The organism is Streptomyces misionensis (assembly GCF_007896895.1).
GTDB classification, from domain to species: Bacteria; Actinomycetota; Actinomycetes; order Streptomycetales; family Streptomycetaceae; genus Streptomyces; species Streptomyces misionensis_A.
Genome location: NZ_VOGW01000114.1, coordinates 11,957 through 57,085, shown reverse-complemented (window position 1 = coordinate 57,085; position 45,129 = coordinate 11,957). Strand labels below are relative to the sequence as shown.

At 71.2% G+C, this 45,129-nt stretch carries 38 protein-coding genes and 5 pseudogenes; 21 read left to right on the top strand and 22 right to left on the bottom strand.

Translation table 11 applies throughout. The features are described 5' to 3' along the window. From FRZ03_RS20370 to FRZ03_RS39245, 5 genes are all read right to left on the bottom strand, one after another. On the bottom strand, positions 1-969 hold a 969-nt coding region (locus FRZ03_RS20370; protein ID WP_146466594.1), incomplete at its 3' end, for an ADP-ribosylglycohydrolase family protein. Further along, positions 966-1,688, bottom strand: coding sequence for a GntR family transcriptional regulator (locus FRZ03_RS20365; RefSeq protein ID WP_146466583.1), 723 nt, complete (start codon positions 1,686-1,688; stop codon positions 966-968). The genes FRZ03_RS20370 and FRZ03_RS20365, both read right to left, overlap by 4 nt. A gap of 902 nt (positions 1,689-2,590) precedes the next feature. Beyond that, positions 2,591-3,019 (bottom strand): MarR family winged helix-turn-helix transcriptional regulator, encoded by a 429-nt coding sequence (locus FRZ03_RS20355; protein WP_146466582.1) that lies wholly within the window; start codon positions 3,017-3,019, stop codon positions 2,591-2,593. Next, positions 3,019-3,435: an SRPBCC family protein gene (locus tag FRZ03_RS20350; RefSeq protein WP_146466581.1), complete on the bottom strand. Its 417-nt coding sequence runs from the start codon at positions 3,433-3,435 to the stop codon at positions 3,019-3,021. Before FRZ03_RS20350 ends, FRZ03_RS20355 begins: the two co-directional genes overlap by 1 nt. A gap of 179 nt (positions 3,436-3,614) precedes the next feature. Beyond that, complete coding sequence (locus tag FRZ03_RS39245) at positions 3,615-3,854, bottom strand: hypothetical protein (RefSeq protein ID WP_186785530.1); 240 nt, start codon at positions 3,852-3,854, stop codon at positions 3,615-3,617. 360 nt (positions 3,855-4,214) lie between these two features. Between FRZ03_RS39245 and FRZ03_RS20340 the strand changes: the two genes are divergently transcribed. Further along, positions 4,215-4,505 (top strand): nuclear transport factor 2 family protein, encoded by a 291-nt coding sequence (locus tag FRZ03_RS20340; protein WP_146466580.1) that lies wholly within the window; start codon positions 4,215-4,217, stop codon positions 4,503-4,505. Positions 4,506-4,815: 310 nt separating this feature from the next. On the opposite strand, the gene FRZ03_RS20335 is transcribed toward FRZ03_RS20340, so the two are convergent. Further along, positions 4,816-5,748 carry a glyoxalase gene (locus FRZ03_RS20335; RefSeq protein WP_146466579.1) on the bottom strand — a complete coding sequence of 311 codons (933 nt, stop codon included), beginning with the start codon at positions 5,746-5,748 and terminating at the stop codon, positions 4,816-4,818. Between the two features lie 181 nt (positions 5,749-5,929). On the opposite strand from FRZ03_RS20335, the gene FRZ03_RS20330 reads away from it, so the two are divergent. Beyond that, positions 5,930-7,642: an NAD-dependent malic enzyme gene (locus FRZ03_RS20330; RefSeq protein WP_315902654.1), complete on the top strand. Its 1,713-nt coding sequence runs from the start codon at positions 5,930-5,932 to the stop codon at positions 7,640-7,642. A gap of 752 nt (positions 7,643-8,394) precedes the next feature. On the opposite strand, the gene FRZ03_RS20320 is transcribed toward FRZ03_RS20330, so the two are convergent. The 3 genes and pseudogenes from FRZ03_RS20320 to abc-f all read right to left on the bottom strand — a co-directional run bounded on the left by FRZ03_RS20320 (position 8,395) and on the right by abc-f (position 12,137). Then, entirely contained in the window at positions 8,395-9,687 is a 1,293-nt protein-coding gene (locus tag FRZ03_RS20320) for an erythromycin esterase family protein (protein ID WP_146466577.1), read from the bottom strand. Between the two features lie 146 nt (positions 9,688-9,833). Continuing rightward, positions 9,834-10,469 (bottom strand): annotated as a pseudogene (locus tag FRZ03_RS20315) (CatB-related O-acetyltransferase); the annotation flags it as partial. A gap of 48 nt (positions 10,470-10,517) precedes the next feature. After that, entirely contained in the window at positions 10,518-12,137 is a 1,620-nt protein-coding gene (abc-f, locus tag FRZ03_RS20310) for a ribosomal protection-like ABC-F family protein (protein WP_186785525.1), read from the bottom strand. 153 nt (positions 12,138-12,290) lie between these two features. Between abc-f and FRZ03_RS20305 the strand changes: the two genes are divergently transcribed. Together FRZ03_RS20305 and FRZ03_RS20295 are read left to right on the top strand one after the other, a co-directional pair. Next, positions 12,291-12,971, top strand: coding sequence for a TetR/AcrR family transcriptional regulator (locus FRZ03_RS20305; protein ID WP_146466575.1), 681 nt, complete (start codon positions 12,291-12,293; stop codon positions 12,969-12,971). A 720-nt stretch (positions 12,972-13,691) separates the two neighbouring features. Continuing rightward, positions 13,692-15,311, top strand: coding sequence for a DUF885 domain-containing protein (locus tag FRZ03_RS20295; protein WP_186785524.1), 1,620 nt, complete (start codon positions 13,692-13,694; stop codon positions 15,309-15,311). A gap of 169 nt (positions 15,312-15,480) precedes the next feature. Here FRZ03_RS20295 and FRZ03_RS20290 read toward each other — a convergent pair whose 3' ends face one another. Continuing rightward, the gene (locus tag FRZ03_RS20290) at positions 15,481-16,737 is read right to left on the bottom strand and encodes an FAD-dependent monooxygenase (RefSeq protein ID WP_146466572.1); all 1,257 of its coding nucleotides are present in this window, start codon (positions 16,735-16,737) and stop codon (positions 15,481-15,483) included. A gap of 81 nt (positions 16,738-16,818) precedes the next feature. Here FRZ03_RS20290 and FRZ03_RS20285 point away from each other — a divergent pair, with 81 nt between their 5' ends. Both FRZ03_RS20285 and FRZ03_RS20280 read left to right on the top strand, forming a co-directional pair. Then, on the top strand, positions 16,819-17,400 hold the full coding sequence (locus FRZ03_RS20285) for a TetR/AcrR family transcriptional regulator C-terminal domain-containing protein (RefSeq protein WP_186785528.1): 582 nt from the start codon (positions 16,819-16,821) through the stop codon (positions 17,398-17,400). Between the two features lie 481 nt (positions 17,401-17,881). Continuing rightward, positions 17,882-18,119: pseudogene (locus FRZ03_RS20280) on the top strand (IS630 family transposase); the annotation flags it as partial. A gap of 21 nt (positions 18,120-18,140) precedes the next feature. Here FRZ03_RS20280 and FRZ03_RS20275 read toward each other — a convergent pair. Further along, a complete protein-coding gene (locus tag FRZ03_RS20275; protein ID WP_146466570.1) occupies positions 18,141-18,539 on the bottom strand; it encodes a hypothetical protein in 399 nt (132 codons plus the stop codon). Then, positions 18,505-19,671 carry a LacI family DNA-binding transcriptional regulator gene (locus FRZ03_RS20270; protein ID WP_146466569.1) on the bottom strand — a complete coding sequence of 389 codons (1,167 nt, stop codon included), beginning with the start codon at positions 19,669-19,671 and terminating at the stop codon, positions 18,505-18,507. The genes FRZ03_RS20275 and FRZ03_RS20270 overlap by 35 nt, the downstream gene beginning before the upstream one ends. Positions 19,672-19,906: 235 nt before the next feature. On the opposite strand from FRZ03_RS20270, the gene FRZ03_RS20265 reads away from it, so the two are divergent. From FRZ03_RS20265 to FRZ03_RS20235, 7 genes and pseudogenes are all read left to right on the top strand, one after another. Continuing rightward, on the top strand, positions 19,907-21,088 hold the full coding sequence (locus FRZ03_RS20265; RefSeq protein WP_186785523.1) for an ABC transporter ATP-binding protein: 1,182 nt from the start codon (positions 19,907-19,909) through the stop codon (positions 21,086-21,088). Between the two features lie 20 nt (positions 21,089-21,108). Beyond that, positions 21,109-22,380 (top strand): polyamine ABC transporter substrate-binding protein, encoded by a 1,272-nt coding sequence (locus FRZ03_RS20260; RefSeq protein ID WP_146466568.1) that lies wholly within the window; start codon positions 21,109-21,111, stop codon positions 22,378-22,380. Continuing rightward, entirely contained in the window at positions 22,344-23,252 is a 909-nt protein-coding gene (locus FRZ03_RS20255) for an ABC transporter permease (RefSeq protein ID WP_261399270.1), read from the top strand. Before FRZ03_RS20260 ends, FRZ03_RS20255 begins: the two co-directional genes overlap by 37 nt. Continuing rightward, a complete protein-coding gene (locus FRZ03_RS20250) occupies positions 23,249-24,094 on the top strand; it encodes an ABC transporter permease (protein ID WP_261399269.1) in 846 nt (281 codons plus the stop codon). The genes FRZ03_RS20255 and FRZ03_RS20250 overlap by 4 nt, the downstream gene beginning before the upstream one ends. 86 nt (positions 24,095-24,180) lie before the next feature. Next, positions 24,181-25,182: an SIS domain-containing protein gene (locus FRZ03_RS20245; RefSeq protein ID WP_146466567.1), complete on the top strand. Its 1,002-nt coding sequence runs from the start codon at positions 24,181-24,183 to the stop codon at positions 25,180-25,182. 115 nt (positions 25,183-25,297) lie between these two features. After that, a complete protein-coding gene (locus tag FRZ03_RS20240) occupies positions 25,298-26,242 on the top strand; it encodes a PfkB family carbohydrate kinase (protein ID WP_146466566.1) in 945 nt (314 codons plus the stop codon). Between the two features lie 43 nt (positions 26,243-26,285). Further along, positions 26,286-26,447, top strand: a pseudogene (locus FRZ03_RS20235) (transposase family protein); the annotation flags it as partial. A 447-nt stretch (positions 26,448-26,894) separates the two neighbouring features. On the opposite strand, the gene FRZ03_RS20225 reads toward FRZ03_RS20235, so the two are convergent. Beyond that, positions 26,895-27,782 carry a GNAT family N-acetyltransferase gene (locus tag FRZ03_RS20225; protein WP_146466564.1) on the bottom strand — a complete coding sequence of 296 codons (888 nt, stop codon included), beginning with the start codon at positions 27,780-27,782 and terminating at the stop codon, positions 26,895-26,897. Between FRZ03_RS20225 and FRZ03_RS41240 the strand changes: the two are divergent. Then, positions 27,781-28,211, top strand: a pseudogene (locus tag FRZ03_RS41240) (restriction endonuclease); the annotation flags it as partial. The gene FRZ03_RS20225 and the pseudogene FRZ03_RS41240 overlap by 2 nt on opposite strands. Positions 28,212-28,725: 514 nt before the next feature. Further along, complete coding sequence (locus FRZ03_RS20210) at positions 28,726-30,558, top strand: cholesterol oxidase substrate-binding domain-containing protein (RefSeq protein ID WP_146466563.1); 1,833 nt, start codon at positions 28,726-28,728, stop codon at positions 30,556-30,558. A 347-nt stretch (positions 30,559-30,905) separates the two neighbouring features. Here the strand turns inward: FRZ03_RS20210 and FRZ03_RS20205 are convergent. Together FRZ03_RS20205 and FRZ03_RS20200 are read right to left on the bottom strand one after the other, a co-directional pair. Further along, positions 30,906-32,027: pseudogene (locus FRZ03_RS20205) on the bottom strand (epoxide hydrolase family protein). Between the two features lie 18 nt (positions 32,028-32,045). Further along, complete coding sequence (locus FRZ03_RS20200) at positions 32,046-33,524, bottom strand: MFS transporter (protein ID WP_146466562.1); 1,479 nt, start codon at positions 33,522-33,524, stop codon at positions 32,046-32,048. A gap of 51 nt (positions 33,525-33,575) precedes the next feature. On the opposite strand from FRZ03_RS20200, the gene FRZ03_RS20195 reads away from it, so the two are divergent. Beyond that, positions 33,576-34,160, top strand: coding sequence for a CGNR zinc finger domain-containing protein (locus tag FRZ03_RS20195; protein ID WP_146466561.1), 585 nt, complete (start codon positions 33,576-33,578; stop codon positions 34,158-34,160). A 273-nt stretch (positions 34,161-34,433) separates the two neighbouring features. Continuing rightward, entirely contained in the window at positions 34,434-34,781 is a 348-nt protein-coding gene (locus FRZ03_RS20190) for a VOC family protein (RefSeq protein ID WP_146466560.1), read from the top strand. Between the two features lie 588 nt (positions 34,782-35,369). On the opposite strand, the gene FRZ03_RS20180 is transcribed toward FRZ03_RS20190, so the two are convergent. Next, positions 35,370-36,632, bottom strand: coding sequence for a beta-ketoacyl-[acyl-carrier-protein] synthase family protein (locus FRZ03_RS20180; protein ID WP_146466559.1), 1,263 nt, complete (start codon positions 36,630-36,632; stop codon positions 35,370-35,372). 67 nt (positions 36,633-36,699) lie between these two features. Here FRZ03_RS20180 and FRZ03_RS20175 point away from each other — a divergent pair, with 67 nt between their 5' ends. Continuing rightward, positions 36,700-37,317 carry a TetR/AcrR family transcriptional regulator gene (locus FRZ03_RS20175; RefSeq protein ID WP_146466558.1) on the top strand — a complete coding sequence of 206 codons (618 nt, stop codon included), beginning with the start codon at positions 36,700-36,702 and terminating at the stop codon, positions 37,315-37,317. A 224-nt stretch (positions 37,318-37,541) separates the two neighbouring features. On the opposite strand, the gene FRZ03_RS20170 is transcribed toward FRZ03_RS20175, so the two are convergent. After that, the gene (locus tag FRZ03_RS20170; RefSeq protein ID WP_146466557.1) at positions 37,542-37,754 is read right to left on the bottom strand and encodes a hypothetical protein; all 213 of its coding nucleotides are present in this window, start codon (positions 37,752-37,754) and stop codon (positions 37,542-37,544) included. Between the two features lie 200 nt (positions 37,755-37,954). Then, positions 37,955-38,713 (bottom strand): AraC family transcriptional regulator, encoded by a 759-nt coding sequence (locus tag FRZ03_RS20165; RefSeq protein ID WP_146466556.1) that lies wholly within the window; start codon positions 38,711-38,713, stop codon positions 37,955-37,957. Positions 38,714-38,796: 83 nt separating this feature from the next. On the opposite strand from FRZ03_RS20165, the gene FRZ03_RS20160 reads away from it, so the two are divergent. Beyond that, the gene (locus tag FRZ03_RS20160; protein WP_146466555.1) at positions 38,797-39,609 is read left to right on the top strand and encodes a sulfite exporter TauE/SafE family protein; all 813 of its coding nucleotides are present in this window, start codon (positions 38,797-38,799) and stop codon (positions 39,607-39,609) included. Positions 39,610-39,749: 140 nt separating this feature from the next. Here the strand turns inward: FRZ03_RS20160 and FRZ03_RS39240 are convergent, their stop codons facing one another. The 4 genes from FRZ03_RS39240 to FRZ03_RS20145 form a co-directional block, all read right to left on the bottom strand. Then, complete coding sequence (locus tag FRZ03_RS39240; RefSeq protein WP_186785522.1) at positions 39,750-39,911, bottom strand: hypothetical protein; 162 nt, start codon at positions 39,909-39,911, stop codon at positions 39,750-39,752. A gap of 91 nt (positions 39,912-40,002) precedes the next feature. Beyond that, positions 40,003-40,557, bottom strand: a complete 555-nt coding sequence (locus FRZ03_RS20155; RefSeq protein ID WP_261399268.1) for an SDR family NAD(P)-dependent oxidoreductase — start codon at positions 40,555-40,557, stop codon at positions 40,003-40,005. Between the two features lie 15 nt (positions 40,558-40,572). Then, positions 40,573-41,223 (bottom strand): response regulator transcription factor, encoded by a 651-nt coding sequence (locus FRZ03_RS20150; RefSeq protein ID WP_146466554.1) that lies wholly within the window; start codon positions 41,221-41,223, stop codon positions 40,573-40,575. Continuing rightward, positions 41,211-42,482 (bottom strand): sensor histidine kinase, encoded by a 1,272-nt coding sequence (locus FRZ03_RS20145; RefSeq protein WP_146466553.1) that lies wholly within the window; start codon positions 42,480-42,482, stop codon positions 41,211-41,213. The genes FRZ03_RS20150 and FRZ03_RS20145 overlap by 13 nt, the downstream gene beginning before the upstream one ends. A gap of 135 nt (positions 42,483-42,617) precedes the next feature. Between FRZ03_RS20145 and FRZ03_RS20140 the strand changes: the two genes are divergently transcribed. Continuing rightward, positions 42,618-43,133, top strand: a complete 516-nt coding sequence (locus FRZ03_RS20140; protein WP_146466552.1) for a hypothetical protein — start codon at positions 42,618-42,620, stop codon at positions 43,131-43,133. A 692-nt stretch (positions 43,134-43,825) separates the two neighbouring features. After that, positions 43,826-45,022, top strand: coding sequence for an IS110 family RNA-guided transposase (locus FRZ03_RS20130; protein WP_146466550.1), 1,197 nt, complete (start codon positions 43,826-43,828; stop codon positions 45,020-45,022). The last annotated feature ends 107 nt before the right edge of the window (positions 45,023-45,129 follow it).

The following is a 45,129-nucleotide window of genomic DNA, read 5'->3' as shown; positions in this document are numbered from 1 at the left end:
CGTCAGGGCTTCCAGATCGAGGGAGTTGACCGTACGGAGGGTCTCCACGGCCTCGGCCGGCAGTGCCGCGAGACCGGTGACCGAACCGGCGACGGCACCGGCGATCGCGCCGATGGTGTCGCTGTCGCCACCGAGGTTGGCGGCGAGCAGGGCGGCCCGCCAGGGATCGCCCTCGGCCACGGAAAGGACCGCGAAGGCGGCGGGTACGGACTCCTGGCTGGCGACACTGGTGCCGACCAGGGTGACGATCCGGTCGAGGGCCTCGGCCCGCGGGAGACCCCGGACCAGGTCCCACGCCCAGGCCACGCGGGTGGCGATGTCGGCCCCCGCGACCCAGTGCCCGCGCCGGGCGCCGGCGCGGGCCGCGCTCACCGCGGCGGCGACGGCCTCGTCCAGGGTGCCACCGCCGACGCCGGTACTGACGGCGGCGGCGACCGCGGCGGCGCCCGCGATGCCGATGCCGGTGTCGTGCGTGACCTGGCAGGACTCCACGACGTGGTCGAGGAAGGTGTCCAGCGGCTCGACGGCGCAGGCGATGCCGACCGGGGTGACGCGCATGGCGGCGCCGTTCGTCGTGCCGGTGCGCCCCGCCTCGTGCGCCGGGACGCCACGGGCCACCGCGTCCAGGGCGGCCTTGGTGGACGGGCCCAGGAGGTCGAAGGAGCCGTTGGCCTTCATCTCCTTCTCCCAGTCGAGCAGTTCGTGGGCGAGTCGCAGCGGGTCGATCCGGCCCCGGCCCTCGGCGATGAGCCGGCCCACGATCACGGCCTGGTCGGTGTCGTCCGTGACGGAACCGGCCGGCATCCCCCCGCTGATGGGGTTGTCGGGATGAGCGGGGACGAAACCGGTCAGGGTGCCGTAGCACCGGACGACGTCCTGGCGGGACATCGACTGGGTGGGCATGCCGAGGGCGTCGCCGAGGGCGAGCCCGTAGTAGGCGCCGAGGGCGCGGTCGAGCGGGTCGGTCACAGTCGGCCTCCTCGGCCCGATCGGATGTGCAGTTCGAACCTGGCCGGGTCGAGCAGGCTGGTGACGTGTTCGACGACCGAGCCGTCGGCGGCCCGGTACACCTGGCTCAGGCGCAGGAAGGACTCGCCCTGCGCACGGTGCAGCAGGGCGGCCTCGGCCGCGTCCAGCCCGCGCACCGTCACCAGTCCCTCGCCGGATTCGGTGACACGGCCGGCGGCGACCAGGGTCCGGCTGAGCGAACCCCCGTCGAGGCCGCGCTCGGGCAGTCCGGCCAGTTCCTCGGTGGCCGGCACCCTGCTGTGTTCCAGGGAGACGCCCTGTCCGTCCGGCAGCCTCCTGACCCGGTCGAGGGCGATGAACGCACTCGACGCCAGCCCCAGCTCCGCGGCCAGGGCGTCGTCCGTGACCTGCTCGAACCTGATGGTCTCCGTGGTCAGCTCGGTACCCTGTTCGGCGAGCGCCCGGGTCCAGCCGAGGCGGTGGTCCAGCGGGGCCCCGCCGTCGAAGGTGACGAACGAGCCGATCCCGGCGTGCGTGGCGATGAGCCCCTCCTCACCGAGCACCTGGAGGGCCTGCCGCAGGGTGGTGCGGCTGACGCCGAAGCGCTGCGTGAGGGCGTGCTCGCCGGGGAGTCTGCTGCCGTCGGTATGAACTCCGGCGCGGATCTCGGCGGCGAGGACGCGGGCGATGCGATGATGCTTGTGTACCTGTCCAGGCATGTCTAGACAGTAGGGGGACAGGAGGCACCGGGTCCATAGCTTCCCGCCTCTTTTTTGCGAAAGCGAGTAGCGAACGCGAGCAGGGGGCGTGCCGGCGTCCGGCCGGGAAGCCGCGCGTGCCCCCAGGACCGTGCACGTCGAGGACCCGTGCAGGTCGAGGACGGACACCAGGACGCTGACCCGGTTCACCGTCGGGAGCGGCGCGCAGCTGCACGGTGGCGGAGACGACGGGGGCAGCCGTGAAGTCGGCGACGTGGCTGCGGGGGAGGGCCAGGAGGCGGTCGTCGGTGCAGCCGCCACTGCGGGGCACGATCGCGAGAGCGCCGCTCCGCTCCTGGACGACGCGTCCGTATCGGCAGTTCACCAGGCCGGCGGCGCACGGTGGAGACCGACATGGCCGTGGCGATGGCCCGGGCAACCACCTCGCGGTCCGGTTCCGGGCACGACCGGCATGACAGCGGGGTCCCGGTCCCGGCGGGTCACCGACAGGCCAGCACCTTGACTTCGGCGAACTGCAGGGGAGTGAACGAGGGCGGTCGCCGCGAGCGCCTGCGGCCGGACAGGGCGGGCAGGCCGCCGACGGCGAACCGGCCCCGCCGGGTGCGCACCGTGTCCCCGTGCATCCGCGTCTGCGCGGCTGTCCGGGCGGTGGGGGCACCCTCGGGCCGCCAGAACCACGATGGTTGCCCGCTGCCGCTGCCGGAGCTGACGCGGTGTCTTCTGACCCTGGGCCATCTTCTTCAGCCGGTGGCGTTCGGAGGCGGTCAGCGCGACGGCCACGGCGGGGGTGGCAGGTGTGAGAGAAGGGCCGCCGTTCCTTTTGGGCGGTGGGGCCGGTCTGTTGCAATGCCACCGACCGGTGCGTTCGGGTCCGGTGGCCTGCAGTTGTCGGTTGGGGCGTTTCAGGTTTCGGGATGGGCCAGGCGGCCGAGCAGGGCTACCGCGTCGTCGAGGGGCACCGGCTGGAAGAACCGCGCGTCGGCGCGCTCGACTGCGGCAATCGCGCGTGGGGCCAGGTCGGCGCCGGTGTCGGTGACACGCAGTCGTTTGGCGCGGGTGTCGGCCGGGTCGACTTCACGCTCGATGAGTCCTTTGTGTTCCAGGGTGCGTAGCACCTGGGAGGTCATCTTGACGTCGATGCCGGCTTGGCGGGCGAGGGCCAGCTGGTTGGGATGCTCGCCCTGGGCGTTGAGCCACCAGGTGCAGGCGAGCAGCACGAACTGCACATGGGTGAGATCGAGCGGCGCCAGGGCTGTGGCGATGTCGCGCTGCCAACGCAGGGCGGCGTGCCACAGCAGGAATCCGGGGCTGTCGCCGGGGCTGAGGGGCATCAGCGCACCGCCAGCTCGGCCAGCGAGGCCATCGTCTCGGGCCAGTCGGCGGTGATGCCCGGACCGATCTGCGGGCCCACCTCGTCGGCGCCGGTGCCGGTGATCTCCATCCGGTACACCACGCGGATCCGGTTCTGGGCGATCCGGTCGATCCGGTGGGTGGTGCGCAGCAGCAGACCGTCGAAGCGCGCCTCGTCGACGAACAGTTCGTCTTCGACCGCCTCGGCGATGCGCAGCAGTACCGGGTCGTCCCCGGGCGGCGTCATCGTGATCTGCGTGCCCGCCGCGAACGGGCCGTTCGTCTCGATCTTCTCGATCTCGGCGTTCCAGGTGCCCCAGTTCTCGACGTCGGCCCAGAGCCGCCAGATCGCCTCGGGGGTGGCGCTGGTCTCGACGCTGTGCTCGTACTCCCACATGAGTGGTCTCCTCCGCTAGATGATCTATCCGTAGATTATCTTCGCAGAGACTATCTGTCCACTGGCTGGTGCACGGACCCCTACCGCGGTGCCGCGGCGCCACGCTCTGCTTCGGCAAGCTGGGAGGCCGTTCTCCCCCGGCCGGAGGGGGCCGGCCGGGGGACGAGGAGGGGAGGTGCTCAGGCAGTCGGGGTGTTCAGCACGTACTCGCGCGAGGCGTGGACCTCGGCGTGCAGGGCGGTCAGGTCGACGTCGAGGACGTGGCCGTTCCACTTGCGGGGCTCGCCGTTGATGAGCACGCCACGGGCGCCGAGGAGCACGCCGGGCTGCACCGGCGGCTCGTCGACGCGATCGCGGCCCGGGACGCGGACGGCGCCCGTGAAGCGGCGGCGGCGATCGTCCGGCTCACCCGCGACCATGAGGCGGGGCCCCGCAGGCGGCGCGGGAACGGTGATGCCCCTCCCCGACGCCGCCGGGCCTGCCCGGACCGGGCGGCACGGGGCGCGAGCGCGGAGCCCGCACCCCGGGAAGCAGAAGAAGCCGCCACATGAACGAGCCCTCGACACCGAGCCCTTGACACCACGAAGGAGCTTACGGATGTCTGTCGCGCAATCCCCGGCCGCAGAGTTCAGCGCCGGCACCGCCCGGCGCTGCAGCGGCTCGTCATGCTGATGGGCTACGGCGACAACCGGCCCGGCAGGACGATCGACGAGTTCCGCGCGAACTGCGCCGCACTGCCCCGATCTTCAGCGACATCACCGGCGGCGACGTCACCCGTGATGCTGACGTTGTTCGCCCCTGACCCGACCGTGCGGCTCGGCCCGGAGCCGGCCTGTGGCCATGAGGACATCGCCGCTTTCTACCGCGCCCACTTCGCCTGCTTCGCCGACTCCCGGCACTACTGGAACACCACGGTGCTCGATGACGGGACGCTGCGGGCCGAATGGGCAGCCGCGGCCCGTATGAAGGACGGCCGACTCCTGACCGTGGCCGGCGTGGAGCACGCGCAGGTCGACCACGACGGCCACATCATCGACCTGCGCAACGAGTTCACTCGACTCCCCGGCTGAAATCCCCGTGATCAACGTGGGACCGGAGCTGGAGGCCGGACCCCGGCAACGGTCCTGGGCGGGTTCGCGGAGCAGGAGGAGGAGCGAGGCGAGGGAACTGCGGCCCGGTGGCGGTTGGCCGTGTCTGCCGAAGCGGGTGGCGCATACGCGCGACCGTCGGCTACTCCCCATGCGGCAGCCACCCGGGGCGGGGCAGCGAAACGGACTGCGACGAATGCCGTCGCCTCGGGCGAGGACCACGGCGTCCATGCCCGCGGCGGGCGGCCATTGCCCGCACCGTATGCCGTACGCCGATTGCCACCCGGGACGATCAGCGGTCGTCACCCTCGTGAAGCTCGGCCACGTAGCCACCGGGGAACTGCACCATCGCGCTGGCGCGGCCCCGGGAGGAGTACGGTCCCCAGAGCACCTTCGCGCCCGCGACCTCAGCCCTGTGCAAGGTCGAGGCGAGGTCCGTCACCGCGTAGCCGGTGGTCTCCCGCCCGAAGGGGTACGGCAGGTGCCCATCGGTCACGCTGACCACCGTGTTGCCGAAGGGGGAGCTGATGGCCACGCGGCGGTACGTCTCGGCGGGCACACCGATCTGGCCACCATCGGCGGACCGGTCGTCGGAGACGATCCGGCCGCCGGTGAACCGCAGGTACGAGGTGAGGAACGCCCTCGCCGAGTCGCGTGTCAGATAGATACGGTTGTCCGGCACGGTCTCCAACGGTGCGTAGGTCGGAGCCTTGGTGTGCCAGTACAGCTGGGCGTTGACGCCGCCCGGGAACTGGACGACCGCGTCTCGGCCGATGGGGTCGTCGAAGGGTGCCACGACGACGTCCGCCCCGCTCGCCCGGGCCCGCCGCACGCCCTTGTCGAAGTCGCTCATGAGCCAGCCGGTGCGTTCGGCACCGAACGGGTAGGGGACCGGCGTCCGGAAGTCGAAGACGGACAGGGTGCCGACAGGGGAGAGGACCAGTTCCGACACGGTCGTGCTGGGCGTGGGCGTCACGTCCGTGACGACCTTGGTGGTGTTGGTTCCGCCGAAGATCGCCTCCCAGCAGGTGACGAACGCGTCCATCGTGCCTGGGGTGACGTAGACGTGCGTGGTGTCGTACTGCGGCCCCACCGCCGTGTTCGCCTCCGGGAGACGAGCGGCGGTGTTCGGGCTCGCGGCCGACGACGGAGCCGCGAATCCCCCGACGCTCACTACCAGCAGTAACGCCGGCAGCAACCGCACCATCGCCTTGCGCTTGTTCATTTACCGTTCCCTTCCGTCGGGTCATCGGGCGTGATCGGAAGAGAACGTAGACAACAAACCCGGCGCCGAGTGTTCTTGCAGGGCTGCGGGCCTTGACCGTCCGGGCACAGCCCGCCGGCCCTCACCGACCTCGTGAGGAACTGCTGATCGAGGCGGTCCACCGACAGGAAGTGCGGCGCCTGTGCGAGGCGGCACCGCACCTCACGGCCGCACAGCCTCCGGTGGACGCGCTGCGGACCTGGATGGAGCGCTTCCTCGACTTCATGGCCGCCAAGCAGGGCTTGCCCGACGCGCTGGCCGTGGTGTTGACCGACGACAGCGAGAAGCTGCACACCCGGGCTCTGCTCGCCGGCTCGCACTCGAGCAGCAGACTCAGCGCGCCTACCAGCAGATGCGGGCTCAGAGCAGCGACCTGGCCAAGAACGTCTATCTGGAACAGCTCCACGACCGCAACGAGACCCTGTACTTCAGGGTTCTCGTCGAGCATCTCGCGGAGCTCCTGCCGATCGTCTACGACCCCACCGTGGGCGAGGCGATCGAGAAGTACTCCCACGAGTACCGCTGCCCGCGCGGCATCTTCCTGTCCATCGACCGGCCCGACGACATGGAGAAGGCCTTCGCCACGCTGCAGCTCGGGCCCGAGGACGTCGACTTGATCGTGTGCACGGACGCGGAGGAGATCCTGGGCATCGGTGACTGGGGTGTGGGAGGGATCCAGATCTCGGTCGGCAAGCTCGCGGTCTACACCGCGGCCGCCGGCATCGACCCGCGCCGCGTCGTTCCCGTGTCGCTGGACGTGGGCACGGACCGCAGGTCGCTGTTGGACGATCCGCTGTACCTGGGCAACCGGCACTCCCGCGTTCGTGGCGCTGATTACGACGCGTTCATCGAGAGCTACCTGGAGACGGCGTCGTCCACGTTCCCCGACGCGCTGCTGCACTTCGAGGACTTCGGTCCCAGCAACGCACGGCGGATACTGGAGCAGTACGGCGGCCGCTATCGGATCTTCAACGACGACATGCAGGGCACCGGAGCCATCACGCTGGCCGCCGTCCTGTCTGCCGTCAAGGTCAGCGGTGTGCGGATGCGGGACCAGAAACTGGTCGTCTTCGGCGCCGGGACCGCCGGGGTGGGCATCGCCGACCAGCTGCGCGACGCGATGGTCCGCGACGGCGCGGATTCGAGGCAGGCCGCCGCACAAGTGTGGCTGATCGACAAACAGGGCCTGCTCACCCGCGACATGGACGGACTGCGTGACTTCCAGCAGCCCTACGCACGCGATCCGGACGAGGTCGCGGACTGGGCGCGGGACGACGGCGCGATCTCACTGCTGGAAACGGTGCGCCGGGTCGAACCCACGATCCTGCTGGGCACTTCCACCGCGCACGGCGCCTTCACACGCGAGGTCGTCCAGTCCATGTCCGAGGGTACCGAGCGGCCGATCATCTTCCCGATCTCCAATCCCACCTCCCGGATCGAGGCCATGCCCGCCGACGTCATCGCCTGGTCCGGGGGAAAGGCGCTGGTGGCGACCGGCATCCCCGTCCCACCTGTGGAGTACGACGGTATGACCTACGAGATCGGGCAGGCCAACAACGCGCTGCTGTACCCGGGACTGGGCCTGGGCACGATCGTCTCCGGGGCGTCCCAGGTGACTTCGGGCATGCTGCTTGCGGCGGCCCAGGCCGTCGCGGACCAGGTCGACCCGTCGAGGCCGGGCGCATCCCTGCTGCCGCCCGTGGAAAGCCTCCGGGAGTCCTCGGCGGTCACTGCGACCGCGGTGGTCAAGGCGGCGCTCGACGACGGCGTGGCCACCAGCAAGCCGACCGACGTCTCCGAAGCCGTCCGGGAGGCCATGTGGCAGCCGGTCTACACCGACGGAGCCGCGGCATGAACACGGAACACTCCGCGGCCGACCGGACCGACCGGACCGACCGGACCGACCGGACCGACCGGACCGACCGGGCCGACGGGACCGGGCTGGCCGGTTCAGGACGAAGCCCCGAAGATCCTCGACGTCCCCGGAGGTCTGCACGCGACCGGCACCCGGCGGGAGACCGACTCCATGAACGCCATCGACGTCCCCGCGGATCGCTGCCGGGGCGCCCAGCTGCCGACCTGGAAAGGCCGACCTGATCCAGCGGACGGTGCCGGGAAGGCGGTGGATTCGATTTCCACCCCGGGGTGGAGAGCGGCCCCTTGGGCGGAGTTCAGGTTGAGGGCGTCGGCGCTGCGGATGGTCAGGGTGCGGTCGCCGTTGGACCGTTCGGCGGCGAGAAGAAAGGAGTGGGCGTGTCCGCGTCGAGGGCTGCGGCGGCTCCGTGGTGTGGACGTACCGGCGTTGCCCGGAGCCGCCGCCCATGTCGCCGAACCCGGCAGAGGAGGAGTGGCGCGGCTTCGTCGTCCCCGGCGTCGCCACGTCCAGGTGCCGCCTCTTCGTCCCGGGCGTGGACGGCACACTGATCGTCTTCGACAGGGCGCAGGACCGGCCGCGGCCCGGCACAGTGCCCGCGTGCACCGCGCCGGGCCGCGGCCGCACGCCGACCGGAGCGAGGGACCGCGCCGCTCAGGCCGCGCCGGGGCCGACCGCCCGGTGAGCAGCATGTCCCGGGGCGGGCATGAGGGCGGCTGTCACCGCGTCGGTTTTCAGAGGTTGTCGGCAACGGTGGAGGTCGGGGTGTGGAGGATGGCGTCGAACGCCTCGAGGACGGGGGTGTGGAGGTAGGCGCTTTGGATCCGGATGCGGTCGGGGCCCGGGGCAAGGTCGACGTTTCCATCGGCCGCCTGCGGGCGTGCCTGGCGGAGGTCGGCGATGCTGAGCCCGAGCTCGGCGTCGGCGAATGCGGCTTCGATACTTCCCGGCTCGGCCGGCTCCAGCGCGGTGGCGTCGATGGTGAAGCCGAAGGGTGTGTTCTCGTCGCGGGGCATGTCCGCGGTGTGTCCGGTGGTGCTCGCCAGGCCGAGGGCGAAGTAGTCATCGCCGAGCGCGCGGTGCAGGTGCTGTCCCATGGGGAGCCCCGTGAGGTGGCCGTCGAAGGAGACCGGTGTCTTCTGGATGTGGGCGTTGTGAGCCGCCAGCACGACGCGGGTCCCGGGTTCGAAGCGGTCCAGGTGCCACAGGACCGACTCGGCCATGTAGACATCGCGGGCCGAGGTGTCGGCGGTCAGCCCTTTGCCGGCGAAGAGGTCGGCCATGGCGCGGAAGGTGTAGTCGGCGTGGCAGGCGCCTTCGAGCCGGCGCACGGCGATGTCGTAGCTGTGCTGGTCGCCACGGGAAACATACAGTGGTGCGACGGAGCGGAACCGGATGAGCAGGCGCGTCAGGGCCGCGCTGAGGGCGTCCTGTTCCGCGGTGGCCAGACGTGCCCACGCGGGCGCGGCGACGGCCGCGGAGCCACCGGCGAACGATTCGGCGATCCGCATCGCCTCCTGGACGATCGGCAGGGTTTCGGGATCGATCCGGCGCAGGTAGTCGGCGACCGGGGCCAGGGCGGGAAGCAACGAGCCACCGGCCGCCGGGATGTCGACCCCCGTGAAGCGCACCGGTGTCGAGGCGGTTCGGTTGTGCCGGCGTATCCAGCGCAGCGGCGCGTCGACTCCCACGGGGATCGTTCCGGCGAGATGCGCCGACAGGTCGTCGTCCGTCCCCTCACCCTGGGCCCACGCGTCAAGGGGGAAACCTTCGCTGAAGCCGTACTCGAAGGCGAGGACGGTGAATCCGCAGCGCTCGGCCAGGAACCGCAGGATGCGCTCGCGCATGGACGCGAACTCGTTGATGAAGTGGGAACTCTCACCGATCGCGACGACACGTGCGTCGCCGACGATGGCGCGCAGCGGCTCCAGATCGTCGAGTGGTGCCTCGGGGTCGAGGTGGTCGAGGGGGACGGCGTGGGTGCGAAGCCAGTCGGCGAACGGGTTGTGGTGGGGCGAAGCAGGCATGCTGACAGCTCGACTCTCGGTGTGCTGGAACAGTGGATCGCGGACAGGGGAGCGGGTCACCGGGCGGGTCGCCCTGGGTCGGGCTCGTTCAACGGCCCTTGGCGCTGGGGGTTGGTGGCTCCGGACGTTCTGTCTCCACGTGCCCGGGCCGCCGCGTTCTCCAGGTCGTCGACGCTGCCGGACATGATCGTGCGGAGGTGTTCGGTGATGTCCTTGAGCGGCCAGTCCCACCAGGCCAGGGCCAGGAGGCGGGCAATGTCGGCGTCGCTGTGGCGGCGGCGGATGAGGCGGGCGGGGTTGCCGCCGACGATGCCGTAGTCGGGGACGTCGTCGACGACGACGGAGCCGGAGGCGATGACCGCTCCGTGGCCGATGCGGACGCCCGGCATCACCGTGGACCGGTAACCGAACCAGACGTCATGGCCCACCACGGTGTCACCCCGTCCGGGCAAACCGGTGATCAGGTCGAAGTGCTGGGCCCAGGAACCGCCCATGATCGGGAAAGGGAACGTGGAGGGGCCGTCCATCCGGTGGTTGGCGCCGTTCATGATGAACCGCACGCCCTCGCCCAGCGCGCAGAACTTCCCGATGACCAGCTTTTCCGGCCCGTAGTGGTAGAGCACGTTGCGGGTCTCGAAGGCGGTCGGGTCATCGGGGTCGTCGTAGTAGGAGAACTCTCCGACCTCGATCAGCGGCGAGGTGACCAGCGGCTTCAGCAGCACCACCCGCGGCTGCTCGGGCATCGGATGGACCACGTTCGGGTCGGCGGGGACAGGTGGCATCACGAGTTGTTTCCTTCCCTAAGGCATGTTCGCGGGGCTGCCGGGACCTCAGGCCCTGGCGGCGGAGGTCGGCGTCGTCCGCATGGCCAGGTGAGCGCCCTGCCAGCGCCGACGCAGTCGACGGTCGTGGCTGACGACGACGAGGGCGCCGTCGTAGCCGGTCAGGGCGGTCTCGAGTTCCTCGACGAGCGCGGGCGACAGATGGTTGGTGGGTTCGTCGAGCAGCAGGACGTCTGACGGTTCGCTGAGCAGCCGCGCCAGGGCCAGACGCTGTCGCTGCCCGGTGGACAACCAGCCGACCGGCACCGTGAGGTGGTCGCGGTCGAACAGGCCGAGGGACAGCAGCTGTTCGGCGTGTTCGGCGGCCTCACCCGCCCGTCCGCGGGCGAAGGCGGCAAGGACGGTCTCGTCCGGCTCCCCGGGGTGCGGCTCCTGGGGGAGGTAGCCGACCCTGCCGCGGCGGGTGACACCCCCGCCGTCGGGGGCGACCTCCCCGGCGAGGACGCGGAGCAACGTGCTCTTGCCCGCTCCGTTCGGCCCCGTGACCAGCAGGCGCTCGCCCGCCGCGAGCGACAGGCTCGTGCGGTCGAGCCGGTCCGTGACGGTGATGTCGGTGGCGACGAGTACGGCGCCCTGCGGGCTGCCGGTCCGCAGTACGGGGGCGAAGCGCAGCGGCTCCGGCGGAGGCGGGACCGGGGTGCTGAGGAGGCGGCGCAGCCGTTCTTCCGCGTTGCGCACCCGGCTGGCCAGCGACTGCTGCACCCGGGCGCCCGCCCGGTCGTACGCCATCTTGTTGCCGTCCTTCATCGCACGGCCGGGGGCCACGCGGCGGGCGGTGGTCGCGGCGGCCTCGCGGAGCCGGTCGACGTCGGCCCGCCACTGCTCGTGCGCCTGGGCCCAGCGCTGCCGGGCGGCTTTCCTCTCGGCGAGGTAGCCGGTGTAGCCGTTGCCGTACCGGACGACGCTGCGCCGGTCGGCGTCCACCTCAAGGAGGCCGGTGGCGACGCGTTCGAGGAAGTCCCGGTCGTGGGAGACCGCCACCGTGGTGCCCCGGCGGGTGCGCAGGTGTTCCTCCAGCCAGCTCAGGGCGTTGTCGTCGAGATGGTTGGTCGGCTCGTCAAGGAGCAGCACCTCCGGCGCGGCCGCCAGGACGGCCGCGAGCCGCAACCTGACCCGCTCACCACCGGACAGGCCGCCCACGGTGCGGTCACGGCCCACGAGGCCCAGGCCGAGACCGTGCAGGGCGCGCTCCACGCGGGCGTCGGCGTCGTAGCCGCCGCGCAGTTCGAAGACGGTGAGCAGGTCGCCGTACTCGGCCATGCCCGACTCGTCGCCGTCGGCCATCGCGGCCTCGAGACGGCGCATGCGCCGCTCGACGGTGCGTAGATCACTCAGGGCACGGTCGATGACCTGCTGGACGGTCGCTCGCGGCTCCATCCGCTCGTCCTGGGCGAGATAGCCGACGCCGCCGGGGGCCTGGACGACGACCTCGCCCTGATCGGGCCGTTCACGCCCGGCGAGCAGGCGCAGCAAGGTGGTCTTGCCCGATCCGTTCTCACCGATGATCCCGGTGCGCTCGCCCGCGGCGAGCGAGCAGGTCACCGAGTCAAGGACGAGCCTGCCGTTGAAGGACTTGCTGACAGCGAGCGCGGAGATCTGTGTGGGCATACGGGGACTCCAAAGCATTCGAGAACGAGACGGCCGTCAAGGGCCGTGCGGACGGGCGAACGCTTTGGATGAACATCGATCACTCCATTAGTGCGACAGCTGCTGCGTTAAGATGGTGCCACAACGCCGTCCCCGCGATCAATCGGACTACCTGTGGCGACTCCCACACCCTCGGAACAAGAACAAGAACAAGAACAAGAACGAGAACCAGCAGGCACCCGGCCGTCGCCGACCCGGCGCCGCCCCGGGGGCCGCACCGCCCGCATCCGTACGCAGGTACTCGACGCGGTCCTCGCGGAGCTCGGCGAACACGGCTATGACGCGCTCACCACCGACGCCGTCGCCGCCCGCGCCGGCGTGCACCGCACCACGGTGTACCGGCGCTGGGGGGACGTCGGCGGTCTGCTCGCCGACGTACTCGACGCGGCGAGCGACGACGACTGGCAGCCGCCGGACACCGGCTCCCTGGAAGGCGACCTGGCAGCGCTCAACCAGGAGATCCAGACGGCCCTGACCGCAGAGCCCCCGGTCGTGACGGCGCTCATCGCCGCCTCGTTCCGCTCCGAAAAAGCCGCCGACGCCCAACAGCGACTCTGGGAGGACCGGTACGCCCGATGCGAGGTCGTCGTCAGCCGGGCTGTCCGGCGCGGCGAACTCCCGTCAGGCACCGACGCCCGGCGCCTGCTCCTCGCCGCCACCGCGCCGCTGTACCACCAGCTGGTGCTCCTCCGCGCGGCACCTGATCCGCACCTGCCCGGCGATGCGGCCAGAACCGCCGCCCTCGCCGCAGTCGCCGGCGCCTTCGCCGAGACCCGGCCGGCACGCGATGCCTGAGCGGGATTCCGCCCTCGCGGCACCACCGGCGACCGTCTACGGAGCCCTCCTCGACCGGCAGTCCCTGGAGGCGCGGCCGCCGCCGGATGGCACGCGCGGTTGCCGGTGCCACCGGCGCCGGACGGAGAAGGGTTGGGCCGGTCTCCACCCGGTGACCGGCTCGGAGGCCGATGGCAGCGCCGGGCGCCGCGGGACACCCCGGATGAGGGGAAACGCGCCGTTCCCACCGGTTCGCTCACCGCGCCGCGTCCTCCCGACTGCCGGCCGCGCCGATGCCGCTTACCAAGGTCCGATGGCGCACCGGGGCATCGCGCCAGGGCCGGACACGGCAACTGCCTCCGGTCTGTTCGATCGCGGCCGGCTCACGGTGTCGGCCGTCCGAACAGCCGCGGGAAATGTCCGGGCGGGAGGAGAGGAGCTGGCCCTGCCCATCGGCCGCACCGCCCTGGTGGGGTTGCAGGCCCGCGTGCTCTCGCACGCGTCGACCGGCCGTTACCCCTCACCGCATTCCGAGGAACGTGACGGAACATGGCCGGCCGACGGATGCCGGTGCCGGCTGCCCCGGGAGGCACGAGGGGCCGAGGCAGCAGGCGTCGGTGACAGATACCGCCTTGCGGTAGACGCCCGACGATACGTCAGAATGCCTGAGTGGCAGATGAATTGAATACCCCGCGCGCCATTGCCGACAGACACCTGGACCAAGTGGCCGCGCATGATCCGATGACCTCGGCATGGCTGGGCCTGAGCCGTGGCGACGACCGGCAGCCGGATCTCTCGCCGGACGGCTTCGCGGCCCACGCCGAGATCGCCCGCCGCACTCTCGCAGCACTCGACGCCACTCCCACATCGGACGACCCGGCTGAACGAGCCTGCGCCCGGCTGCTGCGCGAACGCCTCACCGCCGAGCTCGCGATGGACGACGCAGGCGAGAACTTCCGCCAGCTGCGCACCGTGGGCGCGCACGTCGACCAAGTGCGGACGATCTTCTCCTTCATGCCGACCACCACCGACGAGGACTGGGCGGCCGTGGCCGGACGGCTGCGCAACCTCCCCGGTGCGCTGGACGGTTACCGGGCCACCCTCACAGAGGGTGTCTCCCGTGGCCTGCTCGCCGCTCCCCGGCAGGTCACCGGGGTGATCGGCCAGCTCTCCGACTGGACCGGGGAGGCGGCCGGGCGGCAGGCGGGCAGGGACGCGGGCTGGTTCGCCGCCTTCGTCTCGGACGGCCCCGACCGATTGCGCGCCGAGTTGGACGCCGCCGCCCGCCAGGCCACCGCCGCCGTCGCCGAGTTCCGCGACTGGCTGCGCGAGACCTACCTCCCCGCGGCGGCGGACACCCCGGACGCCGTCGGCCGCGAACGCTACCTGCGCGCCGCACGCCACAACACGGGCGCCGAGCTGGATCTGGACGAGGCCTACGCCTGGGCATGGAGCGAGTTCCACCGGACGCTCGCCGAGATGCGCGTCGAAGCCGACCGGGTCCTGCCCGGCTCCACGCTCCTGGAGGCCATGCACCACCTGGACGAGCACGGTCACACCGTCAAGGGGGAGGAGGCCATCCGGGATTGGCTGCAGCAGCTCATGGACGAGGCGATCACCGCTCTCGACGGGAGTCACTTCGACCTCTCCGGCCCGATCCGCGACATCGAGTCCCGAATAGCGCCCGCGGGCAGCGCCTCCGGGCCCTACTACCAGGGCCCGAGCCTCGACTTCAGCCGCCCCGGACGCACCTACCTGCCCACCCTCGGCCAGGACGCCTTTCCCACCTGGCAACTCGTCAGCATCTGGTACCACGAGGGCGTTCCCGGCCACCATCTCCAGCTCGCCCGATGGGTCGCGGTCGCCGACCGGCTCAGCCGCTACCAGGTCACCGAGGGTATGGTCAGCGCCAACATCGAGGGCTGGGCCCTGTACGCCGAGCGTCTCATGGACGATCTGGGCTTCTTCTCCGAGCCCGCGCGCCGCCTCGGGTTTCTGGACGGCCAGATGCTGCGCACGATCCGCGTGATCGTCGACATCGGCATGCACCTCGAACTCGCCGTCCCCGCCGACTCGGGCTTCCACCCTGGCGAGCGCTGGACGCCGGCACTCGCCGCGGAATTCATGGCCACCTACAACGGCAGTCCGGCGGCCCGCCGCGACAGCGAGATCGACCGCTACCTCGGCTGGCCCGGACAGGCCATCGGCTACAAGCTCGGCGAACGCGCCTGGCTCCAGGGCCGCGCGGCGGCGCAACGCCGTCGCGGCGGCGCCTTCGACCTGAAGGCCTGGCACATGAAGGCGCTTTCCCAGGGCTCTCTCGGCCTTGACGACCTGGCCGACAACCTCGCGGCACTCTAACCACCTCGGCCCGTCGTAGACGGCACCCTGGACCCCACCGGGGGTCAGACCGTCACCGAGCGGTCGTCTCAGGTGACCCGACTCGCTCGGTTGCGCCCCCTTCACCGCCCGCCGCTGCTCCGGTCGGGTCGGGGCGGCGCCCGTGTGTTCCGCGGCTGTCCGGCACCACTCACCCGGTGCCGCTCGGTGCCGGGTTCGGGGGGAGCTGCCAGCTGCCGCCCCGGTCCTCCTTCGAGAAGCGTGCGACGAGGTCGGGGACGTGCAGACGGCAGGCGAGTGCGGTGGCGGCCTGGAAGGTGTCGATCGCGCGCCGGGTCACGGGCAGGATCAGGCGTAGAAGGCGCGGGTTGACGCGGCCCTGGATCTCGTCGACGAAGGGCCTCAGGACGGTGTCGTAGTTCGCCAGTGCGGTCGGCAGGTCGTCCGGGTGCCGGTTGATCTCGCCGGCCAGGACGTGTGCGCCGACCAGGCCGCCGGAGACGCCCATGCCGCTGTAGGGGGAGGCGCAGTGGGCGGCGTCGCCGGCCAGGACCACGCGGCCCTTCGACCAGGTGCCGGTGCGGACCTGGACGATCTCCTGGGAGTAGAAGAACGGGCTCTGTTCCATGCCGTCGATGAAGCGCTCGGTCTGCCATCCGGCGTCGCGGAACCTGTCGGCCCAGAACTCCTGCCGGCGTTCGACGGGCGCGCGGTGGATCGCCAAGGCCTCCTCGGACTCCTCCCGCAGGACGAAGTACGCCTGGGTCTCGGCCGGGTTGTGGCTGCGGCGCATGATCTGGCGCCCGCCCGGGACCATGTAGGTGTCCCGGATGTTGCTGTCCGAGGGGATGCGCGGGACGAACCAGTAGGCCATGTGGATGCCGAGGCGCCGGTAGGGGTCGAACCCCTGCGGGAGCAGCGCTCGTCGGATGCGTGATCCTTGGCCGTCCGCGCCGACCAGGAGGTCGAACTCGCCGCAGGAGCCGTCGGAGAAGTGCGCGACGACCTTGTGCTCGTCCTGCTCGAAGCCGTCCACGCTCTTGCCGAACATGTACTCGGTGTCGTTTCTCGTCGCGTCGTGCAGGAGCCGCACCAGGTCGCCGCGCATGATCTCGTACTCGGACGTGAGGGACTGCCTTCCCCGCCCTGAAGTGTTGGCCATGATCGTCGCCCTGGCCTTGCCGGAGGCGTCGATGAAGGCGACGCCCGCCTCGTCCACGAGCTTGCCGCGGACGGCGTCGAGGAGTCCCATCCGCCGGACGGCCTCGATGCCCTGCCCCCGCAGGTCGACCTGAGCCCCGGTGGCCCGCAGCGCGGGGAATCGTTCGACGACGGTCACCCGATGGCCGCCCCGCGTGAGCCAGAAGGCCAGGGCCTGCCCCGCCACGCCACCACCGGCCACCAGGACGCGCAGTGACCGCGCTCCCGGTCCAGCTCCCTTTGCCATGCCCCTCACCCCAGAAAATCTATCAGTGAATGGTTCTTCGGCAGAGTTACCTATCGGCGATAGATTGTCAACGTGACGAAGATGAACCGTGAGACCGTGATCGCCGAGGCGCTCAGCCTGCTCGACGAGGTCGGGCTGGACGCCGTCAGTACGAGGCGGCTGGCGCAGCGGCTGGGCGTGGAACAGCCGTCGCTCTACTGGCACTTCCGGACCAAGAAGGACCTTCTGGCCGCTATGGCGCAGGCAGCCATGGCGCCCCTCGCGGCCGAGCCGCTGCCGACGCCCGACGACGACTGGCGCCAGTGGTTCCTGGAGAACACGCGCAGTTTCAGGCGCACCCTGCTGAGCCGCCGGGACGGCGCACGGCTGCACGCCGGCAGCACCCCCGGCGACGACCTCGACCGGGTCCGCCGCAAGATGGAGTTCCTCGTCGCCTCCGGAGTGCCCGAGCGGGCGGCGCAGATGGCCATGCTGGCCGCGAGCCGCTTCACGGTCGGCAGCGTCCTGGAGGAGCAGGCGGACACCGGGAGCGGGGACGCCGCGGGTCCACCGGCCGGCATGCCGGTGATCGATCACGAGTCGGCGTTCGAGGCGGGCCTCGCCCTCATCCTGAACGGCCTCGTGCACTGCGCGCAGATGCCGGACGCCTCTGTGGGCGGATGACCGTTCGCGGGTGCCCGCCGTCCCCGACCGCCCCGGCACTTCCTCGCCGCCGTGCACGCTCCGGTGACCGGCGCCATGAGCGGGACCGAGCGGTGGGCGGACCGTGTCCGGCGGGGGCGCGACGCATGGGGCACGGCTACCGGCGGACACCTTTCGCGCCGACGGGAGCCCGCCGCGTGCACGCCGCCACCGTGAGGACGTCCGTCCGATCCGTGTGCCGCACGATCGTCACCGGCGCGGCGGCGCAGCGACGCCTTCCAGCGGGGGCCGACTCCGCCGCGACGCGGCCATGACGGGAGTGGGCGACCCGCGTCGCCACAGTGCGGCGGCGCCGCCACGACGGCCGGCTGCACGGCGCGGAGCGGTCTTCGGCGTCGTCGCCGCGTCCGGCACCCTGCCCGGTTTGGTGGCTCCCTCTACCTGACCGGCGCCTGCTGGACTCCGCTCCCTCCCGGAGCACCGGGTGCACCCATCCTCGGACTACGCCTCGTGGGCCAGCCCGATCGAGGCGCACTACGGACCGCTGGGGCAGTTCACCATCGCCAACTCCGACCACCCCGACCACACGGTCCGGACACGCGCCTTGCACGCCTGCCTGCGGTGGCGAAACGCCAACGCCCGCCACCGCGGCGTCCTGGCCGCCGAACGCGAGGGAACGCGCCCGCATCCGAAGTGAGAGGGGCCTCCGCTGGGGCGGACGCCGGCTTGTGACGGCGGCCTGGCCCAAACGCTCCGGGCGGTCAGGCCATCAGCGCCGTGTGCAGCGCACCGAATGTCTCACGGAGTTCCACCGTGGCGATCGGATCGATCTCCATCTGCAAATGACACACGTCGTCGTCGCCGTTGGGAGTCAGGCGCACGAAAAAGGCGAAACCGTCCCCGACCGGCTCCGCCCTCAACGTCAGCGGATTGTTCCGACCGGGAGTCACCGCTGCCGAAAAGCGCACACCCGACGGCGCGCGCAGGCGAGAAAGCATCCGCGCCACGAAGTCCTCGACCTCCGCGACGCCGAGATCCGCAGTGAAGTCGGCTGTCAGCCAGGAACACCAATTCGCCGTGATCCGCCAGCTGTCCGTACCGGTCCGAGTCAGCTCCAGCCACACATCATCGGTGCCGAGGCGTATCCGCGGGTGTTCCATCTCGCCCTCCGACATCCGTGCTGGCGGGTCCATCAGTCTCTCCCGGGAACCGCAGTGGCCGTACCCGCTCGGGCACGGGGCCGGTGGACTCGCGGGAGACGTAGGTGGCGCGCAGGGTGTGCCTGCGGGGGCGGGCCGTCGAACCGTTGATACGGCGTACCAGGATGTCGGCCGCCAGCCCGCCCAGTTCCTGCACCGGCTGGCTGACCACGCTCAGCCTCGGCCGGACGAGGGTGGCCCACTCGGCGTCGTCGAAACCGATGACCGAGACGTCGCCGGGGATGCGGGCGCCGAGGTCGAGCAGGGCGTCCAGGGCGCCGAGGGTGGCCACGTTGTCGGTGGTGAACAGCGCGGTGGGCCGGTCGGGCGAGCTCATCAGTTCCAGTACGGCTGAGCGGGCCCAGGTCCGGTCGTATCCGGTGTGCCGAATCAGCTCCGCGCCGCGCGGGATGCCCGCGGCGCGCAGGGCCCGCCGGTAGCCGGTGAGCCGCTCGGTCGTGGTCCAGATGTCCGCGCCGGGCGCGAGCTGCGTGGCGTTCTCGTCGGGGGAGGCCGAGGTGACCACGGCGATGCGGGTGTGCCCCGCTTCGGTGAACCGGGACACCGCGGCCTCGGCGGCGCCACGGTTGTCCACGACGACCGTGTCCAGCGTGGCGCCGCTGAGCGCACGGTCCAGCAGGACCACGGGGATGCCCGCGGCGACGGCCTTGTCGAGGTGTTCGTGGTCGGCCGCGGCAGGGGCCACGACCAGGCCGTCCACCCGCCGTTCGATGAACATCTGCACCGCGGACTTCTCGGTGTCGCCCTTCTCGTCGCTGTTGGCGAGGACGACCTGGAGGCCGGCCTTGGCCGCGACGTCGGTGACGCCGCGCACCGCACGGGCGAAGTAGGCGTTCTCCACGTCCGCGACGACCACGCCCAGGGTGTGGGTGCGTCCGCTGATCATGCTCCGGGCCACCGCGTTGGTGCTGTAACCCAGTTCTGCGGCGGCGGCCAGCACCCGTTCCCGGGTGGCCGCGCTGGACGAGCCGTACCCGCCCAGGACCCGGGCGGCGGTGGCTTGTCCCACGCCGGCGTGCCGGGCGACGTCGGGGATGGTGACGCGACGCGGCGGCCGTGGGGTGTTGGGCATCGGTGGTCTCTCGTGAGTGACGGCTCGGCGGGGGCCGGGGAACCGGCCGATGAAAATTCGAAGCCATTCAACCATTGACGGGCGATGGCCGTCCGTGGGTAAGGTCTGGCTCGTTGGTAACGTTATCAAACCGCACCGACGCCACCCCGCCCGCCTTTTCCCCGGCCGGTCGCCGCGGCACGCCCCCCGCCCGCGGCCGCCCCGATCCCACGCCCGAACACCGGAGGTACCACGGATGGCAACCGACACCCTCCCGCCGCCGACGTCCGCTGGCCCTGCCATCAGCCTCGTCGATGTGGTCAAGGACTTCGGCGGCGCCGGCGCCAGGGACGCGGCGGTCGTCCGCGGCGTCAGCCTCGCCATCGGCGAGGGCGAGTTCTTCTCGCTCCTCGGCCCCTCCGGCTGCGGCAAGACCACCACCCTGCGGATGATCGCCGGCTTCGAGGAGCCGACCTCCGGGCAGATCCTGCTGCACGGCCGCGACATGGTCGGGGTGCCCGCCAACAGGCGTGACATCAACATGGTGTTCCAGTCGTACGCCCTCTTCCCGCACCTGAGCGTCGCCGACAACGTGGCGTTCGGACTGCGCCGCAAGCGCGTGCCCAAGGAGGAGCTCCGCGACCGGGTCGAGAAGATCCTGCGCACCGTCGAACTCGCCGACAAGGCCGACCGCCGCCCCCGCCAGCTCTCCGGCGGCCAGCAGCAGCGCGTCGCCCTGGCTCGCGCCCTGGTCAACCGCCCTCGCGCGCTGCTCCTGGACGAACCCCTCGGCGCCCTGGACCTCAAGCTCCGCCAGACCATGCAACTGGAACTCAAGCGCATCCAGCGCGAAGTCGGCATCACCTTCGTCTACGTCACGCACGACCAGGCCGAGGCGCTGACCATGTCCGACCGGATCGCGGTGATGAACCAGGGCCTGGTCGAACAGGTGGGCCCGCCGCAGGAGGTGTACGAGCGGCCCGCCACCGCGTTCGTCGCCGGGTTCATCGGCACCTCCAACCTGATCGGCGGCCCGCTGACCTCCGTGGCGGCCGGGACCGGGGTGCTCGACCTCGGCGGCGGCCAGCGCGTCACGGTCCCGCTGCGCGGCTCCCTCGCCGCCGGCGAGGCCGTGGAACTCACCGTGCGGCCGGAGAAGATCACTCTGACCACCGGGCCGGCCGACAGCGCCAGCCAGGTCCGCGGCACCGTCCGGGAGGTGGTCTACCTCGGCACCTCCACCAGCTACACGGTGGACACCAGCACCGGCGCGGAGATGACGGTCTTCCAGCCCAACGACGGCACCGCCTGCGCATCTCCGTCCCGCGGCGACACCGTCTGGCTGTCCTGGGCCACCGACCACTCCTACCTGCTCAACCCCGCCCCCGCCCCCGCGGCGACGGCCGTCGCGGACCCGGTTTCCCTCACCTCGCGCTGACGAGAGGCGGACCAACCACCATGCCCGAGCACTTCACACCCTTCGCACCCCGGCCGCGCGCGCTGGCCCCGCAAGACTGGACGCGGCGCCGCCTGCTGCGGGCCGCGGCCGGCGCCGCCGCGCTGGCCCCGCTCGCCGCGTGCAGCGTCCCCGGCGCCCGCGTGCACGTCCCCACCGGCAAGGCGGAGATCGCCGCCGCCGTCACCGACTTCTGGGCCGGGAAGAAGCGGTCCGGGAAGCTGGACTTCGTCAACTACACGCAGTACATCGACGTCGACCCGGCCGACCAGAGCAAGCACCCCACCCTCGACGCCTTCACCCGCGAGAGCGGCATCGAGGTCACGTACAACGAGCTGATCGACGACAGCGCCTCCTGGTTCGGCAAGATCCAGCCGGAGTTCGCCTCCGGCCAGGGCATCGGCTACGACCTGATGGTCGTCGGCGGCGACAGCTACCTCGGCAAGTACATCGAACTCGGCTACCTGGCCCCGCTCGACCACAGCCGCCTGCCCAACTTCGCGCGGTACGGCGGAGCCGCGTTCAAGAACACGTCCTTCGACCACGGCAACGTCTACACCGTCCCCTGGCAGTCCGGCATGACCGGCATCGGCTACGACCCGGCCCGCGTCGGCCGGAAGATCACCAGTTGGCAGGACCTGCTCGACCCCAGGCTGCGCGGCAGAGTCGGCATGTGGAACGACCCCGTGCAGATGGGCAACATCGCACTGCTGGCAGTCGGGGTGGACCCGGAGACATCCACCCATGCCGACTGGCGCAAGGCGGCGGCCTGGCTGCGCAAGCAGCGCGACGCCGGCATGGTCCGCTCCTACTCCACCTCGACCTACCAGTCCTCCCTCCAGCGCGGCGACCTCGCGGCCTCGCTCGTGTACTCGGGCGACGTCTTCCAGGCCAACCAGAGCGGCTCGCGACTGGAGTTCGTCATCCCGGACGAGGGCGGTCTGCTCTGGACCGACAACCTCTGCATCCCGTCGACGGCCGCCCACCCCGTCGACGCGCTCACCTACATGAACTACGCCTACCGGCCCGAGGTCGCCGCGAAGATCAGCGAGACCGTGCAGTTCGTCTGCCCCGTGCCCGCCGCGCAACGGGTCGTCGCACGCGACGCGGACGCCGCCACCGGCAAGCGGCGCACCGTGCTGGACGCCCTGAGCACCAGCCCCCTGGTCTTCCCGACCAAGGCCGACCAGTCGAAGCTGCGCCGTCTGCGGGTGCTCGACGAAGAGGAGGAGAAGCAGTGGAACGCGCTGTTCGAACCGATCTACCAGGCCTGACCCGGCGGCGCCGTCGCCCCGGGGAGGCACTGGGCCCCTATCTGATGATCCTCCCGGGCTGGCTGTGGCTGGCGGCCTTCTTCGTCACCCCCGTGATCGTGATGGTGTCGCTCTCGCTGCAGACCGGCAACTTCATCGACGGCTTCCGCCAGACGTTCCACTTCGGCACCTACGCCGACATGGTCCGCACCTACCACGTGCAGTTGGTCCGGTCCCTGGTCTACGGCGTCGCGGCGACCGTCGCCTGCGCCGCCGTCGGCTACCCGGTGGCTTACTGGATCGCCTTCCGGGCCGGCCGGCACAAGTCGGTGTTCCTCTTCCTGATGCTGCTGCCGTTCTTCGTGTCCTTCGTCATCCGCACCCAGTCCTGGAACGTCGTGCTCGCCGACCACGGCGTCCTGCTCGGACCGCTGAAGGACATCGGCCTGCTGCCGGCCGACTTCCACCTGCTGGCCACGCCCTACGCGGTGATCGGCGGCCTGACCTACAACTTCCTGCCGTTCATGGTGCTGCCCGTGTACGTGGCCCTGGAACGGGTCGATCCCAAGGTGATCGAGGCCTCCACCGACCTGTACGCCTCCCGGGCGGGGACCTTCCTGCGCGTGGTGCTGCCGCTGTCGCTGCCCGGCGTCTTCGCCGGCGTGCTGCTGACGTTCGTGCCGGCCTGCGCCGACTACGTCAACGCCGGCATCCTCGGCGGCCCCTCGACCACGATGATCGGCAACATCATCCAGACCGAGTACTTCACCAATCTCGACTACCCCGGCGCCTCCGCCCTGTCCTTCGTCCTCATGGGCGCACTGCTGCTGGCCGTGTTCACCTACGCCCGGACCCTGGGCACCGACGAGGTCCTGGAGGCGGCAGCGCGATGACCACCACAACCGCCGCCCCCGTGGCCGACGCGCCCACCGCACCGCGCACCCGGCGCACCGGGCGCCCACGGCGCCGCCCCACGCTGACCCTGTACACCGTGCTGGTGCTGGCCTGGCTGCTGCTGCCGATCGCGGTCATGATTCTGTTCGGGTTCAACGACACCGGCAGCAAGGTGAACTTCACCTGGCAGGGCTTCACCCTGAACTGGTACCGGCACCTGTTCGCCATCCCCAACCTGACCTCCGCCCTGGTCAACAGCCTCACCATCGCCCTGGTCGTCGCCGTTGTCGCGACCCTCCTGGGCACCCCGATCGGGCTGGCGCTCGGCCGGCACCGCTTCCGCGGCCGGGGCTCGGTGGACCTGCTGATGTTCGCCGCCATCGCGGCTCCCGAGATCGCCCTCGGCGCCGCGCTGCTGTCGCTGTTCATCGTGCTGGGCGTGCCGCGCGGCTACTGGACGATCGTCATCGCGCACGTGGCCTTCTGCATCCCCTACGTCGCCATCACCGTGCGGGCGCGCATGGCGGGGCACGACCCGACGCTCGAGGAGGCCGCCCGCGACCTGGGAGCCGGCCCGTGGACAGCGTTCCGGCTGGTCACCCTGCCGATGCTGCTGCCCGGCGTGGCATCCGGCGCCCTGCTCTGTTTCGCCCTGTCCGTCGACGACTACGTCATCACCAGCTTCAACGCCGGCCGTACGGTCACGTTCCCGCTGTGGGTGTACAGCGCCAGCCGTACCGGCGTGCCCCCGCAGGTCAACGTCATGGGAACGCTGATCTTCGTCGGCGGTCTGATCATCGCCGGGGCGAACGTGCTGTTCTCCCGGCGTCGCGCGGCCTGACCCGCTCCGGTCCCCGCGCCCCCCGAAACACCGGTTCACCGGCACACGCCGGCCGGTGCGGAACAACCCTTGAGGAAGTCATCACCGTGCTCAAGTTCAACGAAGCCGAGTTCGTCTCCCAGACGAAGAGCCTGCTGGCGCTGCGTCCCCAGATCGAGAAGCTCGTCGACCGTCTGGCCGACGAGGGTTACGACAACGTCCTCCTCGTGGGCGCCGGTGGCACGTACGCGCAGATGTGGCCCTACGAGCACCTCGCCCGGCGCACCTCGGTGCTGCCGGTCCGGGCCGCCGTCGCCGCCGAACTCGTCGTCTCCGGCGACGCCCGCCTCGGCGAGCGCACCATCGCCGTCTTCACCTCCGTCTCCGGCACCACCGATGACAGCCTCCGCGCCATCGACTACTGCAAGTCCCGGGGCGCCCACACGATCGGCTTCACCGGCTACCCCGACTCACCCGTCGCCCAGAACGTCGACACCGCGCTGGTCTCCGAGCCCAAGGCCTGGCCGTTCGACGTCCAGTTGCTGCTGTTCATGGGCCGGCTGCTCTCCCGCCGTGGCGAGTTCGAGGGCTACGAGCGCCTCGCCGACGAGCTCGGCGTCCTGCCCCGCGTCCTGGTCGACGTCGCCCGGCAGGCCGAGCCGGTGGCGTCCGACTTCGCCGAGACCCACAAGGACACCGACTACCACTTCCTCATCGGCGGCGGAAACCTGTGGGGATTCACCTACCTGTACTCCATGTGCATCCTCGAGGAGATGCAGTGGCTGCGCACGACCCGTGTGCACAGCGCGGAGTTCTTCCACGGCTCGCTGGAGCTGCTGGAGGAGAACACCAGCGTCATCGTCTTCCAGGGTGAGGACGAGACCCGGGCGCTGACCGACCGGGCCGAGGCCTTCGCCAAGCGCGTCTCCAAGGACGTCACCGTCTTCGACACCCGCGACTATCCCCTGGAGGGCATCAGCCCCGAGTTCCGCGGACTGCTCGCCCCGCTGGTGCTCGACACCGTGATGGACCGGGTCAGCAAGCACCTCGAGCGGGTCCGCGACCACTCACTCGACCTGCGCCGCTACTACCGCGTCATGGACTACTGAACCCTCCGACCGGTTCCTCCTCGTCCATCCGCCCCGCGCGCCGGTGCCCGGCACCGGCGCGCCCACGGCGGGTGCTGTGCCCCCGCGTACCGCGCCCGCGCCTCGGGAGACCCTGATGAAAGTCCTCGGTTTCGGCGACAACACCATCGACCGCTTCGTGGACCGCGGCACCGACTACCCCGGCGGCAACTGCGTCAACGTCGCCGTCTACGCCCACCGGCTCGGCCTGGACGCGGCCTATGCGGGGGTGTTCGGCGACGACGACCTCGGCACCAGACTGCGCGCGGCCGTGGCGGCGCAGGGCGTCACCGTGGACCACAGCGTCGTGCGCCACGGCGCGACGTCGGTCTCCACCCTGCACGTGCGGGACGGTGACCGGGTCTTCCTCGGCTACGAGCCCGGCGATGCAGCCGTCCACGCCCCCGTCCCCGTCACCCCCGGCCTGCTCGCGTACGCAGCCTCCTTCAGCCTGGTGCACTCCAGCGTCTACTCCGGCACCGAGGCCGAACTCCCGCTGCTCGCGGCGGCCGGCCCACTGCTCAGCTTCGACTTCTCCGACGAGGAGGAGTTCCGTACACCCGCCTATCTCGACCGCGTCTGCCCGCACCTGGACCTCGCGCTGCTGTCGTGCTCACACCTGGACGAGGCCGCCACCCGTGCCCTGCTCGCCGAGGCCGTGGACCGGGGGGCCGGGATGGCGCTGGCCACCCGCGGGCTGCACGGGGCGATCGCGTACGACGGCCGGACCACGGCCGTCGCGCCGGCCCGCGCTGCGGACCCCGCCTCCGTCTCCGACACGATGGGCTGCGGAGACGCCTTTCTCGCCGGGTTCGCCGTGTCACTGCTGCGCGACGGATGGTCCCGGCGAGTGCCACCGGCCCCGGCGGCCCTGCGAGAGGCCCTGCGTCAGGGCGCGGAGGCGGCGTACCACCAGTGCTTCGTGGAGGCCGCCTTCGGCTGCGGCTGGCCGACGCCGGCGACGAGGGCTGGACATGGAGCCGGGCCCAGCGCGCAGACCGTGCCGGGCTCCTCCGCCGACGCCCCCACTCGCCCGGTTTGACGATCCGCCCGGCCGTCCGCCGGGTCGCTGCCTCGAGCAGTGGAAACGCCGCCACAACACCACCCACGCCAAGATCCGTTGCCTTGGCGAGCAGGCCATGGCCACCCTCAAGGACCGGTGGCTCCCGCGGAAACTCCGCCGCAGCACCAACCGCATCACCAAGATCGTGAAGGCCGTCCTCGTCCTTCACCACGCGCCGGCATGAGGCTGGAAGAGGCTCACCGTCACGAGGACGGCATATCGCCCGACGGAAGAGCGGTCCCGGACCCCATCGACCCGCTGCGTGAGGTCGACATTCCGAGGGCCTGGCCGGACGCCGGGGCGCTCTTGCGGGTAGCGCCCGGCTGGGTGCCTGCCACTGAGCTGTGTCCTCGGCGCCCGTCTGGCGGGCGAGGGCGATGGTGCGGCCGACGTACTGCAGGCATCCTTCGCCGTCGAACCGGACGAACAGCAGTGTCCGCGGCGCGGTCAGGGAGCCGGCGACTGCGCCGACGATCACCTCGCTCGTCCCGCGGACCTGCTGGCGAAGAGACAGTATTTCGGTTCATGCGCTATTCGCGCAGCGGTCCGCGGCAGATGGTGCGCAAAGCCCGCCGTATCTCCGATGCGGGAGCTACTGGCGAGCATTCCTGGGCCGTTGTCCAGAGGCCGGTCATCCGGCCTCTGGTGCGCCGTAGGAGAACCTGTATCCGGCAAAGTCGGCGAGATGGACGTAGCCGATGCGCTGGTAGAGGGCGTTGCTCGTGGGATTGTCCGGGTCTGTGAACAGGACGACGTCCGTCGCCCCTGCGGCCTGTGCGGCTCTGCTCGCCTCGACGGTCACCGCACCGGCGTAGCCGCGGCCGCGGAAGTGGGCCGGGGTATAGACGGGATCCACCCGGACCATGCCGCCGACGACCGAGGTCGAGGCCGCCATCGAGACGGGGACGCCCTGCGGGGTCTCCCAGAACATGAAGTGCCTGTCGCCGAAACGCGAGTCGTCCCAGGAGCCGGCGTCGATCAAGTCGATGGAACGCTGCTCCCCGACGTCGACGCAGAACTCACGGCACCAGCGCATGATGTGGTCACGGTCCTCACGGCCCGTGAGGCGGCCCCGGCCCTCCGGGCGCGGCTGCGGCGGGGTGAGCGTGCCGAGACGGTAGAGATGCGTCTTCCAGAAAGGTTCCGACGCCGCGCCCGTGTGCTTCTGCCATGACTCCGAGAAGGCGCCAGCGGTGTCGTGCTCCGCGATGACCTGGGCGGGTGAGTGACCGAGACCTGCCAGGTGTGCAGCGAGGGTGTCGGTCTGCTCGGCGGAGAGCGGAGTGAGGCCCAGGCGGCCGAGGGGGGTGAGATAGAAGATCGCGAGAACCTCACCCTGTGACTCCAGTCGGCCGAAAACGGCGGCTTCGTCGTCGGACTCGGCCGCCCTGTGGGTCCGCAGCTTCTCGATGTCCGTCAGCGGCGTGTTATGCAGGGCGGCGCGCGAGCGCAGGAAGTGCCCAGCTCGGGCGAGGAAGGCGTCGACGTCCTGAGTGAGGTGCCAGTCATCCGGATGCATGCTTCATGTTCCCGGACGACCTCGACTCGGGGCCGCTCCTTCAACTCCTTTCCGCCACGTCCCGTCCTGTCGTTTGGTGCGGGCGCGGGCGAGTCGCGGGCAAGTAGTCGGACCAGTTCTCGCCGGCCATGGCTGCGAAGCGTTGGCAGTCCTGGCCTTAACCGGCCCGGACACGCTCGTCGAACGCGACTACGAGCGGATCGCCCTCCAGCTCACCGGCCACGACCGCGCCGTCGCCTCCGACGTCCGCCGCCGCGCCGCCCAACTGCCAAAGGACAACGGCCCCCGGGCGCTCGCCGGCGTCGTCCTGCGCGAGGCGGAAGGCCGGCTGTCCGCGACGACCGAGGGGATCGTGCGCTGCGCCAGAACCGCGCCCGCCTCGTCCGCGCCCTCTACGAACGCCTGGACCGCTGGGAGGCGGCGCGCCCCCAGGGCCGTGTGACCACCTTCCGCACCCGGCGCGACCACGGGCCCGGGTGCGGAGGGCTGCACCCTCGGCAGGCTTACGCGGGTGTCGGTTCCTGGCGCAGCGATGCCAGCGGAGAGCGCCGGGCTTTCTCCACCACGCGCAGCCGCTCCCAGTCGACTTCGGGGTGGGCGGGGACGACCGCGTCGACGGACGCCGTGGTCAGAGCGCGACGGCGACGGCCCCGGCCCGGCTCTGGACGACGTGCTGTTCGCCGACGTCTGGCAACGGCCCGAGCTGTCGCCAGGCCACCGCAGTCCGATCTCCCTCGCCCCCCGATAGCCCTCGCCTACAGCGGGCGGGCCGGGCAGGCGTCTTGCATGGCAGGAGTCCCCAGGAGGGGCCGGTTCGCAGGTCATTCACTCGTTCAAGTGAATAGGTAGAACGTATGACCGCGGGGCCTTCTTCGCTGGGTAACGTGCGTGCTCGACCGGCCCGGCAGGGCCGGTTCGGAGCGCGGGTCAGAGGGGTGCGGGGATGACGGACGGTCCTTCGAACCAGGGCGGCGGGCTGTCGCGGCGCAGGCTGCTCGCGTCGTCGGCCGCCGCGGGCGGCGCGGTCTGGTTGCTGCGCGGGCTGGTCCGGCCGGGCAGCGCCTACGCGGCCTCGGCAGCGCCGCCGGGCTTCCCGGCCGGGATCGACGTCTATCAGCGCGCCTACGAGAACTGGGCCGGTGAGATTCGTAGCGACCAGCTGTGGACGTGCGCGCCGCGCAGCCCCCAGGAGGTGCTCGACGTCGTCAACTGGGCCTACGGCGCCGGCTGGACCGTACGCGCGCAAGGGCAGCGGCATGGCTGGGCCCCCCTCACGGTGGCCGACGGCACACCCGCCGCGGCCAGGGTCGTCCTGCTGGACACCACCGCACACCTCACGGCGATGTCGCTGGAGCAGCAGGCCGCCGACGGGTCGGCCCGGGTCCGGGCCCAGGCCGGCGCCTCGCTGGAGACGCTGCTCGCGTTCGCCGGCGAGGGCGGATACGGGGTCGCCTCCGCGCCGGCACCCGGCGATCTGTCGGTCGGTGGCGCACTTGCCATCGGCGCGCACGGCACGGCCGTTCCCGCCGTCGGCGAGAGCCCGTCGTCCGGCCACGGCTACGGCTCGCTGAGCAACCTGGTCACCGAGCTGACCGTGGTCGTCTGGGACGACGCCGCCGGCCGCTACGTCCTGCGGACCGTCGGCCGAGCCGAGCCCGACTGTGATGCGCTCCTCACTCACCTCGGCCGCTCGCTCGTCACCGAGGCCGTCGTGCGGGTGGGCACCGACCACCATCTGCGCTGCCAGTCCATTCTGGACATCCCCGCCACCGAGCTGTTCGCCGCCCCCGGTGCTCCTGCCGGCACGCGTACCCTGGCCAACTTCGTGGACCGCACCGGCCGGGTCGAGGCGATCTGGTTCGCCTTCACCGACTGCCCCTGGTTGAAGGTCTGGAGTGTCGCCCCGAAGCGGCCGCTCACCGCCCGCGCGGTCGACGAACCGTACAACTACCCGTTCTCCGACTCCCTCCCCGAGCCGGTGGCCCGGCTGGCCGGGGACCTGGTCTCCGGGGCGTGGGCGAGCGCGCCGCTCTTCGGGCAGGTCCAGTACCTGCTGGCCAAGGTCGCGTTGACCGGCGACATCACCGACGTCCTGCTCTCGGGGACCCTCGTGCGGGACGTGCTGACCGGCGACGTGCTCACCCACCTGCTGGCAGGCGGTCTGCGCTCTGATCTGTGGGGGGCCTCCCGCAACCTGCTGCAGTACGTGCGGCCCACCACGCTGCGCGAGACCGCCAACGGCTACGCCGTCCTCACCCGCCGCGCCGATCTGCAGTGGGTGGTCAGCCAGTTCACCGGCTTCTACCGCACGCTGCTCGCCCGGTACGCGGCGCGCGGCGAGTACCCGGTCAACGGCCAGGTGGAGATCCGGGTGACCGGTCTGGAGGACCCGCTCGTGTGCGGCGTTCCCGGCGCGCGGCCCCCGCTGCTGTCCGCCCTGCGGCCGCGCCCCGACCGGCCGGACGTCGACACCGCCGTGTGGTTTGACGTCCTCTCCCTGCCGACGACACCCGCCCTGCACCGCTTCTACCGCGACATCGAGCAGTTCCTCCTGGCCCTGGACGGGGACCGGGCGACGGTTCGCGTGGAATGGTCCAAGGGCTGGGCCTACAGCGACACCGCCGCGTGGTCCGACCCAGACGTCCTCACCCGTGCCATCCCCGCCAGCCAGCGCGCCGGGGGCGGGCCGGGCTGGGACCAGGCGGTCGCGATTCTCGACCGACTCGACCCCCACCACGTGTTGTCCAGCCCGTTCCTCGACGCGCTGCTGCGCTGAGCGGGCGGCAGAGCCGGACTTCCGCCGGCGGAGGCGAAACACCGCCGCGACGTAGCGGTCGGGATGTACCGCGACGAAGACCGGAAGGGGGCCGGCGCCGGAGGTGAGCGCCCCCGGGGGCCCCGGTGACGATGCCGTCGATCTGCTCGATCGGCTCGCCGATGGGCCGCTATGAGCACCGACATGTCTCGCACCGTAGTGCTGCTTCGCCATTCGAAGCCGACTCCTCGTTCGAGGGGGGATCGCCGGCGTCCGCTCGCCGAGCGTGGCCGTCGTTTTGCCGGCAACCCGGGGGAGGGGCAGGACCATCCCCCGGGCGCGGGCTTCCCAGAGGCTGGCACGGACGGTCAGCGGAACAGGCGGAAGAACCCGCGTACCTGCTTGACCAGCGACTCCGGCTGCTCCAGCGCGGCGAAGTGGCCACCATGCGGCAACTCCTCGAACCAGCGCAGGTCGGTGAACCGCAGCTCGGCCTCCCGCCTCGACGGGCGGGTTATGTCGCGCGGGTAGACCGACAGCCCGGATGGCGCGGTCACCTTGTCCCGGAAGTTGGCGAAGCTCTCCCAGTACAGGCGCGCCGACGACGTGGCCGACGCGGTGAACCAATAGACCGAGATCTCGTCGAGGATCGTCTGCCGCGACAACGCGTCCTCGGGATGGCCGTCGTTGTCCGTCCACGCCCAGAACTTCTCGGCGATCCAGGCGGCCTGCCCCGACGGGGAGTCGGCGAGGCCGTAGCCGAGCGTCTGCGGCCGGGTCGCCTGGATCGCCGAGTACCCCCGGCCGGTGCGCTGCATCTCGTTCTCGGCCTCGAGGTTCGCCAGTTCCGCGGGCGTTGGGTCGTCGAACGTGCCCGCCGCCACGGATCCCAGGTTCACGTGCACGCCGGCGACCCGCTCGGGCGCCACCTCGCCCAGCGCCGCGGACACCGCCGAACCCCAGTCCCCGCCCTGCGCGCCGTATCGTTCGTAACCCAGCGAGACCATCAACGTGTCCTAGGCGCGCGCGGTGCGAGTGATGCCCCACCCGGTCGTCGACGGCTTGTCACTCCAGCCGTACCCGGGCAACGACGGCGCGACCACGTGGAACGCGTCCGCCGGGTCACCGCCGTGCGCGCGCGGGTCGGTCAGCGGGCCGAGGACCTCCAGGAACTCGAGCACCGAACCCGGCCACCCGTGCGTGAGCACGAGCGGGAACGCGTCCGGCTCAGGCGAGCGGACGTGCAGGAAGTGGATGCCCAGCCCGTCGATCGTGTCGCGGTACTGCGGGAACACGTTGAGCCGCTCGGCGAACCCGAAGTCGTAGTCCTCGGCCCAACTGCGGCAAAGCTCCTGCGCATACGACAGCGGCAAACCCTGTGACCAGTCGTCCACCGGCTCGCGCTCGGGCCACCGTGTCCGTCGCAATCGTTCACGCAGGTCCGCGATCTCGGCTTCGGTGATGCTGACCTCGAACGGCTCGGCGGACATGGCAAGGCTCCTTACTGGTCAAGGCGTTATCGGATCAGATGCAGGTGGACCGTCATCGCGGGTCCCACGGGTGGCGTCGGGGCCGGGGCAGCGGTCGGCGGTAGGGCGCCGGGTCAGGCTGAGGACGAGTCCGGCCAGGGGGAGTGCCGCGAGCACGGCGAGGGCCACCGGCACCGGCACGATGCCGGACAGACCCGCGACAACGGCCGGACCGATCCCGCCACCCAGCGCGTTCACGAAGTTGAGCAAGCCCTGTGCGGTGTCGCGGTCGTGAACGGCGACCAGGTCCGGCGCGAGGCTCACCAGTACGGCTTGGGCGCCGGCGAACCCGCAGACGGCCAACGCCGTGCCGACGACGATCGGGATCGGCCCGGTGAAGATCGCGACCACGAGCACGCCGACGACGGTGAGCGCCGCAAGCCCGGCCGACACCTGCCAGCCGGCGAACCGGTCGGTCAAGGTGCCGACCAGCCGCCCGGCCGGCACCGAGCAGGTGGCGGCCGGGACCAAGAGCAAGCCGGCTTCCAGGGGGCCACCGCCCGTGGCCTGCTCGATCAGAGACGGGGCGCGGAACAGCACCCCGTAGTAGCCGGCGAAGACGGTCCCGCCGATGAGCCCGGCCGCCAGGAAGCCGCGGGATGCGATCACCCGCCGAGGCACGAACCCGTCGGGCGTGCTTCGCACGCGCCACCACAGCCCCGCGGCGGCGAGCGCCCCGGCGGCAGCCACGACGAGCGTGACCGCAGCGGGCAGGCCGACCGAGTGGGCCTGCAGCAACGTGATCAAGGAGCCGGCGAGTACCGACAGCACGGCCGCGCCGACGATATCGACTCGCCCGGTCGAGCCGTTTCGCTCGCCGCTACCGCTCCGCGTCGGCGCGCGCCTGATCGGCAAGGCGGCCGGCAGGAGAGGCAGTGCGAGGACCGGGATCGCGAGCACGGCACGCCACCCGAGCCATGCGGTCACCGCCCCGCCCAACAGCGTCCCGCACCCCGACGCCGTCGCGCCGGCGGCCGCGATGATTCCCACGGCGCGATTCCGTTGCCGCCCGGGAAGGGCGGTGGCCGCGGCAAAGACGGCGATCACGGTCGCGCCCGCCCCGGCACCGCCGATCAGTCGGCCGATGATCACGACGGGCAGTTCCGGCCCGGCTCCGGCGAGGGCGGAGCCCGCGGCGAGCGCCACGACCCCGGCGACGAGGACCTGGAAGGGGCTCCAGCGGACCAGCAGCCGTCCCGTGACCGGCATCGCGAGCGCGGAGGTCAGCGACCACGCGGCGAGAATCCATGCGGTGGCCCCGAACCGCACCGCGAGTGCGCGGCCGATGGCCGGCAGAGCCACCGACGGCGCTCCCAGTGCCACGTACATCGGCAGCACCAGCATCCCCAAAGACAGCCCCAGCCGACGCCCGTCCGGGGCGTCGGTTCGCTCCGGTGCCGGGGCCCCTCCAGACGGGATCGTCTGCGACGACGTCCCCTGCCGGGTACGTTGTGACATGCGAAAGCTCCTTTGCGTGTAACATTACGGAGCAGTGAGGAGACACGTCAAATGCCGGATGCGTATTACAGCCCATTGGTGGTCCAGACGGCCGTCGACCTGGCCAACACCTTGAGGCCGGTCAAGGGAGAGGACACGCTCGAGTCCGTGGAGCAGCTCCGGGACTTCCTTGACGACCATCCCGCGGCTGAGCGTCCGACTTCGGCCGCGAACCGAGGGACCGGTCTGCGGCATCTCACCCGCGCCGACCTGGCGGAAGTACGTGCGTTGCGCGAGACGGTGCGTAAGGTGCTCGAACGGGCGAACGCGGACGCGGTCGAAGCCGCGGCTCTGATCAACGACGGTCTGCGTCGCAGCCGCGCCACCCCGGTACTGCGCCACGAGGACGGCCGCTGGTGGACCGAGGTGACCTCCGACACCGACCGCTGCGCGGCGCACCTTGCCGCGACGACGCTCAGCGCACTGGCCTCCGTCATCGCCACGCTCGGTCCCGCTCGTCTCGGCGTATGTGCCGGGCCGACCTGCCGGGCCACCTTCGTGGACCTCTCGCGCAACGGCTCGAAGCAGTACTGCACCCGAACCTGCTCACACCGGGCCAGCGTCGCGGCCTACCGGAGCCGGCGCAGCCCGCGTTGAGCGCCGGCACCTGACCCTGCCGGGCCGGGGCCGGGGCTTCGTCCGAGCCCGCCTTCGACGAACTCGACCGGGCTCCCGAGGGTGTCTGGGCGCTCAGGACGGTATCGAGGTCGTCGGTGCGGACGCCGACGGAGAGGAGGGCGTACGCCGCTGGCGGGGCCGTCGGGCACAACTGCCCCTACCGGGGCGTGTATCGAAAGTGTGTGCGGCGGTGGATGTGTCGTAGTACTCCTGGGGAGGCAGAGACACTGTCGTTCTCGTTTGGAGTCGCCGATGGCCGTTCGCCGTGTCGTGCCCAACATCCAGTCGGAGGCCGCGCAGGAGAGCCGGGAGTTCTATGGCCTACTGGGCTTCGAGGAGGTCATGAACCACGGTTGGATCATGACGCTCGCGTCCCCGTCCAGCCCGGCAGCGCAAATCAGCGTCATGACCGGCGACAAGACCGCGCCCCTCACCCCCGACATGAGTGTCGAGGTGGACGACGTGGATGCGGCTTATGCGGTCATGCGGGCGAGCGGCGCGGAGATCATTCACTCCTTGCAGGACGAGGAGTGGGGCGTGCGGCGGTTCTTCGTCCGTGACCCCAGCGGACGGGTGGTCAACGTGCTGGGCCACCGCTGACGGCCCTCCCGCGTCCCTGGTGAAAACGCTGGTCACAGCCACTCGTTGATGGCCGCGACGAGGACGGTTGCCTCGTCGCGGACCGCAAGTTGGTCGTATCGCGTAGCCACGGCACGGTGCCTTTTGAGCCGATTGATGCCGCACTCGACCGCGTGCCGAGCCTTTGTAGTCCCGGGTCGAACTTGAGTGGCCGACCGCCGCGAGAGCTGAGCTTCTTGCGGTTGCGGGCCTGGTCGGCCTTGTCCGGGATGGCGCAACGGATGCCCCGGCGCCGCAGATAGGCGCGGTTCTTGCGGGAGGCGTACGCCTTGTCGGCTTGTCGGCGCGCACTCGCTTCGGCCGGGTGCGCGGCCTGCCCGACCCCGGTCGGGGCACCCGGACCCGGCCCAGAACGGCTTCGAACTGCGGGGAGTCCCGGCGCTGCCCGGTGGTGACCACGATGGACATGGGTTTCTGCCCCTGCTCGACCGCCAGGTGCAGTTTGGTGGTCAGGCCGCCGCGGGAGCGCCCCAGCCCGTGGTCATCGGGCTCGACGGCGACGCCGCCGGGCGGCTCTTTTTGGCGTCGGCCCGGGCCTTCTGCGGCCGGTCATGGTGTGGTCGAAGCCGTACGGGACGCGTGGTGCCGTGCGCCGGTGACGATGAGTGAGACGTTCTGCCCACCGAAGCCGAAGGAGTTGCTGAGCACGGCTTCCTGGGGGACGTCTCGTCGCTCTGCGACGACATCGAGATCGATGTCGGGACCGACGCCGGCCGCGGTGATGTTGCGGGTCGGCGGGATGACGCCGTGCTCCACACTGAGGACGGCGATGAGCGCTTCGATCGCGCCGGCGGCGCCAAAGAGATGACCGAGCGCCGCCTTGGGGGCCGTCACGGAGGCGCGGCCGAAGACCTTCCTGATCGCGTGCGCCTCGGCGATGTCGCCGACAGGAGTTCCGGTGGCATGGGCGTTGATGTGGCTGATCTGCTCGGGAGCCAAACCGGCTTGCGCGAGGGCCTTCTGCATGGCCGAGATCTGACCGGAGCCGTCGGCAGCGGGCGCCGTGATGTGGTGAGCGTCGGCGGCGATGCCGGCACCCGCGAGTACCGCGTGGACGCGCGCGCCTCGGGCGCTGGCGTGCTCGGCGCTTTCGAGCACCACGACCGCGGCGCCTTCACTCAGGACGAATCCGCTGCGGTCTGCGGCGAACGGCCGGGACGCTGACGCGGGTTCAGCGGTGTAACGCGACAGTGCTTGCGCCTGGACGAAGCCGGCGACGGTGATCGGGGTGATCGCGGCCTCGGTCCCGCCCGCGATGACCACGTCCGCCTCGCCGGCACGGATGAGCCTGGCTCCCAGGGCGATCGCCTCGGCACCGGAGGAGCACGCCGAGACGGGCGTGTAGACCCCGGCCCGTGCACCGTATTCGATACTGATCAGCGCCGCCGCCGCATTGGGCATGAGCATCGGGACCGTGCGTGGCGAGACGCGCCGCGTCCCGGCCGCCTCCAGCACGTCGTCTTCCTTTAGCAGCGTCCGTACGCCCCCGATGCCCGTGCCGATCGATGATGCGAGCCGGTCAGGATCGACCCGCGGGGCACCGGCATCGGCCCAGGCTTCCGCCGCCGCGGTGAGGGCTGCCTGCTGCGAGCGGTCCAGCCGCCTGGCCTGCACCGGCAGCAGCGACTCGGCGGGGTCGCTTGCCATCGTCCCCGCGACGGTGTCGGGAAGGCCGATGTCCTCTTGGCCTCGCAGGGCGCCGCCGCGGATGCCGGACTCGCCGGCGAGCAGGGCTGTCCAAGTCGACTCCACGTCTCCGCCGAGTGGTGTGATCGCGCCGAGCCCGGTCACGACGACTTCAGTCCGGTGCATGCCCTTGAACCTTTCTTGTATGCGATACAAGCTGACGGGGCCTTGTTGTATCACATACAATTTCGGTGTGGAGAAGAAGCGGACTGAAGCTCGGTCAACGTCGGCGCGCTCACGTGACCGCGGTCGCGCCACGAGGCGTCGGCTGATTGAGGCAACTGCCCGGCTCTGCAAGGAGCGGCCCGGTGCCGAGGTGAGCGTCGCGGAGATCGCGAACGCGGCAGGCGTCTTCCCCAATCAGGTCACGTACTACTTCGGCTCCAAGGACTCGCTACTCGTGCACGCCGCCTTTCTCGGCTTGCTGCACGACGCCCGACGGATCGAGCGCCTCGGCCGCCAAGCCCCCGATGCGGCGACATTTCGGCGCAACATCGCCCGCGCCGTACTGGCCATGCCCTCGCTCCCGTCGGTCGCGCGAGCACTCGCCGCCGGGATCTCCAAGCCCGAACTCGCCCCGGTGGTCGACCGGCACCTCCAGTTGCTGTTCCGGCAATCCGAGCGCTTCGTGCGCCAGTTCGTCGACAGTCGCGGCTGGAGGGCCCGTCGACCGCTCGACGTGGAGGCCAGGACGTTCTGGAGCACCGCACTCGGCGCAGTGCTGCTCGTCCGCGCCGGCGCACACGGCACTGTCGCCGACCTCGACCTCGCCGGAGCATTGACCATCCACGACGAACCCGAACCCGGCTAGTGCTGTGGCCGGGAGGGTTTGCCGGGCGTCGCGAGCCGGTGAACCTTTCCGGTCGCAGCACTAGCTCGGTCGAACGGTCCTGCGGGGACGATGTGCGCGGTTCCCGCGCGACGGTGGCCTTGTCACGTTCGCCGTCGCCGACGAACTCCACTGTTGCAACCGGAGCGAGGCGTCAAGAACCTGCTTGCCGGCAACAACTAGTTGTCCGGTTGGCCTCGATGTGATCATCCAGGGGCCGCTCGACGGAGATCGCGCCCGGCGAATTCCGGATTGGCGGCGCCAACGGCCCTGTTGTGGATGTCGCGGAAGTTCGAGCGCATCCTGCCGAGCTCGTCGACGACATCCTTGGTCGTCTTGTCGTGTGCGGCCCGGCCGGCAGTCTCCAGCTTCTCGACGCTCTTGTCGAGCGCGTTCCGGATGTTCGTGTCTGTGTCCATGACGGCGGTGTGGAGCGCCGGGCTGCGGTGTCCGCCTTGGAGTACGGCAAGACCGAGCCCCGCCTGCCGAGCGCGACGCCTACGCCCGGCTGCTGGACGGGCTCGCGGAGTTCTACCCCGCCGACGCCACCGCCGCACCGGCCACGTTCACCGCCACGCCGGCCCCGGCGGTCGCGCAGACCGGCGCGGCTCGCCGTCGCTCAGTGTCTCAATGACGACGGGGGCACGGAGAAGGCGCGGGAGAAGGCGTAGGAGAACGCGGCCGGGGAGGAGTAGCCGAGCAGCGCCGACACCTGCGTGACGGACTTGTGACGGAGCAGCGGGATGGCGGCCAGCAGCCTGGCCCTGGCCCGCCAGGCGGCGGGACTCACGCCCGTCAACTGCCGGAAGCGGCGTGTGAAGGCGCGTTCGCTCATCGAGGCTGCCCGCGCCCACCCGGCGTTCGTGACTGCGATGTCCGGGCCCGCCAGATAGCGGCGGCACAGCTCGTCGAAGGGGGCCTCGTGCGGCAGGACGATGTGCAGGGGCACCTCGGTGAGCGTCGCCAGCTCGCAGAGGATCAGCGCGACGAGCGCGCCGTCCCGGTCGCGGGCCGCGTAGTCGGCGTCGAGGTCCGCGGCGGCGAGGAGCAGTTCCCGCAGCAGCGGCGCCACCTCGACCACCCGGCAGGAGCGCGGCCACCACGGCACCGCGTCCGGCTCGATGTACAGGCTCGACGTCCGCACGTCCAGCATCCGCACCTGGTGGCGCGTCCCGGGCGGGATGAGCACGGCCCGCTCGCCCGGCACCGTCCAGGCCCCTTCGCCGGTCTCCACCAGCATCGTCCCGGTGGCCGCGTACAGGAACTGCGCACGCCGGTGCTCGTGCCAGGTCAGCAAGGTGCCGGGCGGGTAGTCGGTCGCGATCGGGAGTACCTCGGCGGGCAGGTGGTCCAGCTCGGCGAGCGAGACATTGCGCATCTCACCAGCCTAGGGCCGAAACTCGAAAGCATCGGTGCTTTCTTCGATTGTCGGCACCGGGATCGTCCGCTGGACTTGGCCGGGTGACTGTTGTACTCCTCCTCGCCATCGGCGTGCTGACCGGGCTGACCACCGTGCTCTTCGGGTTCGGCGGCGGCTTCGTCACCGTTCCGGTCGTCGTCTGGGCCGACGCCGCCGCTGGCCCGGCCGCCTCGACGATCGCCGTGGCGACCTCCTCCCTCGTCATGGTCGTCAACGCGGCCGTCGCCACCGCCGCCACGCCGAGACCGCTGCTGACCGGACTGCGGCGCCGCCTCCTGCTGCTGGCGCTGCTCGGCGCCGGAGGGCTCGCCGGGGCCGTCGCGGCGACGTTCGCACCCCCGAGACTGATCACCTGGGGCTTCGTCCTCTACCTGGCCGCCACTCTCGTGGACGTACTCGTACGGCCGGGCTTCCTGCGCCCCGCGCACGACGGCCCGGCCGCGGACGGGACCGTCGCCGTCCCCGCCGCGCTCGGCGTGCCGATCGGCTCGGTGGCCTCGTTTCTCGGCGTCGGCGGCAGCGTGCTGACGGTGCCGCTGCTGCGCCGCTCAGGGCTGCCGATGGCTGCCGCCACCGCGCTCGCCAATCCCCTCACCTTCTGCATCAGCGCCCCCGCCTGCGCGCTCTTTCTGACGACGACCCCCGCGGCGGGCGACACGGTGGACACCGGTGCGCTCCTGCTCGCCGCCGGTTCGGTCGACCTCGGGACCGTCGCACTGCTCCTGCTGGGAGCCGTGCCCGTCGTCATTCTGCTGCGCCGCAGGCCGCCCCGTATCGCCGACCGGGTCCACGCCCGGGGCTACGTCGCCCTGCTGGCCCTCGTTCTCACCGCCATGCTGCTCCGCCTCCCGTGACCTCAGGGGGCGCGCGGCGGGCACCTGCGGCGCGGGCGCTCCCCAGCCGTCCGCGCACAGCGCCCCGTTCGACCGTATCGGTGTAGAGGGCGGCGGCGAGCCAGGCCAGGGCGCAGCGGTCGGGGTCGCTGGGAGCTGCGCTAGGGGAGCGCGGGATCATCGTGCGCGACGCCCAGCCGCGCTGGTTCGCTCCCGCACTCGGCCGGGAACAGCAGATCCTGCCCGCCGTCCAGGGCCCGGATCACCTGCTCGGCGGCCGGGACGGCACACAGCCGCCGCAGCGGTCTCGGTTGGTGGACCACGCGGGGGAAGGCCTCACTGAACGTTCCGGGTCGCCTTCGGGGTCGTCCGGCCCGGGGCGAGAACTGGCCACTCGGCAAGCGGGGCCAGTCGTCAGATTGACGCAGCCAGGTAGGCGGCCGCGGTGGCGATGTCCTCGGCGGTGCCCAGGCGTCCCAGGGGGTAGGAGTGCTCGATCTGCGCGTCGTGTGCGGTGCGTTCCTCTGCGGTCATGGGGGCGAGATAGGAGCGTTCGTACTGGGGAGTGCGGACGGCGCCGGGAGCGATGGCGTTGACACGGACTCCTTGGGGGCCGAGTTCGCTGGCCAGTGCCCGGGTCATGGAGTTGAGCGCTCCGCGGGTGGCGGAGTAGGCGGCCGAATGACGGCCGGCGACCATTTTGCGGGCCCAGTAGCTGCTGATGTTGATGATGCTTCCCCGAGCGTTCACGAGGGCGGGCAGGAGTTGCCGGCTCAGCAGCAGCGGCACCTGGACGTTGAGGTGCCACATGGTGTTCATCTCGTCGACCGTGGTGTCGGCAAGGGAGGCGAAGTGTGCGGTGCCGACGTTGTTGACGAGGGTGTCGAGCCGGTCGGTCAGGTTTCCGACGTGCGCGGCGATCCGGGCGGGGGCGTCGGGCGCGGAGAGGTCCGCGGGGACGGTGTGCACGGGCAGGTTCGCCTACTACGCGGTCGCGATGCCGAGGAAGCGCAGGACCGCCAGGACGCGGCGGTGGTCGGCGTCGGCCTTGGGCAGGTCGAGCTTGGTGAAGATGCTGTTGATGTGTTTGGCGACGGCGCTTTCGCTTATGACCAGTTCGGTGGCGACGCCGGAGTTGGACCGGCCGCCTGCCATCAGTTCTAGCACTTCCCGCTCGCGGGGGGTGAGCCGGTCGAGCGGATCGCTGTGCCGGCGTATCAGCAACTGTGCGACGACCTGTGGGTCGAGCGCGGTGCCGCCGGCCGCCACCCGGCGTACCGCCTCGGCGAACTCCTCGACGTCGGCTACCCGTTCTTTGAGCAGGTAGCCGACGCCCGAGGTATGGGCGGCGAGCAGATCGGCGGCGTAGCGCTCTTCCACGTACTGAGACAGCAGCAGCACGGCGGTACGCGGGTACTGGCGGCGGATCACCAGCGCGGCGCGTACGCCCTCGTCGGTGAAGCCGGGCGGCATGCGCACGTCGACCACGGCGATGTCGGGCCGGTGCTCCTCGACGGCCGCCAGCAGCCCTTCTGCGTCGGCGACTTGCGCGCACATCTCGAAGCCGGCCGCCTCCAGCACCTTGACCACGCCGATGCGCAGCAGGAGGGAATCCTCGGCGATCACGGCGCGCACGGCAGCTCCACGGTGATGACGGTCGGGCCCCCGGCGGGGCTGCGGCAGGACAACGTGCCGTCGACGGACGCGACGCGCTTGGCGAGCCCGGCGAGCCCGGTGCCGCCGGCCGCATCGAGATCCGCGCCGCCCGCTCCGTCGTCCGCGACGACCACCAGCAGTGTCTCCCCGATCCGCTCCACCGTCACGTCCGCCCGGGTCGCCTGGGCGTGTTTGACCACGTTTGTCAGGGCTTCGGAGACCACGAAGTACGCGACGGCCTCGACCGTGGGCGAGGGGCGCTGCGGCAGGTCCACCGCTACGCGCACCGGGATCGGGAGGCGGGCGGCGACCCCGGACAGCGCGGCGTCGAGGCCGCGGTCCTCAAGGACGGCCGGATGCAGGCCGCGCACCAGGTTGTTCAGCTCGGCGATCGCCTCCTTCGCCTGGCGGTGCGCCTCGTCGATCACCTTGCGGGCGTCCGCCGGCAGGTCGCCGAGGGTGGCTCTGGCCAGGCCCAGGTTGACGGCGAGTGAGACGAGGTGCTGCTGTGCTCCGTCGTGCAGGTCGCGCTCGATCCGCCGCCGCTCGGCGTCGGCGGCGTCGAGCACGCCGGCCCGGCTCTCGGCGAGGTCGGCGACCCGGCGGGCGAGCTTCTCCGTGCGGCTGGGGCCGAGCAGGACCTCGGCCGCCCGGGTCTCCAGCCGCACCAGAGCGCCGGTCAGCCGGGGCCCGAGGAACAGCAGGGCGAGGCCGCCGGCGGTGAGGTACGCGGCCTGCGTGCTGTACCCGAGGTCGGTGACCCGCCACTGCGGGGGCAGCGCCCAGATCCACACGTAGATGGAGGCGGCCACGAGAGCGGCGGCCCAGACGGCGAGGACGGCGAGGTCCAGGACGGCGAGCAGCGGACCCGCCACGGCGTGGTAGCAGACCTGCCGCCACAAGGCCCGGCCGGTCAGCCGGCGCACCGCCGTCTTCCAGTTGCCTCCCGGCCCGGGTGCGGCGGGACGCGGGAGGTCCTTGCCGACGAGCGCCCGGTAGCGCCGCCGCTGCCCGACGGTCAGCAGGGGGGTCACCACGAGCGTGAGCAGCACGGGCAGCGGAGTCACGGCCGCCGCGCCGGGCGCGTGCGTCAACGCCGCCATCGCGCCGAGCAGCCAGAGCCACAGTGGCACCACGGCAAGGTGGAGCGGCAGGCCGGCGGCGACGAGCGCGGTCCGGTGTCCCGCCCTGCGCAACGGCCGGCCCAGCACCAACTGCGGCCACGTCATGAGTTGCATGGGCCAAACGGTAAAGCCGCAGGCCATCCCCGTGCCATGACGCTCGCGCCCGGTTCGGGGGTGCACTTTTCTCCACCCCGGGTCGGCACCCTGCGTGACTGACGGCGCCCTGGTGCGCGGCGGAGGGTGGAGCACGTGAAGGGGAGAGCCGACGGGGAGCGGGAGAAGACGATGCGGCAACTGGACTGGTGCGATGAGGAAGTGGCCGATGCCAAGGGCTTCGACCGCGCCGAGGTCCTCCCGCTCCGCGAAGAGCCGGAGCAGCCGCGCCCGGCGCGGGGCATGCGGCGGGCCGGGTGGCTGCTGGTCGCCTGCGGGCTCGCCCTGCTGCCGTGGCTGTACGTGCTGGCCACCGGCCTGCCGGCCACCGCGACCGCGGCGCACTGGCCGGTCGCCTGGGTCGGGCTCGACGCGCTGGAGGCGCTCGGCCTGATCGCCACCGGCCTCCTCGCCGCCCGCGGCGACCGGCGGCACGCCCTGGGAGCCGCCGCGACCGCGACGCTGCTTGTGGTGGACGCCTGGTTCGACACCACGACCGCGGCCCCGGGCGGCGACTTCGCCACCGCGGTCGCCATGGCGCTCGGCGCCGAGCTGCCGCTCGCCGCGCTGTGCGGCCGGCTGGCGCTGCGGACGCTGAGCCGGCCCGCGTGACGCCGACCGCCCTACTACGTACCACGGACCGGATCGATCCACCGGAGAACACCATGCACCGCATCACCACCGCCCCCGTCGCCCCGATCCCGGCCCGGACCCGCTGGGTTCCGTCCGGACGATCATGTGCGGAGCCGGATGACGAGGGCTGCTGCGGTGACGGTGCCGAGGTAGGTGTGTCCGTGTTTGTCGTGTCGGGTGGCGACGGCTCTGGCGTGCTTGGGTTTGTTGATGGCCCGTTCGACGGTGTTGCGCTTCTTGTACCGCTCCTCTCTTGTACCGCTCCTCGTCGAAGCCCGGCGGCCGGCCGCCGCGTGAGCCTTTGCGCAGGCGTGCGGCCCGGCTGTCGGTCTTCTCCGGGACGGTGTGCCGGACGCCGCGAGATCTCCCCGCCCCGTGCCCGGACCAACGAGCAAGGCAGGTGAGGGACACATGATCGACCGGACAAGTCCTGGTCAGGCGGCTCTACCGTCTTGTTCGGGTTGATCGAGCCATTCGTAGGGTTGGGTCGCCCAGGGGTGCTGGGTGTGGCTATCAGGCGGCTGCCGTCTCGTGGCTTCCCTTGCTTCGCCGCCCAGCGCCCCACGACGACTCGGCCGCCGATTAGGAAGTGCGAACAAGTCGCTGTGTAGAGCAATGCCGGCGAGGTCGTCTGTGGCACGAACATCACGAACATGCGCGTCAGGAGCACGATGAGCCGGATATGGGCGGGGATCGACAGCGGCAAGGGCCACCATCACGGCATCGCTCTGGACGCAGACGGCAAGACGCTGCTGTCGCGGCGGATCGCCAACGACGAGCCCGAGCTGCTGAAGCTGATCGGTGACGTCCTGGACCTGGCCGATGGCCGCGAGGTCACCTGGGCCATCGACATGACCGGCGGGGAGCCCGCGCTCCTGCTGGCGCTGCTGGTCAACCACGGCCAGGAGATCCTTTACATCCCCGGCCGGCTGGTGAACCGGGCAGCCGACGGCTACCGCGGCGAGGGCAAGACCGACGCCCGCGACGCCTACGTGATCGCCGACCAGGCCAGGATGCGCCGCGACCTGCGGCCCATCCGCCCCGGCGACGAGGCCGCCGTCGAGCTCAAGCTGCTGACCGGGCGCCGTGCCGATCTGGTCGAGGACCGCACCCGTGTGGTCAACCGCCTGCGGAGCTCTCTGCTGAGCATGTTCCCGGCCCTGGAACGGGCTCTGGACGTGACCAACACCGGCCCTCTCAGGCTGCTGACGGGGTACCAGACCCCGGCCGCGATCCGACGGGTCGGCGTCTCGCGGCTGACGACGTGGCTGGCCAACCGCAAGGTCCGCAACGCGAGATCCCTGGCCGAGGCCGTGGTCGAGGCCGCCGAGCGCCAGCACACCGCCGTTCCCGGGGAGAAGACCACCGCAAAGCTGGTCCACACTCTGGCCGAGGAGGTGATGGCCCTCAACGAGCAGGTTTCCGAGATGGACAAGCTCATCGAGGGCCGGTTTCGCGAGCACGAACTCGCAGACATCGTCCTGAGCGTCCCGGGTATCGGGACCGTACTCGGCGCGGAGTTCCTGGCTGCGGTCGGCGGCAGCCTGGACGAGTTCGCTTCCCCGGACGCCCTGGCGGCCTTCGCCGGTGTTGCTCCCGCTCCACGCGACTCGGGCAAGGTCAGCGGCAACCTCCACCGGCCGGTCACCTACCACCGAAGACTCCAACGGGTCTTCTACACCTCGGCTCTGGTCAGCGTCCGCTACGACCCGAACTCGCGGAAGTTCTACGACCGCAAACGAGCTGAGGGCAAGAAGCACGTCCAGGCCGTGCTCGCCCTCGCCCGCCGACGCGTCAACGTCCTGTGGGCCCTGATCCGTGACCGACGCTGCTACCAAATCACACCTCCAGCCCCTGCAGCCGGTTGACAACAGCATTAGGAAGCAAAGGCCACCGAGCTGGACCGGTTCGGCGCCGACGGCCGGGCCCAGTACGCCCAGCGGCCCGGGGACCGGATCAGCGACACTCCCTGGCC

Coding starts and splice junctions, on each gene's coding strand:
- FRZ03_RS20365 (WP_146466583.1), bottom strand. CDS start 1,688: ATGCCTGGACAGGTACACAAGCATCATCGCATCGCCCGCGTCCTCGCC.
- FRZ03_RS20355 (WP_146466582.1), bottom strand. CDS start 3,019: ATGCCCCTCAGCCCCGGCGACAGCCCCGGATTCCTGCTGTGGCACGCC.
- FRZ03_RS20350 (WP_146466581.1), bottom strand. CDS start 3,435: ATGTGGGAGTACGAGCACAGCGTCGAGACCAGCGCCACCCCCGAGGCG.
- FRZ03_RS39245 (WP_186785530.1), bottom strand. CDS start 3,854: ATGGTCGCGGGTGAGCCGGACGATCGCCGCCGCCGCTTCACGGGCGCC.
- FRZ03_RS20340 (WP_146466580.1), top strand. CDS start 4,215: ATGCTGACGTTGTTCGCCCCTGACCCGACCGTGCGGCTCGGCCCGGAG.
- FRZ03_RS20335 (WP_146466579.1), bottom strand. CDS start 5,748: ATGAACAAGCGCAAGGCGATGGTGCGGTTGCTGCCGGCGTTACTGCTG.
- FRZ03_RS20320 (WP_146466577.1), bottom strand. CDS start 9,687: ATGCCTGCTTCGCCCCACCACAACCCGTTCGCCGACTGGCTTCGCACC.
- abc-f (WP_186785525.1), bottom strand. CDS start 12,137: ATGCCCACACAGATCTCCGCGCTCGCTGTCAGCAAGTCCTTCAACGGC.
- FRZ03_RS20295 (WP_186785524.1), top strand. CDS start 13,692: ATGACCTCGGCATGGCTGGGCCTGAGCCGTGGCGACGACCGGCAGCCG.
- FRZ03_RS20290 (WP_146466572.1), bottom strand. CDS start 16,737: ATGGCAAAGGGAGCTGGACCGGGAGCGCGGTCACTGCGCGTCCTGGTG.
- FRZ03_RS20285 (WP_186785528.1), top strand. CDS start 16,819: ATGAACCGTGAGACCGTGATCGCCGAGGCGCTCAGCCTGCTCGACGAG.
- FRZ03_RS20275 (WP_146466570.1), bottom strand. CDS start 18,539: ATGGAACACCCGCGGATACGCCTCGGCACCGATGATGTGTGGCTGGAG.
- FRZ03_RS20270 (WP_146466569.1), bottom strand. CDS start 19,671: ATGCCCAACACCCCACGGCCGCCGCGTCGCGTCACCATCCCCGACGTC.
- FRZ03_RS20265 (WP_186785523.1), top strand. CDS start 19,907: ATGGCAACCGACACCCTCCCGCCGCCGACGTCCGCTGGCCCTGCCATC.
- FRZ03_RS20260 (WP_146466568.1), top strand. CDS start 21,109: ATGCCCGAGCACTTCACACCCTTCGCACCCCGGCCGCGCGCGCTGGCC.
- FRZ03_RS20250 (WP_261399269.1), top strand. CDS start 23,249: ATGACCACCACAACCGCCGCCCCCGTGGCCGACGCGCCCACCGCACCG.
- FRZ03_RS20240 (WP_146466566.1), top strand. CDS start 25,298: ATGAAAGTCCTCGGTTTCGGCGACAACACCATCGACCGCTTCGTGGAC.
- FRZ03_RS20225 (WP_146466564.1), bottom strand. CDS start 27,782: ATGCATCCGGATGACTGGCACCTCACTCAGGACGTCGACGCCTTCCTC.
- FRZ03_RS20210 (WP_146466563.1), top strand. CDS start 28,726: ATGACGGACGGTCCTTCGAACCAGGGCGGCGGGCTGTCGCGGCGCAGG.
- FRZ03_RS20200 (WP_146466562.1), bottom strand. CDS start 33,524: ATGTCACAACGTACCCGGCAGGGGACGTCGTCGCAGACGATCCCGTCT.
- FRZ03_RS20195 (WP_146466561.1), top strand. CDS start 33,576: ATGCCGGATGCGTATTACAGCCCATTGGTGGTCCAGACGGCCGTCGAC.
- FRZ03_RS20190 (WP_146466560.1), top strand. CDS start 34,434: ATGGCCGTTCGCCGTGTCGTGCCCAACATCCAGTCGGAGGCCGCGCAG.
- FRZ03_RS20180 (WP_146466559.1), bottom strand. CDS start 36,632: ATGCACCGGACTGAAGTCGTCGTGACCGGGCTCGGCGCGATCACACCA.
- FRZ03_RS20170 (WP_146466557.1), bottom strand. CDS start 37,754: ATGGACACAGACACGAACATCCGGAACGCGCTCGACAAGAGCGTCGAG.
- FRZ03_RS20165 (WP_146466556.1), bottom strand. CDS start 38,713: ATGCGCAATGTCTCGCTCGCCGAGCTGGACCACCTGCCCGCCGAGGTA.
- FRZ03_RS20145 (WP_146466553.1), bottom strand. CDS start 42,482: ATGCAACTCATGACGTGGCCGCAGTTGGTGCTGGGCCGGCCGTTGCGC.
- FRZ03_RS20130 (WP_146466550.1), top strand. CDS start 43,826: ATGAGCCGGATATGGGCGGGGATCGACAGCGGCAAGGGCCACCATCAC.